We start from the raw sequence: 57,671 nt of genomic DNA, 5'->3' as shown, positions 1-57,671 counted from the left end.
GGAAACACCAAGCTCGTGGCTTTAGACACCATGAACTTCTGGATGGACAGCTTCATGGACGACCTCAAAGAAGTGCTCAAGCGCGTGGATGTACTCATTATTAATGATGAAGAGGCCCGTCAATTGGCCGACGATTATTCTTTGGTGAAATCAGCCAAGAAGATCATGGAAATGGGTCCTAAAATCTTGGTGATTAAGAAAGGGGAGCACGGTGCTTTGTTGTTTAATGAAAACGAAGTGTTCTTCGCTCCAGCCTTGCCCTTAGAGGAGGTATTTGACCCAACCGGTGCGGGAGACACCTTTGCCGGAGGATTCATCGGGTACTTGGCGCAGACGCGCGACGTGAGCTTTGCAAACATGAAACGCGCCGTAATCTACGGATCGGCCTTGGCGAGCTTTACGGTTGAGAAATTTGGCCCCGAGCGATTGTTGGATTTGAATGGAGAAGAGCTCCATCGTCGCGTGGAAGAATTCATCAACCTGGTTCAGTTCGATATTCAACTCTCCTAAGGCTCAGGTACTCAACCCTTTTTGAGGCGATTTCGTTACCTTCATAGACTCGAACTACGATGCTATGAAACGAACGGTACTCATCTCCTTGTCCGCCGTCGCTCTCATTGCTGTATGCTATGTGACGACGCGCCCGTCTGCTGAGCCAGCAGATCCTAATTTTTTACCCACAAACTACGATCGGCCCGAAGGGGCTATTCCAGGAAGTGCTGAAGCCCTCCAGCAATGGAGTTATCAACGAGCCTATCCGAATGAGGATCTGCCTACGGCAGGATGGATGACTGCCTTTGAGCAGCGGGAAGAACAACGGGCATCGGCCCGTCAGGGCCAAAGAAACAACACCACGGACCCGTGGGAAGCCCTAGGCCCATGGAATACAGCTGGCCGGACCCTCGCTCTTGAAATCAATAGAGCGAATCCCACCACCATTTATGCGGGAAGCGCTTCGGGAGGACTCTGGCGCACCCGCACGGGAGGAGAAGGCGCCGCTGCTTGGGAGCGCGTGACCACAGGATTTCCGGTGCTCGGGGTCTCGAGCGTTAAAATAGCGCCCAGTGATACCAGCATCATGTACATCGGAACCGGTGAAGTGTACAATCCCGGTGGTGCGGGGCTGGACCCTTTTCTCAGACCCTTCCGCGGGTCGTATGGTATAGGTATCCTCAAGTCAACGGACGGTGGTCAAACCTGGGCAAAAGCCCTGGATTGGACCTACGATCAAGAGCGTGGGGTCAATGATATTGCCATTCACCCGACCAACCCGGACATCGTGTACGCCGCAACGTCCGAAGGGGTTTACAAAACCACGGACGGGGGAGCCAACTGGACACAAGTTCATGGAATTCGGATGGCGATGAGCCTCGCGATGAACCCCGAGGATACGGACACCCTCTACGCGGCCCACGGTAACTTCTTCAGTACCGGTCATGGCATTTACCGCAGTTACGATGGTGGAAGCACTTGGACACAGTGCACCAGTGGTTTGCCGTCCACTTTTGGAGGAAAAATTCATCTGGATTTGTACGAACGTAGCCCTGGCATTATTTACGCGAGCATTGGTCAAACCTATCAGACCAGTGGAACGGCTTCTTGGCTTTGTAAATCAGAAGACCACGGACAAACGTGGACCATTGTGAGTACGGATGACTATACCCTTTGGCAAGGCTGGTTCTCGCACGATGTGGCCGTTCACCCGAGGGATAGCATGAGCCTTTATGCGGTGGGGGTAGAATGCCGATTCTCGACCGACGGAGGAACCAATTTATACTCTGCGGCGAGTAACGGATTAGTCTTAGGAACACCGCCTATTGGAGGGCCAGATGGTCCAGCGAATTACATCCACAGTGATATTCACGAAGTAGAGTATCACCCCGATCATCCGGATACGGTTTACTTCGGAACAGATGGAGGAGTCTTTCGCCGAATTGGATTCACGATGGAATCGATTAACGGAGGAATGCAAACCACGCAGTTCTACAACGGAACGAGCGTCGGAACAGTCGATACCATGATGTACATGGGCGGCTTGCAGGACAACAGCACGGTCTTGTGGACGGGTACACCTGCTTGGCAAAGACTGCTCGGCGGCGACGGATCGTATTCCGGATTGCCCTTTGACGGCGTTCCCTACCGTTTGGTCAGCTATCAGTTTTTGAACATCACGCGCGTAGACCCTGCAGGCAACTGGGTGGGTATCATCACGCCGCCTCAAAACGGACAGGTATCCTTTATTGCTCCTTTCCGGGTGGCCCCAACCAACCACGATGTCTTGTATGCTGGACGGGAACGGATCTTCTTGAGTTATGACGGAGGTCAGACCTGGACCGGGACGGGAAATAACTCTTTCGACGGAAATTTCATCACCGATATCGCCATCAGTCCCCAAGATGAAACGGTTGTTGTATGCGCTACGGGACCGGTTAATGGGCCGCATCACCTCTTTTTCACCGATGATGGAGCGGGTTCATGGAGCACGGCGAACATGACGAACCTCCCCGATCGATACCCTACAGACCTGGCTTTTGATCCTACCAATGATCAGGTGGCCTATGTAACTTATTCGGGTTTTGGTACGGGCCATGTGTTCAAGACGACTGATTTTGGTCAGACGTGGACAGACATCAGCGGAACCCTTCCCGATCTCCCGACCAGTGCCATCGCGGTCGACCCGGATTACCCCCAGGTGATTTACGTGGGGAACGACCTCGGTATTTATGTCAGTGAGGATTACGGGGCCACATGGAATCCATTTGATTTGGGATTACCGGAGGCCATCATCGCCATGGATTTGATTGTCAGTGAGCCGAACCGGAAATTGCGCTTGGCCACCCATGGAAACGGAGCGTATCAGCGCGATATGCTGATACCGTCGAATATTGGCTTGGAGGAAGACATCGCGCCGCAGGCGCAGGCTTTCCCGAATCCGTTTACGGATCAATTGACAGTCGAAGTGCCTAACGGCACGATGATACAAGTCTACGACCTCCAGGGCCGCGTCGTGTTCGAGGGCCAGAATCCGGTCTTGGACACCTCGGAATGGCCTTCGGGGACTTATATCGTGGTCGCCGGAACGGAGCGAGTGACCGTGGTCAAGGCAAATAATTAACAATTCACCCAACCACTGTTGATAAAGGAGCGTACTTACTATAAATCATGGCTCCTTTGTCCAAGAACCGCCATGAGCCATCGCCCGGCACAGCGGTGGTTAGAAACCCAGCAAACGACCGGCTGCTGGGCGGTTTAACGTTCTTGAAGAAGCTGATTTTTCAGTAGATTGGGATTAGGTTTGGAAAGACGAGTCACCCGGTCGGTGGCTCGTCCTTTCTTTGGACAATGGAAATTGATAGTGAACTCATAGAAAAGTGCATTGAGCGCGATCAACGCGCCCAATACACCCTGTACCGGAAATGCTACGGCATTCTCATGGGTACCTGTTTTCGCTATGCCGACCAGAAAACCGACGCTGAATCCTTACTGAATCTGGCATTCTGCAAGATTCTGATGAACCTAGAAAAGTACAAGCCCGAAGTGCCTTTTGAGGCCTGGATTCGTCGTATAACGATCAATACGATCATCGACGAGTTCCGGAAGCAAAAGAAATACTGGGAAACACATACCTATCCGGACGAATACCTTCCGGACGGGCATGTAGATATGAATATGGCCGATGCTCATTTTCAGGCAGAGGAATTGAAAAAGTTGATTTTGCGCTTACCACCCGTTTCGCAAAAAGTCTTCAACCTCTACGTCATTGATGGGTATAAGCATGCAGAAATCAGCGAAATGCTCAAGATTTCTGAAGGAACCAGTAAGTGGCATGTGTCCCATGCCCGAAAGCTGTTGAGAACCATGATACAAGAAGAGTTAAAAGATATTCGCATTGACTGATAAGGAACTCGATAAACTGTTTCGGGAGAAGTTCGAGGAGAAGGACTTCGCGTTCCGAGAATCATCCTGGGAGAATGCCCAGAAGGTGATCGAGCAGACAGATCCTGCCGCGGTCGATGATCTGATGCGCCGCAAATTTGCCGCGCAGAGTTTTGCGTTCAAAGAATCCTCTTGGACCGCTGCAAAGACCCTCGTCGATTCCATGTACCGTGGTCTATTGATCCGTCAATGGACGACTAGAGCTGCAGTCTTTATGGGAGTGCTGGGAGCCTTAGTTCTTTCAGAGCCCGTTTGGAATGCCTCTAATGGTAATGGCATTGACGTATACGGACGCCCGGCCATAGCTGAACTTGCGGCCGTTGATTCGGAGAATACTGCTTCAAAGGAAGCCGCGCAAGAGTCTTTGGCAACCGCCAGCGGAGAAGATGAACTGACGGAGTCTTCGCAAGGGGCTACTACAACGTCAGCTGAAGAATCCATAGCTTCTGCTGAGAACTTTGCTTCCGAAGAAAAATCTTCAACCTCGGAATTGGCATTTGCTGAATTGGGCGGTGGAGAAGGCGGAACAAATACCCCGGCGAGCACAGAGCTATCCGGAGAAGCTGCAGACGATCAGAATGGCGTTGCATTTCCAGCAGCCACGGAATCGGAATCTCCAACTGGAGAGGAGGGTTCCGGGCAAAATGCGATGGCCGAGGTTAGCGAGTCCGAAGAAGGACAGCAATCCGCCGAGACCGGGATCGAAGAAGAAGTGACTTCCGTGATTGAAGACGAAGATGATGCCCAAGGAAAGGCACCAGCTCCTCGTCCATCGGCTCCAGGGATGTTCAATCCGATCAATGGAAAGTCGAGCTACTTTGGCTTGGCCTTCGGGGCACGTATCTATGAAGATTTTGCGAGTACCGAAACCGGGGCCATTCAATTCGCTCCTACGGTCGGTCTGCGATACGCTTATATGTTCCACCCGAAGCTTTCGGCGAATATCGGTGGATTCTATGCCTATCGTCGCTCCACGCACAGCGCTCATCAGTTCTCTGGGGCCTCGTATAGCTTCGGTGCGCACAATCAGACCGTTTCTTTGGTTTCTACAGAAATGCATCAACTGGAAGTACCGCTTTACCTACGCTATCAAGTCGCCCGCGGACATCACATCAATTTCGGTGGATATGTCAACGCTACCCTAGCGACAAAGAACGAATCGGTTTCGACCACGACGGCGCCTTATAGCGCGGACGTACTGGTGGAGTCCGATGAATGGGGCCACATGCCCGGAATGCGTGAGGTGGGTTATGGCCTTATGTTGGGCTACGACTATCGAATCAACGAGAACTGGCAAATCGGCTTCCGCGGACAGTGGGGTCTTGTGGATTGGAGTGATGATGCCGTTTTCTCCGATAGTCCCTACGACCGCAACAAGGAAATCAAAGTACTTTTGGAGTACCGCCTAAACGATTGAGATGAAGCGCGTCTTTCTGATCTTCATATTTGGCCTTAGCGCCCTATCCTGCCAAAAGGAACTCGATGTACCTACTTGGGATCAAGATCCTGTCTTTTGGTTCACGGGATCTATAGACGGAATGAATCATCAGTTTGAAGCCGGAGTTCAGAACTACTACATGCATTCGGGCTATACCGATACGGCCTCTTTGCCGCGAGAATATTACGGACTATTAACCCTTGAAGGATGTGCCGATTGCCCGGAGCAGGTAAACGTTCGGTTGCGCAATCACGTGGTCGGAGAACTCTTCAACCCAGATTCCTCTTTCCAGATGGGTCCTCATCCTTTCCTGGAACCTTATAATCCCGTTCAGGCCAATACGCGCACTTACCAGTTTGATGCGATGCTCGATTCGGCCGAAGGTCAACCCACAACTATTTATTGGGACTTTGGAGATGGGACCACAAGTGATGAACCGAGTCCAGTGCACACCTATGATTTGCTTTCCGCACCGACCATTGCGACCTGCAGTCTCTATGTGCTTTATCCCAGTGGATGTTTCGATTCCTCCTACCAGAACATCAAACTCAACTCTTCGTGCTATGCTTCCTTTGAGGCTGATGTATCGGGTTACGCTGTGAGTTTCACTTCCCAAACCCAGAGTTCGGGAATCAGTTATGCCTGGGATTTTGGAGATGGGTCTAATTCCAATGAATCCAACCCTGTCCACCAGTACCAAAGCGGAGGGGTGTATAGCGTTAAGCTCACCATTTCAGATCAAGGTTCGGGTTGCGAGTCGATCTACCGAAAGACCATTGCCGTTGCCGTACAGCCCTGTTTGGTGAACTGTCACTACGAACCCATGAATGTCCAGGGGAACAACGACTGGGTGCAGAAAAAGCACATGGCGATAGATTTCCGCGACGCCAACGGAGTCCTTTGGAGTTCCGAATACAGCTATCAGCCCGACTCCAGCTTTATCAACTTGACTCAGAAAGAGCAATACCTGATCAACGAAAACGGCAACCCTACTTATCACGTGAATGGAGAGGTGGCCTGCCTTCTTTTCCACCCCGACCTCACGGATACGCTCGTTTTGAGCGGCGGCAGTTTCTCTGTAGCCTTCGGTTATTAAGCTTTGGGCCTACGGCCCGATGAACTTTTTTCAACTTTTTTTGCTCTCTGGCTAACCCCCCACCAAAACCGGGCGTACTCCCAATAAATTAATTGCATCATGAAAAGACTCTTTCTCTCTTTTGTCGCCTTGTTCGCGGTGCTTGTAGCACAAGCGCAAGGTTCTTTTACGGTGAGCGGAACGGTCACGGACCTCAACGGAGGTGCCTTGGCCAACGAGCCCGTGGTCATTATTGACTCTTTATCTACTCCCCCAGTCTTTGCTCTTGCCATAACGGATGCTTCCGGAAATTACAGCGCCAGTCTTCAAGGCTCTTTCCAAGTAGTTGTGGCAGCGGTACAAGACTGTAACGGACAGGCTTACACCCAAAATGTCCTCTTTAATGGAGGAACAACGGGTACAGCCAATTTCTCCATTCCTTGTGGTAGTGGAGGTGTTATTGGATTCCCCGGTGGCGGTGGAAGCGGTGGTGGAAACCCTGGCGGCGGTGGTACCGGCGGTGGCGGTGGAACATTTCCTGGTGGAAGCCTCTGCGACGCTTTTTGGATTCCCATTCCAGATACAGCCGGTGGAGTACTCTTTTTCCACTTAGGTCTCGACTCTACTCTGACCTATGCATGGGACTTCGGTGACGGAACAACTTCAGCAGATGTTGTGCCCAGCCACACCTACGCAGCGAATGGCGTGTACAACGTTTGCTTGACCATCTCTGATGGTGCGGGTTGTTCGGATACTTTCTGCGACAGCGTGGCCTTCCCATTGAACCAGTTCCCTGGTGGCGGCGGTGGCACAGGCGGAGGTCCTGGTGGTGGTGGATTCCCTGGAGGGGGCGGTAACTACCCCTTTGGATGTTTCGCCGACTTCTTTGCCTTTGGTGACACTACCCTAGACATGAACTTCATCTCTTTTGTCGGAGACTCCTCATTGACCTACGCATGGGACTTCGGAGACGGAAACACGTCGAATGTGATGGATCCGATGCACACGTATGCAGCTGCAGGAACGTATACCGTATGTTTGATCGTCAGCGATGCTGCCAACAACTGCGCGGATACCCTTTGCCAGCCCGTACAAGTTCCATTCTTTACAGGTCCATGGGGTCCTGGAACAGGAACAGGTGGTCCATGGGGTCCAGGAAACGGTCCAGGAACTGGTGGTAACTGGGGGGCTTGCGATGCCTTCTTCTTCCCCTTAACGGATTCCAGCTTGACCGCCGATTTCTTCCCGGTCATGGTGGACAGCAATATGACTTATGCTTGGGATTTCGGAGACGGAAACATCAGTAGCGTCATCAATCCTAGTCACACCTTTGGTTCGGCTGGAGCGTACATTGTCACGCTTACCGTTTCAGGACAAACAGCTTTAGGTAGCTGTACCGCAACCTTTGCTCAAGCAGTAGTGGTACCGTTTGACAGCACCATTTGTGGTCCTTGGAACCCAGGATACGGATTCCCTGGCGGCGGAAACGGTGGACCAATCATCATCACGCCTCCAGGAGGCGGTGGACCATGGGGTAACCCTTGCTCTGCGCTGTTTATGCCTCTGCCAGACACAGTTCCTTTGAGTTTCTACTTCGTGCGTTTGCCATTGGATTCTGGTTTGACCTACGCATGGGACTTCGGTGACGGAAATACTTCATCAAGCCCACTTCCAAACCACATCTATGCAGGACCGGGAACATATGCAGTCTGCTTGACCGTATCTGACGCTGCCACAGGTTGCACAGATACCTTCTGTGACACCGTTACGGTGACCAATGCGACGTGGAGCGGAGGAAGCTTTGCGCCTCAAACCGTATCTTTAGGTGAGTCGAGTATTCAGGAATTGAAGGCTTATCCAAACCCGACGAGCGGAGGCTTGAATGTGACCTACAGCTCGGTAGAATCATCAGATGTAGCATTGAGATTGATCGATATGACCGGTCGTGTGCTCATCGATGAGAACGCATCGGCCCGTGAGGGCCAAAACAATGAGACCCTTGATCTCAGCGGCTTCCCGGCAGGAAGTTATGTCCTGCAAGTCGTTCAAGGTTCGAGTGTGGATTACCTACGGATCGTGAAACAATAAATGAACGTAGCACCGGAATTAATACAGAGGTGTCTCAATGAAGACCGCAAAGCACAGTTCGAGTTATATCGGCTGTGCTTTGCCTTCATGATGCGCATTTGCTTCCGGTATACGAATCAACGTGCCGATGCAGAGGCTTTATTGAACCTGGCGTTTTGTAAAGTGCTCTTCGGCTTAGAGAAGTACGATTCCACCTATCCGTTTGGTGCATGGTTGAAGCGCATTACCGTGAATACGGCGATCGATGAATACCGAAAAAATGCACGACGGATTGAGACCTACCCAGAAGACGTTGTAGAAGAAGAATTCCACGATTTTGACCCGATGAATCAGCAATTCGGCGCGGAAGAGTTGATGCACATGGTGCGCGAATTGCCGGAGCAGAGTCGAGAAATCTTCAACCTGTATGCGATTGATGGGTATATGCACAAAGAAATTAGTGAGATGTTGGGCGTCAGTATTAGCGCGAGCAAGTGGCATGTCGCCAATGCTCGAAAATTACTGAAGGCCCGAATGGTTGAATACAAAAAAGTAGCCGCTAAGTGAGCGATCAGGAGTTCGATAAACGCTTTGAGGACGCTGCCGGAGAGCAGGACTTCCTTTTTTCCATGAGTTCGTGGGAAGAAGCGGAGGCCATGTTGGACCGCAACGATCCTACACGCGTGGACGCCGCTGTTGCAAACGCCGCTTCTTCCTTTGAGGTAGGCGAAGCGACTACAGCTGGCTTCGAGGCGGCTATGGGGCAGTATTCAGCCTTGAAGGCTCGTCGCCGCCGTCGCAAGGCTGTGGTCTATTGGTCTGCAGCAGCTGGGGTACTGGCGTTGTTGACCATCGGAGCGGTGAACTGGTTCGACACTGCAGACGCTCTGGAAGAAACTCCTATTCCGGCTGTGGAACAAGCTGCAGAAGAAACAACTGCACCGACGACTGACTCGGAGCAGGAAGAAGCTCCGGCAACTTTTGAACTGGACGATGCTTCCGGATCTTTGACTGGGACCTCAACTAGCGAGGGCTCGGTGACGGAGACTTCAGCTGACCTGGGTTCGGTTACAGATCAAGAGAACTCAAATTCAAGAGTGATAGAGGGTATGGCCTCAGGGTCTATCGATGGTTCTGGGACACCTCCAGTAGCTGCGGAATCAATGGGAGCTGAGGCTCAAAGTGATGCTTCCCATATGGCCGCTGCGCCGGTTGAAAAAGGTGAAACGGAGTCTGATGATCGAGCTTTGGCCACTAAAGTAGATCTAGAAAAATTGAATGCCTCCACATTCAATGTTGCGTTGGTGGACGCTGGTCCACAAGGTTCTGGTGCGGCTCCGAGTGATTTTGTTTTGCCTCCTGAGAAGAAGGGCGTAGGTCCTGAAGGCGAGCATGACTGGGCCTTGATCGCCGCCGGCCGTTCTATGCGACTCGCTGATGTTCCAGACGGTTTCGACATTACGAATTACTCACCTGAATTCGGGTTGCGCTATGCTCATCATTTGGATGATCGATTCAGTTGGGAAGCGGAACTCACAGGATATTTGATCGCCGGTACGCAGGGGTCGGTCACGTTTGCTAGAACGGTATACGGTATGGGTGCAGCTACTCAAGTGCGTTACATTAAAGCGGACCAAAGCGTTCAACTAGAGATGCCTGTACGTGTGCGCTACCGATTCGCCAACCGTCACTTCATGACCTGCGGCTTTGGGGTCACCTACATGCTCCCGACACAAGTCCAGGTATCGGAAGAGCTGCACGAATGGTATGATGTAGAATCGCTGGGAAGCTATGAGACCTATGGATACGTCCACGGCATGCGTCGCTGGAATGTGAGCTGGTCCGCTGGTTATCAGTGGCGAATCAGCGACCGCCTGGCTCTGAATACCGCGGTGAATTACTACCTCTTGGATCGAGATTTATTGGACTCAGAAGCACTGGCGCCTGTACCCTGGCAGGTACGCGTTGGAGTACATTACAGCTTATTCCGATGAAACATATAGGTTCCATACTATTCTCTTTATGCCTGCTTTTCTTAGTAGGGTGCGCGGATGAAATTGGCCCCTTTGACTCCGGGGATCCATCACCTGCACCGGTATTTACGTTTAATGGCCTGGTGAATGGTGACTCTGTACAGATGACCGCTGGAGACAATGGTTACCGAATGTCCACGAGCCGCTTACAGGATACATTGGCTCCGAATGGAACTCTTCTTCGCGGCGAAATGCACGATCCAGATTGCCCCGGTTGTGAGCCAGAATTTCGAGTCAATTTATTCCATCGTCCTGAAAATCCTATGGGAGCCATACCAGACTCAGCCTTTGAGGCGGGAAGTGTGGTTATGAATCCTCCACCGAGTATTATTCCGAATACGAGAACCATTGAATTCAATTATCAAGGACCCACGGGAGGCCCGGCCACACCGGTGGTATCATGGGACTTTGGGGATGGTTCTGCAGCACAAGGGTTGTCGGTTCAGCACACGTATGACTTGACAAGCGCCGATTCGGTTGTGGCGGTCTTTTGTACCGTCTTGAACAGTGGCTTTTGTACGTCGATTAATTTCGTCAACCTCTGGGCCAATCACATATTGGAAGTTGATGTACAGCAAAACGGATCGGGTGGAGGAAACAATACGGTTCAAGTTTCCATCGACCCTGTCTTGGGAAATCAAGGACTGCTTATCGTAGATATGGGTGATGGGACCAATCCAATAGTGGGTGACTGGACGTTTAATTACACCTATTCCGCACCGGGGATTTATTCCATGGCGGTGCAGTACTTACCCGTAGATTCTGCGAACTTTTTCGTGTATCAACGCGAAATTCACGTTGGACCGCAATTAATATGCAACGCGGCCTTTAACTATCGGGAATTGCCCTTACCGTTGCCCCCTGGCCCGCCGACACGGGAAGCCATCCTCACTTATGATGCTCCCAATGGTGAGCGCTATACCAGTGCTCCGATTTTTGGCGGAACTCAACAGACTTTGGAGATTCTCAACCATACTCCTTACAAGGACAATGAACACGGCGACCTTGTCTATATCGTGGATATGGAATTTACGGGGTGGTTGTATCGAGTAGGTGGGCAAGACTCTATATATGTAGAGGACGCCGTATTGCAATGGGGCCTACCCTATTAATTCGTCAGGAACGTTGATTCTTTAGGCGAACTCGATGAGTACCTGATTTTTCTCTACCGCGTCTCCTTGGTTGACTTTAATGGCCTTTACTTCGCCGTCTACAGGAGACTTGATGACGTTTTCCATTTTCATGGCCTCGAGCACCAGTAAGGCGTCGCCTTTGGCTACGGCCGTTCCGGGCTCAGCTTCAATACGCAAAACGAGACCGGGCATAGGGGCCTTGATTTCATTGACCGCGGCAGCGCCCAGATTGTGCAGACCGAGCTTGCGGAGCAATTGATCGAATTGATCGCGAACGTCTACTTCGTACTTATTTCCATTGATGCGAAGGGTCATGTTCTTGGATTCGAAATCAGCTTCGAGGACTTCGACCCGATAGGATTGATTATCCCAAAGGACGTGATACCGACCTTCGCCTTCCGAAACTTCGTCCAATTCGAAGGGCTGTCCATTCAACTGACCATTGTGGGTCGAGTTTTGCTCAAAGTCGATCTCGTAAGTACGTTCGTTGACAATGCTCTTAATCATGCGTCTAAAGTACGAAACGATGCTACAAAAAGTCAGTTATATTTGTCGGACCTAACCACTTTCCACATGAAAAATTGGATCCTCCCCGCACTGGGGTCTTTGTTGCTCGCCTCTTGTGGCGGACCTAAAGAGGCCGACACGGTCATGCTCGAAGAAATTGAAGTTGTAGAACCGCTAGTGGCACAGCGCCCTGTCTATCAGGCCGAGGTGACCAAGGAGTTCGACTTGATTCACACCAAACTCGACCTGAAATTCGATTGGGAAAACCAGCACGTCATTGGGCGCGCCTGGTTGGACGTGAAGCCTTGGTTTTACACCACGGACCACTTCAAAGTTGAGGCCAAGGGCTTTGACTTGTACAAGATTCAGCTGGCAGAAGACAGCGTGCTGACTGACTTAAGCTATACCTATGACTCTCTAGTCATCGACATCAACCTCGGAAAGGAATTCACGCGGGAGGATACGCTGACCATTTACATCGAGTACGTGGCTAAGCCAAATGAGTTGAACCGGATTGGCTCTGCCGCCATCGCTGGGGCTAAAGGACTCTACTTCATTGACCCGCTCGATGAAGACCCCAAAAAGCGCAGCCAAATTTGGACGCAGGGAGAAACAGAATCCAACAGCTGTTGGTTCCCAACGCTCGACAAACCTAATCAGAAAATGACCCAGGAGATCTTCCTGACGGTCAATAGCGAATACCGTACGCTTTCGAATGGACTCTTGGTCTACAGCGTGGAAAACAACGACGGCACGCGTCTGGACTATTGGAAACAGGACATTCCCCATGCGCCGTACTTGGTTATGTTGGGTATCGGGCCCTTTGAAAAAGTGGATGACGAGTGGCGCGATCTTGAAGTCAGCTACTACGTCGAAGAAGAGTACGAACCCTATGCGCGCACCATATTCGGTGAGACGCCGGATATGATCGAATTCTATAGCGAGCTCCTTGGTGTCGATTTCCCTTGGGATAAATACAGTCAGATCATTGTCCGCGACTACGTCTCTGGTGCTATGGAAAACACTTCGGCGACCATTCATGGAGATTTCGTGTATCAAGATGACCGCACCGTACTCGACCGCCCTCAGCACGATATCATTGCACATGAACTCTTTCACCAGTGGTTTGGCGATTTGGTCACCTGTGAAAGTTGGTCAAACCTTCCCTTGAACGAAAGTTTTGCGACCTATGGAGAGTACTTGTGGCGGGAGCATGCGTACGGAGTTGAAAGCGCGGACTACCACATCTGGGGCGATTTGAAGAGCTACATCAGTGAGTTCGAACGCGGTAAGCAGGTCGATATGATTCGCTTTGACTACAACGACAAGGAAGCCATGTTTGACAGCCACTCCTATGCTAAGGGAGGGCGCATTCTGCACATGCTCCGAAACTACTTGGGCGATGAGGCATTTTTCGAAGGTCTTGGGACCTATTTGCGCGACAACGCCTTCCAGCCAGCGGAAATCCACGATCTGCGTTTGGCCATGGAGAAGGTTACTGGAGAAGACTTGAATTGGTTCTTCAACCAATGGTTCTTGGCCTCGGGACATCCACAGCTTGAAGTGGAGTACGCCTACAGCGATTCTACAGGCGAGCAAATCGTTCGTGTGAAGCAGACCCAGGACTTGGAGAAGACCCCCTTGTACTACCTTCCGGTGGCCATCGATTTGCACTACGAAGATCAAATGCTCCGTCACGACGTGATCATTGATGAAGGGGAAGAAGAATTCCGATTTAAGAGCGCTAACAAACCAGTGCTGGTCAACTTCGATGGCGACCGCATGCTTTTGGCCCAGGTAACTGATAACCGTTCAATAGAAGATTTTCAGGCACTCTATGTACACGGGAATAAATTGATGGACCGAATCGATGCTCAGGCCGCCCTGTTGGCCTCGGGAGATACGGCGGTCGTCACCGAAACGGTATTGGCCTCTCTGGATGACGCGCATCCATACTTGAGGATTCAAGCCCTCCGCGGATTGAGCAACGCGGACTCCACCAAGGCGGCTTCATTGAAGCCGGTGGTTAAAGAAATGGCCTATGGCGATGAGCGATCATCCGTGCGAACAGCCGCCGTGGAGACCATGGCGAACCTCTATGCAGAAACGGACGAAGCGTTCTACATGAACCGCTTGCGCGATGACTCATACAGCGTAAATGCGGCTTCTCTACGAGGCTTGGCGGGGCACGATGCCGAATCTGCCCTCAACCAGGCCCGCAAGTTGGGGCCAGACGCCAAAACTGACTTGGTCAGCGCCTGCATGCGCGTAATTGCCGATCACGGTGATAAGAACGATGCGGAGTTTATGAAAACGCAAGCGGCCGAGGCCAGCGGCTTCGGTGCCATTAGCCTTCGCGGATTTTACGCGGACTACCTAGCCCGCCAAGAGGAAGGCGTGGTCGCGGACGGTTATCCGACCTTGACCAATGCTGCGCGTACGGCGAGCCCTTGGTATTTGCGATATACCGCGATGACCAACCTCGAGGAACTGCGCGACGGACTTAAAGAGCGCGGCGAAGAAGAAGGTGCTCCAGAATGGCTCGCTTCCATGGTGGAGCGTTTGGGCGTTGAAATGGCAGAAATCAAGGCGGCGGAAACCAATGCAACCTTGAAGAGCTATTGGGGACGTTAAGTGAGGGATTGCGCCTACGGCGCGATGATCAACCGTTCGTCTCGTACCACTGATCCACTTGAAGTACGGGCTGCTTGCCCGCTTCAACGGCCAATCGGTCGCAGCGCTCGTTTTGAGGATGGTCGTTGTGGCCTTTAATCCAGCGGAACTTGATTCGGTGCTTGGGGTAGATGCGTAGAAACCGTCTCCAAAGGTCTTCGTTTTTCTTACCCTTAAAGTCTTTCTTGACCCAGTTGAACACCCATCCTTTTTCCACGGCATCCACTACGTACTTGCTATCGCTCCACACCGTAACTTCACTGTTCGGAATCTTCAGGGTTTCAAGTCCAACGATAACCGCGAGCAATTCCATTCGGTTGTTGGTGGTTCGTCTGAACCCTTCCGACATCTCTTTACGGTGCTTTCCGGCTTCAAGCACAATGCCATAGCCTCCTGGACCGGGATTCCCGCTCGCTGCGCCATCGGTGTATAGATCAATCTTCATGGATGACTTTTTCGATGGTACTCGGGAAGTGGGCGTATTCCAATTCGTGAATGCGCGCGGCCAAGTCATCAGCCGTATCACCGGGCTCTACTGGGCAGGAGAATTGAGCAATCACGGCGCCTTCATCGTATTTTTCGTTGACAAAATGTATGGTAATGCCGGATTCTGAAGCGCCATCAGCCACTACCGCTCGGTGAACACGAGCCCCGTACATGCCCTTGCCTCCATAGGCCGGAAGAAGTGCAGGGTGAATATTGATGATCTTATCCTCGTAGCTCTCGACCAAATACGAGGGGACCAACCATAAAAAACCGGCTAAGATGAGGTAATCCGCTTCGTACTGACGCAAGAGTGGGAGCATGTGATCCGGATTCTGAAATTGCTCTTTATTGAAGACGTGCGCAGGGATACCTAAGCGATCTGCTCGTTCGAGAACCTTCGCATCAGCTTTATTCGAGAGGATGACCCGAACCTCGATATCGGTGTGGTTTTTAAAGTACCGCGCTATGTTTTCGGCATTAGATCCGGAGCCGCTAGCGAGTATGGCGAGTGCTGTAGACATGGTGTAAAATTCGCTTTTTTTGGAGAAAGAGAGACCAAGTTATCTAGACGGCTTATATTTGCGGAATATTTCTTTATTTGCATACTAACAGTCTAAACCTATAAAGACATGTCTGACATTGCATCACGCGTAAAAGCGATTATCGTTGACAAACTCGGAGTTGACGAAAATGAAGTAACTCCAGAAGCGAGCTTTACCAACGATTTGGGTGCTGATTCACTCGATACAGTTGAGTTGATCATGGAATTCGAGAAAGAATTCGACATCCAGATCCCAGACGATCAAGCAGAAAACATCGGTACTGTTGGCGAGGCCATCAAGTACATCGACGAAGCAAAATAAGCCTCCATTTTTATGGAATTAAAGCGAGTTGTGGTCACCGGAATGGGTGCGCTCACACCGATTGGAAATACCCTTGCTGAATATTGGGAAGGGTTATCCAACGGAAAGAGTGGCGCTGCACCTATTACCAAGTTTGACGCTTCCAAGTTCAAAACGCGCTTCGCCTGTGAGGTGAAGGATTTCGATCCCCTAGCGCATTTAGATCGCAAGGAGGCGCGCAAAATGGATCCCTTTACCCAGTATGCACTGGTAACGGCTGAAGAAGCCATGGCGGATTCAGGCTTGGATTTGGATGCCATTGATCATGATCGTGCCGGGGTGATTTGGGGTTCTGGTATTGGCGGGTTCTTGACCTTCAGCCAAGAGACAGAAAACTACTTCAAAGGAGATGGAACACCGCGTTTCAATCCTTTCTTTATCCCGAAAATGATCATTGATATCGCTGCCGGGCAAATTTCCATCAAATACGGTCTTCGCGGACCGAATTTCGCCACCGTTTCGGCGTGTGCGAGTTCTTCGAACGCGATTATCGACTCGTTCAACTACATCCGTTTGGGCAAGGCGGACATTATGGTTACCGGAGGATCAGAAGCGGCCGTGGTCGATTCTGGAATCGGTGGTTTTAATGCCATGCACGCCTTGAGCACACGCAACGACGACCCCGCAACGGCTTCACGTCCTTTTGACAAGGATCGTGACGGTTTTGTGTTGGGAGAAGGTGCGGGCGCTTTGATCTTGGAAGAATACGAGCACGCGAAAGCGCGCGGCGCCAAGATCTATGCAGAAGTAGCTGGAGGGGGAATGTCTGCAGATGCCCATCACTTGACGGCACCGCACCCAGAAGGGCTCGGCGCGAAAAATGTGATGCTTTCTGCACTCGAAGATGCTGGAATGACGCCTGAAGAAGTCGACTACGTCAACGTTCACGGAACCAGTACGCCCCTTGGCGATATTGCTGAAACCAAAGCCATCCAACAAGTCTTTGGTCCACACGCGTACACCTTGAACATCTCTTCAACCAAGAGTATGACCGGTCATTTGCTTGGAGCTGCCGGAGCAGTGGAAGCTATTGCCTCCGTTATGGCAATGCAACACGGCAAGGTGCCTCCGACCATTAACCACTTCACCGATGATCCGGATTTGGATAGCGAGTTGAATTTGACCTTCAACAAAGCCCAAGACCGCGAGATTCGTGCAGCACTGAGCAATACCTTCGGATTTGGAGGGCACAATGCCTCTGTTTTATTCAAAAAAGTAGACTGAGCGCATGAAGCTTTGGAACATATTTAAAAAGAATCCCCGTCTTGAAGAAGATGGGGTTTTTTTTGGTCAGCTCCAGAATGTGCTAGGCTTCGCTCCAAAAGACCTATCCCTTTACCGACAGGCCTTTTCCCACAGCTCGTATGTGCGCGGGAAAAGTGAGGACCACAATGAACGTATGGAATACTTGGGCGACGCCATCTTGGACGCCGTAGTATCCGATTACCTCTACCACAAGTACCCCGATGAAGACGAGGGTTTCTTAACCCAAAACCGATCCAAGATCGTCAGCAGGAAGAGCCTGAATTACTTTGCTCGTGAGCTTCATCTAGAACCCATGATCCTCGAGAAGCTCGACGAAAGTCAACGTTCGAGGCATCTTTTGGGCAATGTCATGGAAGCCTTGTTGGGCGCCATTTACTTGGACAAGGGTTATGATACGGTGAACCGGTTTATTCGCGAGCGCATGATTGCGCGCTTTGTGGATGAAGAAGAACTCCACGAGAGCATCTTAAGCTACCGAAGTGTGATTCATGAATGGGCGCAAAAGACGCGCGCAGAGCTCGATTTTCAGATGGAGGACGCCACTGGCCCAAGTCACGACAGAACGTACCGGAGCATCCTTAAAATCGACGGCAAATTGGTCAGTCGCGGATCGGGCTCGAGCAAAAAGTCAGCCAAGGAGCAGGCCGCTAGAGAGGCCATTGAGAAACTGGGGATACAGGTCTAATGGCTGCGGCGAAACTCACCCTAGAGCTCGACTACGATTTTGACTTCTATTTGTTGGGCATTCGCAGCGACCTTAGTGACTACCGCTTGGCCTATGGCTTAAACGGCCACTTGGAGATCCAACTGAAACGAAGCGAACACAACCTTGAATTGGAAGCCGGAAAAGGAGAATCTCCCATTGAGTTCACCATCTATGAATTTGAAGAACCCGAGATGGATCGGGATTGGTTCTTGGTTTCGAACCGGGGCAGTCAATTGATCCAAACCCAAGATCAAGGCCTGTTCTCGGGACAGGATGAAACGTACCGGACGGACTTTCTGCTCCCAGAACTCAAGACCTTTGACTACTTATTGGTGGTCCATGGCTTGCTCGGACATCAGCAAGAAGAGCGACTCCAGAAAATGGTCCGAGAGGTCACAGGGATTCAAGCCCAAAAGGACGTAGATCCCGAACATTTGAGGCATCGAGACCGCTTATTATTTCTCGACCAATAGGGCTTTATACTCGCCTAACGAAAGAGTGTGTCGAATTGGTTAATTTGGCCACCTTGAAAAAGATACAACCATGATTACAAAGTGCAAGGTCGTTGCCACATTGGGACCGGCTACATCGGACCGTGAGGTCATGCGCAATATGATATTAGCGGGCGTAAACGTGTTCCGCATCAATTTCTCCCACGCCAGCCATGAAGTGGCGAAGAAAAACGTGGATCAGATTCGTTCTTTGAATGAGGAGATGGGAACCAATGTTGCCGTTTTGGCCGACCTTCAGGGACCGAAGCTTCGCGTCGGAGTGGTCAAAGAAGGAACGGTTGTTAATCCAGGCGATGAATTGGTGATGACCACCAAGGAGACGGAAGGTGATGCGACCAAGGTATTCATGACTTATCAGAAGTTTCCCCAGGATGTAAAGCCCGGCGAGCGCATCTTGTTGGATGACGGAAAGCTCGTCTTTGAAACGGTTTCGACCAATGGAATCGATGAGGTTCGGGTCAAGGTGATTCAAGGTGGACCATTGAAGTCCAAGAAAGGGGTGAATCTTCCCAACACGGCGATATCCCTGCCTTGCCTTACCGAGAAAGATTTGGAGGATCTAGACTACGCCTTGGAACTCGACGTGGAATGGGTGGCGATTAGCTTCGTTCGCCAAGCTCAAGATGTTGTTGAGCTCAAGCAGATCATTGAGAACCACGGCAGCCACGCTAAGGTGATCTCGAAAATCGAGAAGCCAGGGGCCGTTGCCGATATTACGCGGATCATCAAAGAAACGGATGCCTTGATGGTTGCCCGTGGAGATTTGGGTGTAGAGATTCCCATGCAGGGTGTACCTCTGATTCAAAAAATGATCACCGAAAAGGCGCGTGCTCAAAGTAAGCCGGTCATCATTGCCACCCAGATGATGGAGAGCATGATCGACGGACTCACGCCGACGCGCGCTGAGGTAAATGACGTTGCGAACTCCGTACTGGACGGAGCGGACGCCATGATGCTTTCTGGAGAAACGTCTGTGGGGAAATACCCGGTAGACGTGATCAAGAATATGAAGAAGATCATCGCTCACGTGGAAGAGTCAAGCCAAATTGCTCGCGAAGAATACCCTCCCTTTGATCACAGCGATGAGCGCTATGTCAGCGACAGTATTTGCTACAACGCCAGCCGAATTGCGGATCAAATTGGCGCCAAGGCCGTCTTGACCAATACACATTCCGGCTATACGGCCTTCAAGATTTCGAGCCACCGACCGCGCACGAATATCTACGTCTTCACCCAGAACAGACGTATTTTGAATACCCTCAGTCTCTTGTGGGGTGTGCAAGGCTTCTACTACAATGAGTACCACAGTACCGATGAAACGTTTAAGGACATTAAAGGCATCATCGTCGACAAAGGACTCGCTAGAGAAGGAGACATGCTCATCAAGATTGCCAGTATGCCGATTGAAGACCGAGGGATGACCAACATGTTGAAAATTAGCACGGTATGATCGACGCTTTGAACATCGACTTGCTTTCAGAAGTCTGCATGACTCCTGGAGCTCCGGGATACGAATCGCGCATTCGGGACTTAGTCTTGCGTGAATTGGAAGGACATGCGGATGAAGTGCGCATCGACAATATGGGCAATGTAGTGGCCGTAAGAAAGGGCCGCGATAGCAGCAAAAAGTGGATGGTGACCGCTCACATGGATGAGATTGGTTTCATCGTGACCCATATTGACGATCGTGGCTTTGTGCGCTTTCACACCTTGGGCGGGTTCGACCCCAAGACGCTGACGGCACAGCGGGTCATTGTCCACGGACGCAAAGACCTGTTGGGTGTGATGGGCAGCAAGCCCATTCACGTCATGAGTCCAGAAGAGCGCAATAAAGTCACCAAAATCAAGGACCACTTCATCGACCTCGGATTACCTAAAGAAGAAGTGGAAAAGCACGTCCGTATTGGAGACACCATTACCCGTGAGCGCGACTTGGTGGAATTGGGAGATAATGTCTGCTGCAAATCCATCGACAACCGTGTGAGCGTCTACATGCTCCTGGAGACCATGAAAAACGTTCAGAACCCAGCGCATGACCTCTATGGAGTATTTACGGTCCAAGAAGAAGTAGGCCTTCGCGGGGCACATGTGAGCGCGCATGATGTAGAGCCTGATTTTGGGATCAACCTCGACACCACCGTCGCTTATGACTTACCGGGTGCAGGAGCTCACGAACGAATTACGTCGATGGGTGCCGGTGCCGGTGTGAAGGTCATGGATTCCGGAACCATTTGTGACTATCGGATGGTGGATTACTTGCGCGGACTCGCTGAGAAGCACGAAATCAACCATCAAATGGAAGTGCTTACCGCTGGCGGAACCGATACGGCAGGTGTTCAGCGCATGACTCCGGGCGGTTCGATTGCCGGTGCCATCAGCATTCCAACGCGTTACCTGCATCAAGTCATTGAGATGGCCAGCAAGCAGGATATATTGGACTCATTGAGCTTATTGAAGGTCGCTATTGAAGGCTTGGACGAATACGACTGGTCCTTCTGATGTGGTCTGAGGAAAATGATCAGCTCGTTCGCCACTTTACCTTCGGTGATTTTGTAGAGGCCTTAGCCTTCATCAACCGCGTGGGAGAACTGGCCGAGACCCATCACCACCATCCCGAAATCACCAACGTGTACAACCGAGTGACCCTCAAACTTTCCACGCACGACGCGGGAAACGTGGTAACCGAAAAGGACCGCGCCCTCGCCGCTGCAATTGACGCCCTCTAAAGTTTCAGTGCGAGCTGAAAATACTTATATTCGATAGACCTAAACCTATTTAGATGCATTTCGAAGAGGCAAAGCAGAAGTTTCTCCAGGCCTGGGGAGCTCTTGGATCCAGCTGGGGAGTACCCCGGACCATGAGTCAAATTCACGCCCTATTGTTGGTATCCCCAAGACCCCTTTCCACCGAAGAGATCATGGACGAGTTGAACATCAGTCGCGGTAACTGCAACATGAATGTTCGGGCCTTGATCGATTGGGGATTGGTTCAAAAGGAACTCAAGCCCGGGCAGCGCAAGGAATTCTTCGTGGCCGAAAAAGACATCTGGCAGGTCACCAAACAGGTAATGCAGGAGCGCCGGAAGCGCGAATTGGAGCCCTTGGCCCGCATCTTAGACCAAGTGTCGGAATACGAAGGCGGCGAGGCCCACGAGACCGAGGAATTTGATCAGCGCCTGAAAGAAATCAAGAAGATGAGTCAAAACGCCGATCGCCTCATGGATATGTTGGTCAAGGCGGATGAAAACTGGTTCACCGGATCCTTGTTGAAACTCGTGAAATAGAGAGAACGCCTACGGCGCGATGTCGCATCGGCCCGCCAGGGCCAACCCTTTCTTAGTAAACCCCTTCGGTAAACTGTTCCAGGAAGCGCACGTCGTTTTCGAAGAGCAATCGGATGTCTGGAATTTGGAACTGCTGCAAGGCAATGCGCTCGATTCCGATTCCAAAGGCAAATCCCGTGTAGACTTCTGGGTCGATGCCCACGTTTTTGAGAACGTTTGGATCCACCATTCCGCAGCCCATGATCTCGAGCCACCCTGTTCCCTTGGTCATGCGGTAGTCCACTTCGTTCTCCAGACCCCACCAAACATCCACTTCCGCGCTGGGCTCGGTAAAGGGGAAGTACGAGGGGCGAAGACGAATCTTGGTTTCCTCACCGAAGAACTCCTGAGCGAAGTACAACAAGGTCTGACGCAGGTCGGCAAAGCTCACGTCGCGATCGATGTAGAGGCCTTCAATCTGGTGGAAAATACAATGCGAACGCGCGCTAATGGCTTCGTTCCGAAATACGCGCCCCGGTGAAAGTACTCGAATGGGGGGCGTGTTTTTCTCCATGTGGCGCACCTGAACAGAGCTGGTGTGCGTGCGGAGTAGGTAGTCTGGATTGCGCATCACAAAGAAGGTATCCTGCATGTCTCGAGCAGGGTGTTCTTCGGTGAAGTTCAAGGCGCTAAAGTTGTGCCAGTCGTCTTCGATTTCCGGCCCATCGCTCAGTGTAAAGCCGATGCGCGAGAAGATTTCGATGATGCGGTTCTTGACCAAGGAGACCGGATGCCGAGCCCCGAGGGCCACTGGTTCCGCCGAACGCGTGAGGTCCAAACCCGATGCGGCGCTCGATGTATCGCTGGCCAGACCGGATTTTAGCTCCTCAATTTTGTCCAGAGCCTGGGTCTTCAGTTCGTTGAGGCGCTGCCCAAATTCCTTGCGCTGCTCAGGCGCCACTTCCTTAAAAGCGGCGAAGAGTTCGTTCATCACGCCCTTCTTTCCGAGGAAGCGAATTCGGAAGCTCTCCAGTTCCTCCGCCGTACCGGCCGAAAAGGCCTGTACTTCTTCCAGTAGCTCCTGCACACGACTCAACATAATTGTTCGTTATTAATAAGTATATTTGGACGGCAATATTACTAAATTCGAGGCGACTATGAAAAGCGCAAAGGCGGCCTTCGCACTACTCGCAGTGGGCTTTTTCGGGATGATGATCATGACCAGCTCTTGTAAAAAAGACACCTTTTACAAGACCGATGTGATTGTTGTAATCCAAGATACCCTCGGAAATGAAACCCGCGTTCAGAATGCCTTCGTTCGCTTGTACGCTCCGTGTACAGACTGCACGGTCGACACCAACGCTTTGACCAACGGCAACGGCGTAGCTCAGTTCGAGTTCCCAGCTAAGATGGTTTTGAACATTGAAGTTCAGAAAGGAGACCTCACCGGTTCAGGTTTTGTCCAGTTGGAAGAAGGACAAACCGTTTCTGAAAAAGTGGCTATCCAATAAAGTCACCGCGCTCCTCGAAGTAGAGGACCAAAGCTTCCTTAACTAAGATATTTTGTTGCCCTGGCGAAAGCTGGGGCAATTTTTCTGTGGCCTTCCAGTGGGGCCAACCTTCCTCGTCCTCACCTTCGAACTCGTAATACCCGTATCGACTCAAAAGCTGGCACAAGCCAATGTGCATCAAGTCCACCTTTTCGTCCTTCTTAAATCTTCGGTAGCCCTGCCCCAATTCATTCACCCCCACCAAGAAAACAATGGCAGGCACATCCATTTCATCTCCATCTGCAAAGCGATCGCTCAGTTGCGCCACCAAGCGGTCCCATTTTTCCTTCAATTCTTCCACGGCTTAAAGGTACTATCCAGCCCCAAATAATCGTTACTTTCGGACCGTGGAAACGCTGGATATCATACTTCTTTTACCCTTGGTGTGGGGAGCCTATCGCGGCTTCCGCAATGGCTTCATCATTGAGCTTTGCACCTTGGCCGCTTTGATTCTCGGTATATGGGGCGCCATTCACTTCTCGGACTGGGTAGCGGAATACCTGGTTCAGAACATCGACATCGAGCGCAAGTACTTGCCCATGACCAGCTTTGCCATCACCTTTTTGGGGATTGTCATTGCCATCAACCTCCTCGCCAAGCTTCTGACCACCTTGTTGAAGGCCGTTGCCCTCAACGGCATTAACCGCTTGGTCGGATTGGCCTTCGGCGTCTTGAAATGGAGTTTTCTTTTGAGCGTACTGCTCTTTTTGTGGCGTCCGGTGCAAGAAGGAAGTTGGAATTGGCCCTCACGGGCCGATCGCGAAGCCAGCCTGCTTTATAAGCCCATGGCCAACCTAGCCCCAACCTTCTTCCCCTACTTGGAGGAATTGGATTGGCGCTCCTGGTGGGAACGCGAGTTCGATAAGGTGAAAGACGACGTGGACGACGTTCTTGAGGAGCTTTAGTCGTTCAAGACTGCCGCGATACCCGGAAGCTCTTTACCCTCCAGATATTCCAGCATAGCGCCTCCTCCGGTGCTGACGTAGCTGACGCGGTCGGCAAAACCAAACTGCTTAGCAGCCGCTACCGAATCTCCACCCCCAACAAGGCTGAAGGACCCCGCTTCGGTCGCTTGACAAATGGCCTCACCAACGGCAATGGTCCCTTGAGCAAATTTGTCCATTTCAAAAACGCCCATGGGACCGTTCCACAAAATAGTTGAAGCTCCTTTGATGACTTCACTGTAGTTCGCAATGGTTTTCGGGCCGATGTCCAGCCCCATCCAGCCGTCTGGAACTTCTGAAGACGAGGTCGTGGCCACCTGTGCCTCATTGCTGAACTGGTCTCCATTGACGCTGTCCACGGGCAGGTGAATGGTCACGTTGTGCTCAGCCGCGGCCGCTTCAATATGCTTGACCGTCGAAAAATGCTCTTCTTCCACCAGGGAGTTCCCGATTTGCCCACCGTTGGCTTTAGCAAAGGTGTAGCCTCATCCCCCGCCAACGATGATGGCGTCCACCTTGGGCAGGAGCTTTTCAATGATGGTAATCTTGCTGCTGACCTTTGCACCCCCTAGGATGGCTACGACCGGGTGCTCGTCGCTGTCCAGGACCTTCTGAACGTTTTCAATTTCTCCGGCCATGACGTAACCGAAGTATTTCTTTCCTGGAAAGAACTGGGCAATCACCGCCGTACTGGCGTGTGCTCGATGCGCCGTTCCAAAGGCGTCATTGACATAGATTTCGCCCAACTGGCTCAACTTCTTCGCAAACTCCACATCCCCAGCGGTTTCTTCTTTGTAGAAGCGCAGGTTCTCCAGAAGTAAGATCTGTCCCGGCTGCAGGCTGCTGCTTTGAGCCAAGGCGTCTTCACCGATGCAGTCGTCGGCGAACTGTACGGCAACGCCGATTTCGGCGCTCAAGTGATCCACCAAGTGACGTAAGCTAAAGGCGTCTTCTGGCCCGTTTTTAGGACGCCCCAAGTGAGACATCAGGACCACGCTTCCACCATCACTCAAGATCTTCTGAATGGTCGGCAAAGCGGCCTGGATTCGCGTATCATCAGTGATTTGAAATTGGTCGTTCAAAGGGACGTTGAAGTCCACACGGATCAAGGCGCGTTGGCCTTCAAAGTTGATGTCGTCAATGGTGCGCATAGGGCGAAATTTTGCTCAAAATTAAGATTCTCTTGGAATCCGGTGTAAAGTGGATGTAATCCTTAATTTCGCTACGTGTTATTCTCAGAAGTCATTGGCCAAGAAGAGATCAAAGCAAGGCTCATCAAGTCCGTTCAGGACGGTCGTGTAGCCCATGCACAACTCTTCACCGGACCTTCGGGTACCGGAAAGCTGCCCTTGGCTATTGCCTACGCTCAATACTTGAGCTGCACCAATCGCGGTGCTGCGGACAGCTGTGGGGAATGTCCCAGCTGCAAGAAATACGCGCGATTGGAACATCCGGACCTTCATTTTTCCTTTCCCTTTGCAGCCACTGCAAAGGTGAAAAAGCCCGTGTCTTCCGATTTCTTGGAAGATTGGCGAAGCTTTGTCCGCGAAGAACCCTACGGTTCTTTGTTTGACTGGCTATCCCGTTTAGGCATTGAGAACAAACAAGGACTGATCAATGTCGAAGAGGCGGGACACATCTTGAAGCGACTCCAACTCAAACCCTATGAGAGCGAGTTCAAAATCATGGTGATTTGGATGCCGGAACGCATGAATCTGAGCGCTGCAAACAAGCTCCTCAAAGTCATCGAAGAGCCTCCACAAAAAACCGTCTTCATTATGGCGACGGAAGATGAAGAGGCCCTGCTTGGTACCATACGATCTCGAACACAAGCCGTCCGCCTCAAACTGCTCAGCGAAGCCGAACAGCGCAGTGCCTTACGGCACGATGACGAACTCCTCGCTCAAAACGGCGCGGCATTCGTCGACTTCATCCGAAAGGCCTATTTGGCGCATCAAAAGACCGGTGATCTTGTGCTCTGGGTTGATGGAATGGCCGGTTGGGGCCGAGAACGTCTCAAGCAATTTTTGAGCTACACTTCACGTGTACTGCGCGATGCCCTTATGCTGAATTACGATCTATCGCGACTTCAACGCGAGGAGCTGCAGCAACCCGGATTTCAACTCGAGAAATTTGCCGGCTTTGTACACGGGGGCAACATCGCTGAAATTTTGGAGGAGCTCAACAAAGCGGAATACCACATCGAGCGCAATGCCAACGCCAAGATTGTCCTGCTCGACTTGGGCATCAAGCTCAACTCCCTTCTTCACCGCAAAGCGGCCGAATCGGAAGCGTAAACCTGAAAGCGGGCGTTTTCAAAGACCAAGACCAAGTCTTCGCGATGAGCCTGAACGTATCGTTCACTGGCGGGATCGGGTAATTCTGGAGCCAGGACTAGGTAATCAAACTCGCTGGACCAGTTTTTCTCCGGATGCTGGGCCATGCTCGTCCGGTTGGCGTAGAGACCCAGAACACGGGGTTTGGAGAAGGCGAAGACGGCGTCTTCGGGGGTGTTTTCCCGGACGTAACGGAAGAGCTGTCGAGCGGCAGTCGATTGGGGTCCTAGATGGTTTTCATCGGCCCGTAGGGCATGCTTCAAGTAGTTTTGATAGGGAAATCCAGCCAAGAGCAAGGCGACCAATGCGGCGCGGCGTGGATCCACGGGCTTTGGCAGGCGGATGGCCCTAAAACCGGTTAAGATGTAGTACAGCACCAGCGGGAAAATTGGTAAGAGGTAGCGGAAGCCTTGAGTCGTGTTTGGAAAGAGTAAGACCACGAGGACATATCCAATGGTGCTCCATTCCAAGACTCCGGGACGATCCATGAATCGCCAAAGGAGGCCAACAAAGAAGAAGGCGATCGCGAAGGCCCGGGTCATCAATGGGAAGAAGTCCAGTTCCACCCCTTCGGGAGTAAAGAAATCTTGGTAGATGGTGATGTAGTATTCGGAAGTCGTGTTCAAGGTCTCCCGAAATCCACTGGAGAGGAATAGGCTTAGGAAATGTTGATTCAGCTCTGTTGCGGCGGGGAAAAGGACCTGATCAAAGAGCAGATAAAACCCCAGGGTTGCGCCTAAAAGCAATCCGGAGGTGCGAAGATGATTTCGGCCCAGGTCGAGGAGCATGGCCAGCAGAAAAACAAAACCGATGTTGCGGTGCAAGACGGCGATGGCCAAGAAAAGGCTTACCCACAGGCCCAAAAGTGGCCGATTCCCTTCGGACAGAGCCCGCTTGAGTCGGAGGTATAAGAGTAGGGCTGTGAGGCTGAACAAGGCAAAGGGAATATCGGACAGTACCTCATCCTTGAACCGAATGGTTACTGGGTTGTAGAGAAAAAGCAGAACTCCTAGCCCGGATTCAGCCCAGGTGAAATGGGGTCGAAGAAGCCGGTAGGTGAGTAGCCCAAGGCCCAGCAGTAGGGCGGTCATGAAGTACTGGTAGGCCCACATGTTGTTTCCCCAGATGGAGCTAATGGGTTTGAGCAAAAGGGGAAAACCGATAGGATAGGTGGGCGGTGCCAATTGCGGATAGTCAGGATTGTAGAGGTAGTTGGACGACGCACCTGAGAGGTCCATACTCTGCGCGATGTATTGGGCAAAGTCACCACCCCAATCGTGCGTTCCGTTGAGGTTCAACCAGAAAAGGGGAACCAATATAGCGGTCAACACGAGGTACTCAAAAATACGCGGACGAGCGGCCGAAGTCATACCGGCAATTTGCGAAAATACTTCAAGAGTTCACCTTCTTCCTCCAATTCGAATCCTAGACCTTCGAAGAGGCGAATGGACGGGTGGTTGGCCGGCAGAATCCAGGCGGTGGCTCTGGATTTTTGGAGCTCCTGTTGGGCAAAAGCCATGACGTGCAACAAACATTCTTTGGCCAGGCCTTTACCTTGATGGGCTTTCGCTAAGGTGCAGCCTAAGGTGATGTTCGTCTCTGCGCCTTCGGGAAAGTTCATGCCGATGTCCCCAATGATCTCTCCGTTGAGCTCAATGACCAGCTGAAACCAAGTCCCCGGAGTGTTGATTTCGGGAGGGCGCTTGCCTATCCAAGTATCCACATCTTCCAATGTGTCGGGAATCCACCCCTGATAGCGATTGGTTTCCCGGTCACCGCGATAGGCAAAAACTTCCTCGCGATCGGCCAGGGTCATGGGGCGCAGCTGACATCGTTCCGTATGAAGGGGCCAGGTCATGGGCCAAAGATAAGTCCTTCTTATCCGTTCAGCATGCGTTCGAGCTGATCATAAGCGGATTCTGCGGCACCATGCGCTGTAGAGGAATTGTCTTTGTTGACGGCTTCGCCGGCGAGGTAGATGTGGTCGCCAATGGGCGCGGCCAGGGCGTCTATGGTGTCGTTGAAGTTGTTGTCGTACCCATAGCTGTACGCGCCTCGAATGTAGGGCTCAGCCGACCAGTTTTGAATGACGTGGTTGAGGTAGTGCTCACTGGCCTGGCCGTCGAACATCTCGTCGAGTTCGGCCAGCACGGCGTCAATAATGGCTTGGTCCGATCCGAGCTGGGTGAAGGCTCCCGCCGGTTCATTGACAGAAAAGAGACCCAGAATATTCCGGTTGGAGTTTTTTCTAAAGGCCGCGTCGTAATAGACCTTTTCGTCATTGGAGAGGGCTTCCCAGACACTTCCAACCATGAGTAAATCCGGATAAAATCGCTCTTGGAATTCAATGAAGACCTTGAGGCCATCGCCCATGAAAATACTGTCGATGGCATCTCGAGTTGCTGTGGGCATGGCGGGTATAAAGGTCGGTGGAGCGTCTTGTAGCACTTTGATGGGAATGGTCACAAGGGCTTTGTCTCCGGTGTAGGTCTGGCCATTATCGTCGGTGATCACCACGGAACCGCCACTTTGATCGATTTTGGCCACCGGGGCGTTGAACACCGTTTTGGCCTCGATCAGAGGAATCATGTAGCGCTCAAAAAACCCGTACCAGGTGGTTCTTTTGAATTTCCACTCGCTGTAGAAATTGCTGGCGAAATTGCGGTCCTTGATTTCTCCGTCTTTGTACAGCTGAATGGTCTGAGGATTGTAGGTGATGTACTCGATGGACCCCCCAGCATCTCCATCTTGTAGAATATCAGACAGCACCGTTGGCGAAGTGTGAATCCACTCTGCGCCGAGGTCAATAGGGAAATCGGCCAAGCTCGTGTCTCGCTTTAAACGGCCTCCGAATCGGCCCGAAGCCTCAATGAGCTCATACTCCACCCCGGCCCGTTGCAGCAAATAAGCAGCGGTCATCCCTGCGGCTCCGGCCCCGACAATCAGGACCTTCCCATTAAAGGCGGTTTGGAAAGGAGATACTTCCAAAGAACTGCCCGTGCAGCTCATCAGCCAAGAAGGAAGTATCGGTGCGGCGAGGCTGATCAGCCCCATTTTCTTCAAAAACTCTTCTCTTGTCATTCTTCGTTCTTTTCGAGTTTCCAGGACAATCCAAATTCCAATCCAAACCAGGATTCATTGCGACTGCTAAAATTGAGTTGTTGACCGTACCAGCCGCGCAAGTGCCAGCCCACTCGATTTTTAGGGTGAAAGCCCCATTCAATGGCGGTGTAGGGAATCGCAGAAAAGGCATTGGTCGTTTGATACTCGAGTTCGCCCGTTCCAATATTGACTTCGCCTCCTTCCCTGGTGAAGGTCGTGGCAAAATTCCATCCCAGACCTCCCATCCAATAACTGCGCTTATCCGTCTTTCCCAGGCGGTAGTCGGCTTCGATCCCGAGGTACAACACCTGCTGAACCTGCGGTTGCCAGCTGTATCCGAGTTGCGGACTCACCAAGAAGTCCCGTTGGAAGCTGCGCCCCTGGTCATTGGTCTGGATTTCGCGGTGCAAACGGTGTAAGGTGGAAACACGCGTTCCGACATGGATCGCGTAGGGAGCCGAATAGGCGAATCGGACACTTTCGAGTTCTTGAGCGGAACTCATCAAAGCCAAGGCCATTGCGGAGAGGAGGAGCATTCGTTTCATGCTACCTCAAGATAAGCAGTTTGGTCAAGATTCGACGAAACGCTAGCTTTATCCTTCAAACGAAGGAGATCACCATGGGATGTAGAAGTTGTTCGACTGGGGGTGGGCTTCCTGCGGGATGTAAAAATAACGGAACGTGCAGTTCTGGTGGGTGCACCAAGCTGTCGGTATACGATTGGCTGGCGAATATGGAAGCGCCGGCGCAGCAAAAGCGCTTTGATTGTGTTGAAGTGCGCTTCAAGAACGGCCGAAAGGACTACTTCCGAAACGTCAATGATTTGCCCTTGCAAATGGGGGATGTCATAGCGGTGGAAAGCAGTCCGGGCCATGATATCGGGAATGTCTCTCTCACGGGAGAGTTGGTCCGACTCCAAATGCGCAAGCGCAAGATCGATCACGAGTCTCACGAAATCCGCAAAGTTTACCGCAAGGCCGCTCAGTCTGATATAGATAAATGGCGCCGCGCCCAGGAGCGCGAAGTGCCCACCATGTTTAAGGCTCGGGAGATTGCCAAGAGCCTACGGCTCGATATGAAAATATCGGACGTTGAATTTCAAGGCGATAATGCCAAGGCCACGTTTTACTACACCGCCGATGGCCGCGTCGATTTTCGACAGCTCATTAAAGATTTAGCCCGCGAATTCAGCGTACGCATTGAGATGCGCCAGATTGGAGCACGACAAGAAGCGGCCCGATTGGGTGGAATAGGCTCCTGTGGACGGGAATTGTGCTGCACCACGTGGCTGACGGATTTCCGGTCTGTTAATACCGCAGCGGCACGCTACCAACAATTGGCCTTGAATCCCCAAAAGCTTGCTGGCCAGTGCGGAAAACTCAAGTGCTGCTTGAACTACGAGCTGGACGCCTACCTCGAAGAAATCAAGGGTTTTCCGGATACCGGGGTACGCCTCAAGACCGAGAAAGGGGAAGCGCGCTTTGTCAAAATGGACATTTTCAAAGGGAAAATGTGGTACTGTTATACCGGAGAGTTCAGCGCTTTTGTTGAGTTGGACCGCCGTTCGGTACACGACATCATCGGCTTGAACAAGTCGGGAAAGAATCCGAGCTGTTTGGAAGACTTCTGCGAAGAAAAAGAGGAAGCTAAGAGACTCGATTTCGAGAATGTGGTGGGTCAAGAAGACGTGAGTCGTTTTGACAAAAAAGGGCCTCAATCGCGTAATAAGCGCAAGAAAAGACGTAAAAAACCCGCAAATCGGGCCGAAAATGGCAAGAAATAGGCTTTTTCTTTTTTTGACCGCTGTGCTGATCTGGGGGAGCTCATGTGATCGGTCTCGGGTGTATGAGAGCTATCGTGCCGTAGGCACAGAAGGCTGGCATTTAGACAGTACCATGACCTTTCCACTAGAACTGGAGCAAGGGGCAGCGACCTTCGACGGATACTTGGCATTGCGCGTTAACACCAGCTATCCCTATCAAAACCTGTACATCTTTGTCGACCAGCGTTTCGATGATGGGTCTAGCCGTCTCGATACGGTCAACTTCCGAATGGCCGCGCCCAATGGGAAGCTGCTGGGGAAAGGTTCCGGTGCGGTTAAGGAGTTTCGTTTACCCGTCTTCAAAGACAATGACCTTCCCCGCCCCGGGAATTATGAAATTCGCTTCACTCATGGGATGCGCGATACACAATTGGTGGGCATTGAGGACGTTGGATTTAGGTTAGCTTTGCATAACGAAGATTCCTAAGTGTATGGCCGAGTCAAAAGGGAGTAGGCGCAAGCTTCTCAGATGGTTCTGGATTTTGGCGATTTCGCCGATCGTTTTGGTTACCCTGATCATGTTTATGACCAGTTGGGGGTGGTTTGGACCATTGCCCACGGTCGAGGAGTTGGAAAACCCCAAGAACTACTTGGCGAGCGAAATCATCTCTTCAGACGGAGAGGTCATTGGGAAGTACTTTTTGGAAAACCGCACCCATGTTCGCTATGAAGAGCTTTCTCCTTATCTGCCTCAGGCACTCATCGCCACCGAGGATGAGCGTTATCTCAGCCACAGCGGAATTGACTTTCGGGGGCTCGCAAGGGCTGTTGCTAAGTTGGGTCAATCCGGAGGAGCGAGTACCATTACACAGCAGTTGGCCAAGATGCTCTTTACGGAGGATGTAGCCAGCAGTCAATTTACGCGGGTCTTTCAAAAATTTAAGGAGTGGATCATCGCCGTAGAGCTGGAGCGAAGGTACACGAAGGAGGAAATCATGGTCATGTATTTGAACCGCTACGACTTCCTCAATCTGGCCGTCGGAATTGAATCGGCTGCGCAGATCTACTTCAACACTTCAGTAGACAGCTTGGATGTTATTGAGTCGGCCACCTTGGTGGGGATGCTTCAAAACTCCTCATTTTACAATCCGCGACGTTGGCCTGAACGTGTAGAAAAACGGCGCAATACGGTTTTGGGCCAAATGGTTCGCAATGAATTCTTGTCGCGTGAAGAGGCCGATAGCTTGATGGCCATTCCATTGGAGTTGGACTACCAACGCGCTGGACACAATGCGGGATTGGCCCCCTATTTCCGAGAGTACTTGAGGGCCTTCATGCGCGACTGGATCAAGAAAAACCCCAAACCCGATGGAACGCCGTACAATCTGTACACAGACGGGCTAAAGATTTACACCACACTGGATTCGCGGATGCAGCAGTATGCGGAGGAGTCCATGCGCGCGCACATGAGCAACCTCCAACGCGTGTTCTATAAGCACTGGGAAGGAAGGACGAATGCACCTTTCCAGGACTTGAGCTCGGCGGATATTGACCGTTTGATGCGTCAAGCGATGCGCCGTTCAGAGCGGTACCGCATAGCCCGAAAGAACGAGCTTCCCGCAGACAGCATCGAGCTGCAGTTCAATACGCCCCGCGAAATGAGGGTGTTTTCTTGGGAGGGAAACATCGATACAGTCATGACGCCGATGGACTCCATCGCCTACTACAAGTGGTTCCTCCAAATGGGGATGTTGAGTATGGATCCTACAACGGGCTTCATCAAAGCTTGGGTTGGAGGGATTGATCACGATCATTTCAAATACGACCACGTCAAGTTGGGTAAGCGTCAGGTGGGATCCACCTTTAAGCCCTTCGTTTACGTGACCGCCATTGATCAGAAGAAGTACAGTCCCTGCTACAAGGTGCCCAATGTTCCGGTGCGCTTTGAGAAAGAGGAATGGGGCTTGCTCAAGGATTGGCAACCAAAGAATTCAGATGATGAATACGGAGGTGAACTTTCCTTGAAGCAAGGATTGGCGGAATCCGTGAATACGGTCACCGCCTATTTGATGAAGCAGGTGGGACCGAAGCCCGTCATCGAGATGGCGCGTAACCTGGGGGTTGAAGGAGAAATTCCTGAGCAACCTGCCATCTGCTTGGGAACACCCGATTTGAGTCTGTACGAAATGGTCGGTGCTTATGGAACTTTTGCCAACAGCGGAATTTACACAGAGCCCACAGCTATCCTGCGCATTGAGGACAAGTACGGTGTCGTACTGGCCGAGTTTAATCCCATGACTCGTGAAGTAATGAGTGCTGAGACCGCCTACACTTCCGTGAATTTATTGCAAGGAGTTACTGAATACGGAACAGGGGTTCGCTTGCGGACTAAGTACGGGAATTACAGCTATATCAACGATGTGGTGACCGGCTACCCCTATGGTTTTGAAAACCCGATTGCGGGAAAGACGGGGACCACACAAAACCACAGCGACGGTTGGTTTATGGGCATGGTTCCTAACCTTGTGACCGGGGTTTGGGTCGGTGCAGAAGACCGCGGAGCACACTTTCGGAGCATTGCCTACGGGCAAGGTGCGACCATGGCCCTCCCCATTTGGGCGATGTATATGAAGAAATGTTATGAGGATGCGGGTCTTGATGTATCGAAAGAGGACTTCCCCGTTCCTGAGGCAGGTGTTGGGATTCAGCTGGACTGCGATGTCTACGACCAGCAGCAGAAGACCAATAATGTTAACTTTGATGAAATCGAGTTTTAATGATTAGAAAAGTAGTCTCCGGCCCACAGGAAGCCATCGAAGGGGTTCACGACGGAATGACCCTTATGCTCGGTGGATTTGGCCTTTGCGGGATTCCCGAGAATTGCATTGCGGCTTTGCGCGATGCGGGAATCACAGACCTCACGTGCATCTCGAACAACGCGGGGGTGGACGACTTTGGCCTGGGTCTCTTGCTTCAGAAGAAGCAAATCAAAAAAATGATCAGCTCCTACGTAGGGGAGAACGCACTTTTTGAGCAGCAAATGCTCAGCGGTGAACTGGAAGTGGATTTGATCCCTCAGGGTTCGCTCGCGGAACGATGCCGCGCGGGTGGCGCCGGAATTCCGGCCTTTTTTACTCCTGCTGGATATGGAACGGAAGTGGGTGAAGGCAAGGAAGTGCGCATCTTCAACGGTAAACCCCATATTCTCGAATCTGCCTTGACCGCTGAATTTGCCTTTGTCAAGGCCTGGAAAGGAGACGAGGCGGGTAACCTCATTTACAAGGGCACGGCCCGAAACTTCAATCCACCCATGGCCATGGCCGGAAAGATCACCGTAGCCGAGGTGGAAGAACTGGTGCCTGCTGGAGAACTCGACCCCAATCAGATTCATACCCCTGGAATTTTTGTCCAGCGGATTTTCCAAGGAGCCTCCTACGAGAAGCGTATTGAACAACGAACCGTCCGCCCAAAAGCTTAAACCATGTTAGACAAACACGGAATTGCCAAGCGCATCGCACAGGAACTAGAGGACGGTTACTACGTCAATCTAGGCATCGGTATCCCCACCTTGGTGGCCAACTACGTCGCCGAGGACATCAACGTTGAATTTCAGTCCGAGAACGGCATCCTGGGCATGGGTCCATTCCCTTTTGAGGGAGATGAAGACCCCGATTTGATCAATGCCGGTAAACAGACCATCACCGCCAAGAAGGGAGCGGTTTATTTCGACTCCGCCACGAGTTTTGCCATGATCCGCGGACAGCATGTGCAGTTGACCGTACTGGGCGCCATGGAGGTGGCCCAAAACGGAGATATTGCCAACTGGAAGATTCCCGGGAAAATGGTCAAAGGAATGGGCGGTGCTATGGACTTGGTTGCGAGTGCAGAAAACATCGTAGTGGCGATGATGCACACCAACAAAGCGGGCGTCAGTAAACTGCTCAGCCAATGCACGCTGCCCATCACGGGTGTTCAATGCGTGAAGCGCGTGGTAACCAATTTAGCCGTCCTGGATATTGACGAGCGCGGATTTGTTCTTCGCGAACGGGCACCGGGCGTTTCGGTCGAAGAAATTCAAGCCGCAACCGAAGGAACGCTGGTGATCGAGGGCGACGTCCCTGAAATGCAGCTCGACTAAAACCCCTATTTTTGTCGGCCCGGTAAAACCTGACCTATGACCTTACTTACGGTGATCGTGCCGGCCTACAATGAAGAGGCCACCTTATTTCTGCTGCTTTCCAAAGTAGTGGAAGCCGAACTCCCAGATGGTGTGGAGCGTGAGATCATTGTAGTCAACGATGCGTCCAAGGACCGAACGGCCCAAGAGGTGCAGCGTTTTCAAGACGAATACAAGCCCGAGCATTTTCAGTACTTCGAACAGGAGGTCAACTGCGGAAAAGGCGCGGCCATTCACAAGGGAATCGAACTGGCCAAAGGAGACTATCTCATTGTTCAGGACGCCGATTTGGAATACGACCCCCGTGAATTCGGCAGATTGTTGAAGCCAGCACTCGAAGGCTTTGCGGACGTGGTATACGGATCTCGATTCATGGGAGGCTACGCACACCGGATGCTCTTCTTTTGGCACAGCATTGGAAACCAGGTCCTCACCACCCTGTCCAACATGATGTGCAACCTGAACTTGAGCGATATGGAGACGTGCTACAAGCTCATTCGCACTGATATTGCGAAGTCACTAAACCTAGTGGAAAAGCGATTCGGATTTGAACCGGAAGTCACGGCCAAGCTTTCGCGGATTCCAAAAATTCGCATCTACGAAGTGGGCATCAGCTACTATGGAAGAACCTACGACGAAGGCAAGAAAATCGGCTGGCGCGATGGATTCCGCGCTATTTACTGCATTCTGAAGTACAATACATGGGCGAAAAGCTGATCCAAAACATCGGATTCGCGGCCTTCGCACTCCTTCTTTCCTGGCTTTTGTACTGGGCCCCCCAAAGCATGGGCGTTTTCGGGGGAAACGACAATTTTGCTCACTGGTTCTTGGCACGATACGCCTGGTCCCAACCGGAACTTTTCCTCCGAATGTGGGGGCGCCCTGTCTATACCTTCTTCTTTTCCTTTGCCGCCTACGGCGGGATAGAAGGCCTCAAGGTCCTCAACACCTTACTCTTCGGCCTCACCGCCCTCGTCACTGCAGACGCCGCCCGCTTGATGGGCTACCGATACCACTCTTGGTTGGCCGTACTGACCCTATCGGTTCCCCTCATGCTCGAAATGAGCATATCGGGCATGACCGAGATCCCGATGGCCTTGGTCGTAGTAGGTGCGCTTAATCTGTACCTCCGGGGTCATTACCTAGCGGCAGCCTTGTTGATCTCCTTTTCTCCCTTCACACGTCCAGAAGGGTGGTTGTTCATCGCAGGATTTGGTGGACTCTATCTCCTCCAGAAACGATGGAGAGCCCTCCCTTGGCTCCTCGGCGGACCGTTTTTTTTCGCCCTCGTGGGCTGGCCTGTTTACGGTTCCCCATTTTGGTTCTTGGAGCGAAGCCCGTACCCCATGGTTTCCCCCTACGGCTCCGGTTCTCTGTGGCGCTTTGTCAAGCACTTGCCGCGAGACCTCAATGCCCTAGTATTTGCGGGCTTTGTCGCGGGACACATCACCTTATTTCTCAAGATCAGCAAGGAACAACGATTGGCCCGATTAGCCCTCATCCTAGCCCCTTTTTGGCTTTTTGTTGCCGCTCATAGCTACATGTGGTATAAGGGAATTGCGGGCTCCATGGGGCTCATACGCGTTATCGTTTCCGTATTCCCTCTGGCTCTACTGATGTCTTGGTCGGCCTGGTCACTGTTGTTTCGACTGCCCAAAAAAGCGGGCGTTTACGCCGTTGCGCTCATCAGCCTTCTCAGTGTTCAGCAGGTATGGAGTGATTATCGATTTCCGAAACCCGAAGACGATTTCACGAAGTTCAGCCGAGAGGTAGGCTCTTGGTACCGCTCGAGTGACTATACCGAGAAACGACTGTTCTGCGACAATACCATGGTGCTGTATTTCACAGAAAAAAACCCCTTTCGCCAAGATCAGGTCCAGCGCTTTTTCCCCAAGAAGTACTTCCCCAAGGTAAAAGGCAACGACGCAGGGGCTTTTATTCTCTGGGATTCACGGATGACCAAGAGGCGCATACCGCTGGATCGTTTGATGAAAGCTCCGGATTACCGATTGGTGAAGGCCTTTTTCCCCAACAAGCACCTTTACGGCAAAAAAGATCTGGTGGAAGTGTATGCCTTTGAGCGCTTATCGGCACCTGGTAATCACGACAACTACGCCCGACTTGAGGATCCTGAAGTCTTGACCATTATCGACTAAGCACTTTGTCCGGGAATGGCCTCAATTAAGGACCTCGTATAGGCCGATTCTGGGTTGGCATAAACGGCTTCGGCTTCACCGTACTCTTCGATTTTCCCGGCATTCATCACGATCATCCGATCGCTCATATGCTTGACCACACTGAGGTCATGGGAAATGAAAATATAGGTCAATCCAAACTCCGTTTTAAGCTCATTGAGCAAATTCAGTACCTGGGCTTGGACACTGACGTCCAACGCGCTCACACTTTCGTCGCAGACAATGAATTTCGGTTGAACCGCGAGCGCCCTAGCGATACCAATACGCTGGCGCTGGCCCCCTGAAAATTCGTGCGGATAACGGCCGTAATGTTCTGCTCCAAGTCCCACCTTTTTCAGCAGCTCGATCACTTGATCTTTCCGCTCACCCCGGGCGTGAAGGCGATGAACCTCCATGGGTTCCTGAATGGCCTTGCCCACGGTCATACGCGGATTCAAACTCGAGAAGGGATCTTGGAAGATGATTTGCAGGTCTTTGCGCAGGGGCCGCATCTCCGACTTGCTGAGCCCGATGAGCTCTTTCTTTCCATATCGAACACTTCCGGAATGCGCTGCTTGAAGCCCCAGCAAGGTTCTTCCTAAGGTCGTTTTGCCGCAGCCCGATTCACCAACCAGCCCTAGGGTCTCCCCAGGATAGACCTCGAAGCTCACTCCATCAACGGCCTTCACGTATGAAGTCGCTTTACCCCAAAAATTGCTCTCAACCGGGAACCATGTCTTGAGCTCTTCGACCTGAATCATGGGCTCTTGTGCGTAGAGTTTCAGATGCTGCGCCTCACGGCGCGATGGATCCTCGCGTCGATCTTTTTCCACCCCGTCCAAATAATCCTGTACTGTAGGCAAGCTCATCACTCGATGATCCAGCGGCGGGCGACACGCCAATAGCCCCTTGGTGTAGGGGTGTTCGGGGCGTTTGAAAATATCCTCGGTGGGTCCGGATTCTACAATTTCTCCCCGGTACATCACCACCACCTTGTCGGCGATGTCCGCTACAACACCCAGGTCATGGGTAATGAAAATCACGCCCATTCCCAGCTCTTCTTGAAGCTCTTTGATCAACTCCAAAATGGTCTTTTGAACAGTGACATCCAGCGCCGTTGTGGGTTCATCAGCGATCAATAGATCGGGTTCACAACTAATGGCCATGGCAATCATGACCCGCTGTTTCTGTCCGCCCGAGATCTGGTGGGGATAGCTCTTGAAGATGGCTTCTGGTCTGGGAAGCTTGACCTTTTCAAAAAGCTCAAGCGTGAGCTTCTTAGCTTCTTTTTTATCCTTTGTTCGGTGCTCCAGAATAGCCTCCATGACTTGGTCTCCACAGGTAAAGACGGGATTCAAGGAGGTCATGGGTTCTTGGAAAATCATGGCAATGCGATTCCCGCGGTACTGACGCATTTTCCCTGGAGGAAGCTCCAGTAAATTCGTCGTACTTCCATCCGCTTCGTGGAAATGGACTCGACCTTGTGAAATACGCCCAGGGGGTTCCGGAATGAGGCGCATGACACTCAGCGACGTCACGGATTTACCCGAACCGGACTCACCGACCACACCGACGGTCTCACCCCGCCCAACGCTGAAGCTCACTCCCTTTACTGCAGGGGTATAACGTTTATCTGAGCGAAACTCAACAACTAAATTTTCTATGTCCAGTAGGGGCTTCATCCGGCAAAGAGATGCTGGAAGATACGTTCGATCTTGGATTCTTGAACTACGCGGATGCTAAAATCATCGGCCTTCACCTTGTTGAATTTGCTGATGTAGATCGCGTCAAAGCCCAGCTTTTCGGCCTCCTTAATTCGTTGTTCAATGCGCTGAACCGGCCGGATTTCTCCGGTGAGCCCAACTTCGGCTGCAAAACAGACCTTCTCCGTTAAAGCCAAATCCACATTGGAGCTCAAAACCGCTACCATTACTGCCAGATCAATGGCCGGATCGGCGACTTTAATGCCTCCCGTAATGTTTAGAAAGACATCCTTCTGGCCCAGCTGAAAACCACAACGTTTTTCGAGAACAGCGAGTAACATATTTAATCGTCGAAGGTCATAGCCCGTGGCAGAGCGTTGTGGGTTTCCGTACACCGCAGAGCTGACAAGCGCCTGAATTTCGATCATCATAGGGCGCATGCCTTCCAATGTAGCAGCCACAGCCGTGCCGCTGGTGGGGCCCTCTTTTTCCGAAATCAAGAGTTCGGAAGGGTTGGCGACTTCGCGAAGTCCACCGCCGTGCATTTCGTAAATACCGAGTTCTTGGGTGCTTCCAAATCGATTTTTGTGGGCGCGGAGCAGTCGGTAGTTGTAGTTGCGGTCCCCTTCAAATTGAAGGACAACATCCACCATGTGCTCCAATACTTTGGGGCCGGCTAGGTTGCCTTCTTTGGTGATGTGACCAATGACGAAAACAGGGACTCCTGAGTCCTTGGCATAGCGGATCAACTCCGCGGTACATTGACGAATTTGGGATACGCTTCCCGGTGCCGACTCAACGGTATCACTGTGCAAGGTTTGGATGGAGTCGATAACGAGCATTTGAGGAGCAACCTCGTCAGCCAGGGCAAAAATGTGCTGTGCGTTGGTCTCGGGAAGCAAGTAGCATTCTTCATTGGTTACCCCAATGCGCTCCGCCCGCATTCGTATTTGTTTTTCGCTTTCCTCTCCGCTGACGTATAAAATCTTGGTTCGCTTCATCCGCAGAGCGATCTGAAGCATCAAGGTCGATTTCCCGATGCCGGGCTCGCCGCCCAAGAGCACTACGGAGCCCGGAACTAAACCGCCTCCTAGTACCCGATTGAGCTCGTTACCCGCGGTGTTGATGCGCTGCTCTGCACCGAGATCGATTTCTTGAATGGGTTTGGGTTTGGTCGGAGCTTTTGACGATCCATTGGATTGCCAACCCGCCTTATCCTTTCCTTTGCGCACGAGTTCCTCGACGATGGTATTCCATTCGCCACAGGAGGTACATTGACCCATCCATTTGGCGTATTCGGTCCCACAATTCTGGCAGAAATAGGTGGTTTTGGTCTTAGCCATGCTCGTTCATTCGCTCAATCAAACCCGTGGTGCTTTTCCCGGGAACAAGATCTATGGTGGTCACCAATCCGCCATAACCCTGTACCAATTCATGGCCAACGATTTCTTCGATAGCGTAGTCACCGCCTTTGACGAGTACATCGGGGCGGACCAGCTCAATGAGCTTTGCGGGAGTGTCTTCCTCAAAGGAAATAACAGCGTCGACAAAGCTAAGGGATGCCAAGGCCAGGGCGCGGTCCTCAAGGCCTTTGACCGGTCTGCTTTCCCCTTTCAGACGCTTCACGGAGTCGTCGGAGTTCAAGCCTACCACCAAATGCTGTCCCAAGTCTCGGGCCTTGGCTAAATAGGTCAAGTGGCCAGAGTGGAGGAGGTCAAAACACCCATTGGTGAAGACCACCTTTTCCGCCATGAAGCTCCATAAGTGGCGCTGCTGTGGGAAAGATTGAAAGGTGTGAATTTTGGCTTGGACGTAGTCGAGATGCCCCATGTTTATTCGCTAGACCGATTCTTTCTGGTACGAGCTAAATATAGGGCAAAAAGGGCAATGGAACCGGCCACCAAAGACATGAGCGTTTGGCTCGTATGGACGAGGGTAGCGTAGGTCAATCCACTTTGTTTATTGAGGATGTCCTCAAGCCCATAGGAAGATCCAAGAACAGTCATCCCGTAGGAGACAGCAAGGTGATAGCTCCCAATACCTCCCTGTGACGGTACCACCATCCCTAGTCCGCCAATGACGGTCATGGTTATTCCGTCTCCTATGCCGAGGACGTCGAAGTTGGGAAGGGAAAAGAAATTGTAGTAGATCATCCCGAAATACGTGAACCAGATGATCAAGGTGTACCCAATAAATGCGCCTTTGCGCTTCATTTTATACACGGTTTTCATTCCGTCAAATACACCGAGTATAAACCCTCTTACCTTTTCGAAAAGAACGGTAGCCATCAATCGCTTTCGGAACACCCAGAACAGGACAAGTACTAGAACTCCTATCCCGGCGAGGTACAGAAGGAGTGTAGAAATTCCTCCTCCGCTACTACCTGTTGAACGCGCCTCACCAACGGCTGTAAAGAACCCCATAATGTTGTCGAATTGAACAATGAGGGCGGTGAGGATGAAGAGACCGAGAATAATGAAGTCGATCACCCGTTCAACGATCACCGTCCCAAAGAGCTTATCCACGGGGATGTCGTCAGTTTGACTCAAAGAGGTGCAACGGGCAATTTCACCTGCTCTGGGCACCAAAAGATTGGTGAAGTAGCCAATACTGACGGCGTGAATGCTGCGCCAGGTGTTGGCTTTGTATCCCATCGCGTCGATGAGGATGAGCCAACGAAGGCCCCGTGCCACATAGGCAAACCAACCCAAAAGGACGGTCCAAAGAACCCACCAGTAGTTGGCTTCGCTGAGATCTTGAATGAGTTCGTCAAGCTCGATGCCCTGAAAGGCAAAGAAAATAAGGACCCCGGTAATGACCAGGATCAAGATGGTGCGTAAAATCTTGCTGAACCGCTTATTCACTCGTCTGATTTAGTTGAGACGATTGGTTTCCTCGTTCGGGAAGACAATAGCGGGCTTAAAGGTTTTGGCCTCTTCGAAGTCCATTTGGGCATATCCGATGATGATGACGATGTCACCGGCTTGCACGCGTCGGGCCGCAGGCCCATTCATACAAACCTCTCCTGATCCTCGCTTTCCTTTGATCACGTAGGTTTCCAAGCGCTCGCCATTGTTGATGTTGACGATTTGCACCTTTTCCCCCTCGATCAAGTTCGCGGCATCCATGAGGTCTTCGTCGATGGTGATGCTGCCGATGTAGTGCAGATCAGCGTCGGTGATTTTGACCCGGTGGATCTTGGATTTACAGACTTCGATGAGCATAGTGTTCTGTTTGCGGCGCAAAATTACGCAATAATGCCAACATTGTCAATTAAGCGGACATCGCCTAAGTGTGCTGAAATGCAGGCCCGTACCTCGGTTTGCGCTGGCCATTCAATTAACCGTTCGAAGGTCTCAGGGTTCACAATTTCCAGGTACTCAAGTTCTATGGATGGCTCTTGGGCCAATTGGGCGCGAGCTTCGAGTAAGGCATTGGGAAGGGAGTCGTGAATGCCTTGATCTCTGAGGTAAAAAAGGGCTTTAGAGAGGATGGTAGCGGTGCGTCGTTGTTCGGGAGACAGACGCAAATTCCTGGAGCTCAGGGCCAGTCCATCGGACTCACGCACCGTTGGGCAGGCCACAACCTCTACGGAGTGTCCAGTTACTTCAACCATGCGCCGAATGACGGCTACCTGCTGGAAGTCCTTTTCGCCAAAGTAGGCGACATGCGGCTGAACCAGTCGGAAGAGGTGATCGACCACCGTGGCGACTCCTTGAAAATGACCAGGACGGTGTTCGCCTTCAATAACCGAGTCCAGATGACCCAGGTCGTAGTGATGGGCCTGAACACCTTTTGGGTACATCTCTTCATCCGACGGGAAAAAGACCGCATCACAACCCGCGCTGCGAAGGAGTTCCAAGTCCTTTTGAGGCTGTCTGGGGTAGGTGCTTAGATCGTTAGGATTGTTGAACTGGGTAGGATTCACGTAGATGGACACCACCGTGAAAGAGTTCTCGGCTACAGAGCGCTCAATGAGGTTCAAGTGACCCGAATGAAGGGCTCCCATGGTCGGTACAAATCCGATCCGACATCCGCCCGCGAGGGCGTCATCCAATCTCCGCCGAAGGTCGGCTACATGGCGGTAAGAATCCATAGGAAGACAGGGTGCGTTAAGGAAGCAAACATAGCACTATCCTTGATAAAACGGTAAAATTTGCGTAATTTCGCGTCTTCTCAATTGACAAGATTAAAGCGGATTATGGAAAAGAAGAGAATCCTCTACGTTTCGCAAGAAATAACCCCCTACCTACCTGAATCACCGATATCTAAACTCTCCCAAGACCTACCAACCTTAATGAACGAAGCCGGCCACGAAGTGCGCATTTTTATGCCGCGTTTTGGCTGCATCAATGAGCGTCGTCACCAATTGCACGAAGTCATTCGTCTTTCTGGAATGAACCTCATTGTCAACGATATGGACCAGCCTTTGATCATCAAAGTGGCCAGCATTCCTACTTCTCGCATCCAGGTGTACTTCATCGATAACGAAGAGTACTTTAAGCGCAAAGCGACCTTGACCGATGATAAGGGAGACCTATTCGCGGACAACGACGAACGCAGCTTGTTCTTCTGTCGCGGAGTACTGGAAACGGTTAAGAAATTGGGCTGGAAACCGGATGTTATCCACGCTCACGGCTGGATGACTTCCATGTTGCCGATTTACCTGAAAAAGAACTTTGCGGACGATCCGATTTTTGAGGACAGCAAGTTGGTGTACTCCTTGTACAACAATGAGTTCAGTGGAAGCCTCAGTGAGGATATGGCTAAGAAAATCAAGTTGAACGAAGGAGAGAAATGTGTGGAGACCATTTCTACACCGGACTTCATGAACTTGAACAAGATTGCCATTGAGCACAGTGACGCTGTGACCGTTGGAACCGAAGGCGTATCTGAGGACCTGAAGGCACACGCTACAGACCGCGGATTGCCGTTGTTGGACGTAGTGAGTGACGAAGAGCGCTCTCAAGCGTACCAAGAGTTCTACCAAGAAATCCTGGTAGAAGAATCTGTAGCCTAAGGCACTAAACCAACCGCTCAAGAGTTATTGGAACATGAAGCACTGGATTAGATTGTGCAGCCTCGCCTTGCTGGTGGGGCTTCTTTCTTGTGAGAAGGACGTTTCGAGTATTGGGGTGGACATCCAGCCCCCAGAGGATCGGATCGATGTTCTGCGCATGGATACCTTGACCTTGACGGCCTTCCGACTTCCAGATGATTCAACGGGAACGGCCACACTTTTCCGCTCGCCTTTGGGCCGGATGATGGATCCCGTCTTTGGGTTTACCCAAGCGGACTTCTTCACACAAATCCGCCTCCCGAGCAACAACGTGCTTTTCGAGGATAATCCGGTCTGTGATTCGGTAGTGTTATCGGTCCGCTTTGACAGCCCGGGGATGTACGGTCCAACGGATCAGCCGAATATGCTCGGCATCACCATCTACGAGATGACCGAGGCGATGGAAGCCGTATTGGACACCTTCTACTATTCCAATAAGACCTTTGAATTTGATCCAACGCCGCTTTTGGACACCTTGTTTGTGCCTTCCATTGAAGACACCGTGAGTTCAGGAGAATTGGGTCCCGACACTATGAATTTGAGAATGCCGGCATCCTTTGGTCAGCGCGTCTTGGATGGATCGGCGGATGATTTGCTGAACAACGAGAACTTCAGTCAGTACATCAAAGGACTGCACTTCACCACCAAGGTATCGAGCGAGATGTTCTATTTGGACATGCCGGACCCGGCTACGCGCATGACCATCTACTACCACAATGATGAGTTGGACAGCTTGAGTTACAGCTTGGTCTTTAACAGCAACGCTCAACGATCGAACCGATTCTACCACGACTACAGTGCCACATCGCTCAGCTTAAAACCGGTAGACACCACGGGCTATGGAGAGCCGGAAGCCTATGTACAAGGTTTGAATGGAATGCGCACGGCTATTCGGATTCCAGGATTAACCGCTTTGCGGGACAGCAACATCATCATCAATCAAGCAATCATTGAATTTCCGCTGGTCGATGGGTCCAACATGGTTTGGGAAGAAGTGGCCAATATGGTGCTCCTAAAGATGAACGAAGAAGGACAAACGAGCTCCTTGATTGACCAGTCTGAAGGCACCGAACATTATATGGGAGGATTTCAATCTTCCGAGAATAAATATACCTTTAACATCGCTCGGCACGTCCACTCGGTGATCAACGACGGGGAACCCAACGAAACCCTGGTCTTGGTCGTGTCTGGAAATGCCATTCGAGCGAACCGCGCTGTGTTGAAAGGCTCCGACCCGAACCTATACGGGGAAGACCGCATGAAATTGATTTTGACATACACTAAACCGTAGCACCTATGTGTGGTATTGTCGGGTATTTGGGTCATAGAGAGGCCTATCCCATCGTCATCAACGGACTCAAGCGATTGGAGTATCGAGGATACGACAGCGCCGGCGTTGCTTTGTTGCAAAACGCCGACTTCAATCTCTTTAAAAAGAAAGGAAAGGTCAGTGACTTGGAAGCCGAAGTAGGCGACCACGACACCACCAGTACCATGGCCATTGGCCATACCCGTTGGGCAACGCACGGAGCGCCATCGGACCACAACTCGCATCCGCATTACAGCGAGAACGAAGAGATGGTCTTGGTCCACAACGGAATCATTGAGAATTTTGACACGCTTAAAGCGGAGCTCCAAAAGCGGGGATACAGCTTTAAGAGTGAAACGGATACAGAGGTATTGGTCAACTTGATTGACGATGCCTATCGCGCCGCAGGCGTAAGCTTTGAAGAAGCGGTGCGAACAGCACTTCAGCAGGTGATTGGAGCCTATGCCATTGTGGTCATGTCCAAGAACAACCAAGATACGGTCATCTGCGCGCGCAAGGGAAGTCCCTTGGTCATTGGTGTCGGGGAGGAGGAATACTTCATCGCCTCAGATGCCACGCCATTTTTGGAGTTCACGAACAACGCGGTTTACTTGGAGGAAGATGAAATGGCCGTGCTTCAGGTTGGTCAGGAAATGAAGATCTCGAAGATTCATTCCAGCGAGTCCATCACGCCGTACGTGCAAGAGCTTCAGCTCAGCTTGGAGATGATTGAGAAGGGTGGTTTTGACCACTTCATGCTCAAGGAGATTTACGAGCAGCCACGCAGTGTGCGCGATACCTTGAGAGGACGCCTACTGCCGGAAGAAGGCATCATCAACATGAGCGGTATTCGGGAGTATGAGAGCAAGTTCTTGAACGCCCACCGCATCATCATCATAGGTTGTGGAACCAGCTGGCACGCCGGACTGGTGGCCGAGTACCTCTTCGAAGATTTGGCGCGTATGCCGGTCGAAGTAGAGTACGCGAGTGAGTTCCGCTACCGCAACCCGGTCATCAACGAAAACGATGTGGTAATTGCCATATCACAGTCTGGTGAAACGGCCGATACCTTGGCGGCCATTCGATTAGCCAAGAGCCGAGGGGCCACTATTTTTGGGGTGTGCAACGTGGTGGGAAGTTCCATCGCTCGGGAGACCGATGCAGGAGCCTACACCCATGCCGGACCCGAGATCGGAGTGGCTTCGACCAAGGCCTTTACGGCTCAAGTGACCGTATTGACTTTGATTGCCATGGAATTGGGCCGTCGCCGAGGAGTGCTCTCTGAAAGCCGCTACCGCGAGCTGGTTTGGGAGCTTGACCGAGTGCCCGATTACATCGAAGAGCTCTTGAAGGAGGACGCGCACATTCAGCACATCGCGGCGCAATACAAAGACGCCAACAACGCCTTGTACCTGGGCCGAGGATACAACTTCCCCGTGGCCTTGGAAGGAGCGCTGAAGCTTAAAGAGATTAGCTACATCCACGCCGAAGGATATCCGGCCGCAGAGATGAAGCACGGACCCATTGCCTTGATCGACCGCGACATGCCGGTGGTTTTTATTGCTCCGCGCCGCGGACATTACGAAAAGGTACTGAGCAACATGCAGGAAGTACACGCGCGCTCCGGCCGCATTCTGGCCATTGTAAACCAGAAGGACGGTCAGGTGGAAGAGCTGAGCGAGGACGTGATTGTCATTCCGGACACGGAAGAGGCCTTCACTCCGCTTTTAGCCACGGTGCCTTTGCAGCTGCTGTCCTACCACATAGCCGTGATGCGCGGAACCAATGTGGATCAGCCGCGGAACCTAGCCAAGTCGGTTACGGTAGAATAAGAGCAGTGCCTACGGCACGATGCCCCCTTATCGGTTATTGAAATCGTTCATGGTACGCTGGAGCCCAGCCGTTCCAAAGGACTTAATCATGTCGATTGCCAAGTCGATGCGCGCGCCCAGTTCGGGCTGCTCTTCTGCGCCCCATTCCCCCAAGACATAGTCTACTTGACGGCCTTTGGCGAAGTCATTCCCCACGCCGAAGCGCAGACGCGCGTAGTTCGGGTGTCCCAGCAATTGTTGGATGTTCTTGAGCCCGTTGTGACCTCCATCGCTTCCTTTCCCCTTGAGGCGAAGCTTACCAAAAGGCAGGGCTAAATCGTCCGTGACCACCAAGATCTGGTTCGCCGGCACTTTCTCCTTTTGCATCCAGTAGTTGACCGCCTTACCGCTGAGGTTCATATAGGTATTCGGCTTGATGAGCACGAAGGGACGCCCCTTCCATTTGAACTCGGCCCGATCCCCATAGCGGTCGGCAGAAAAAGAAATACTGGATGACTCTGCGAGTGCATCCAGTATTTGAAATCCAATGTTGTGACGGGTATTCGCGTACTCCGCCCCAATATTTCCTAGGCCTACAATGAGACTCTTCTTCACGCTTATTCAGCTGCTTCAGCGGCAGGAGCTTCGGCTGCTTCGCCTTCACCACCTTCGCCTTCTTCGTCTTCGTCTTCTTCGTCATCATCGACTGCGTTACGAGCAGTCAAGACAGCTACGACTACAGAGCGTGATGCATTGAGAATTTCGAAAGGCTTACCTTCTTGAATATCAGCAACCGTTTTGGTGTGGCCAATACGCATGTTGGTAATGTCGATTTCGATGGCGCTTGGAAGATCTTTAGGCAAAGCCTTCACTTGCAAACGGCGCTGTGCATGACGCAATTTACCCCCGTTACGTACCCCAAGGGCGCTACCTTGCAAGTGTACAGGAATCTGCATGATGACCTCTTTGTCATCAAAGACTTGCATGAAGTCTGCGTGCATCAACTCATCAGTTACCGGGTGGTACTGAGTGGCCTTCAAAACCGCTTGAACTTTTTTTCCGTCGATATCGAGCTCAACCAAGTGAGCGTCTGCTGTAAAGATGAGGTCTTTAAAGCTGCGGGTATTGGTGTAGAAGTGGATGTTTTCCTCTCCTCCATAAACGACGCAAGGAACCAACTCTTCACGACGCAATCCTTTGGCGTCTTTCTTTCCAACTACCTCACGTAGTTTTCCGCTGATCGATACTACTTCCATTTCGCTTTTCTTTTTGAGTGCTTATACGATAAAGTGCGAACTAATTGACTTATGCTTGCTGACCCGTTTGAACACATTAGCAAAGAGCGGCGCCACACTCACCACGCGGATCTTTGCCGATTGCTGACGCAACGGGATGGTATCAGTGACGATCAACTCTTCCAAAGCCGAATTCTCAATGCGCTCGTAGGCACTGCCTGAGAGCACTGGATGGGTACAAACTGCGCGCACGCTGCGTGCTCCTTGCTCCATCATCAAATCGGCCGCTTTGGTCAGTGTTCCGGCGGTGTCAATAATGTCATCCACCAAAACAATGTCGCGATCCGTCACATCTCCAATGACCGTCATCTTTTCGATGACATTGGCCTTCAGACGTTGTTTATAGCAAATCACCACCTCAGCGTTGAGGTATTTGGCGTAGGAGTTTGCTCGCTTCGACCCACCCATATCAGGGGAGGCGATCGTGAGGTTATCCAATTTCAAACTCTCCAAGTACGGCAAGAAAATAGCCGACGCGAAGAGGTGATCTACTGGTACTTCAAAGAACCCTTGGATTTGATCCGCGTGCAGGTCCATGGTCACAATGCGGGTAGCTCCCGCGGCGGTCAACAAGTTGGCCACCATTTTGGCACCGATGGGTACACGAGGCTTATCCTTGCGATCTTGCCGCGCCCAACCGAAGTAAGGCATCACCGCGATAATCTGCTTGGCAGAAGCACGCTTTGCGGCGTCGATCATCAGCAACAACTCCATCAAGTTTTCGGTAGGTGGATTGGTGCTGTTCACTAGGAACACTTTATCTCCACGAACCGTCTCTTCAAAACTTGGCTGGAACTCGCCGTCGCTGAATTCCGAGGTGACGATATTACCCAGTTCTACACCGTACTCGTCCGCAATTCTTTCCCCTAAAACTTTAGAAGCATTACCAGAGAAAATCTTCACTTTCGAAGCCATGATGGTGCGGTACTTTTGGTTAGGTAATAGGCGCCAACTCCCTTAAAGGGCTGCAAATTTAAGAAACTATTTCAAACCTTAAACCATATTTCTCAGGCGATTAGGTAAAAATTTACCGCCCTCTCTTTGCGTATTTCATAATTGGTGGTACTTTTGCCTTCCCAATTTGCCCGGGTGGCGGAATTGGTAGACGCGCTGGATTCAAAATCCAGTTCTGGCAACAGAGTGCGGGTTCGATTCCCGCCCCGGGTACAAGAAAGAAGCAAAGCCCCGCTCATCGAGCGGGGTTTTTTGCATTCTGACGGCACTGGAAGCTCGCTTCCAAGTGCCATAAGAATGCGAATTCCATTCGAAGAATGGCTTTGCTTCTGCACTTGTAACCCCCTCCCCATTGGAATCCTCGCCGCGAAGGCGGCGAACTTCCTGCTCCTCTAGGACTCGAATTCTTTCCTTCTAGCCCCCTCCTCAGAATGACTTAACTTACAGACGAATGTCTGTTTCCATCATACATAGAAGTATACGCCGCATTGCCCTGATGTGCGCCATTATTCTATTCTCCAAAGGTGCCCAAGCCCAAGAGGACCGTTGGGATAATATGCTCTTTGTGGGCAACAAGATCAGTTGGGGGCAAGAACGATGGAAGACGACCGGTGAGCTACAGTTCCGATTGAAGGATGATCTAAGAGCCTTGGATCAGTGGTTTGTGGAAGGGATGGGATCTTATTTGGCTTCAAAGAACTGGGAATTCACACTACCCGTGCGCTATGCCGTAAAACCGGAGTTTAATGAGTTCAGACCGGGATTTGGAGCACTCTATAAGATGTATCCCAAGAGTGCTGAACTCATTCAGATTTCTCACCAGGTCCTTTACCAGGCGGACATCAATCCCAATGAGGTGCAACACGGATTGCGCTATGTGGCTTTTTACAACCACAAGATCAACGAATCCCTTATTCCCAACGCGGCAGCCGGGATCTTCTATCGATGGTCCGAAGACTATACCGGTATTCAATTTGCCCGGGCAGGTGTTGGCCTGACCTACATTGTGGACGCCAAGCACACCTTGAACTTCACCTACTTCGTCGGAGCAACCTACAATGGTGAATTAACCTCTTATCAAGGCATGCCTTTTCTACAGGCCATCTTCAACCTGGGCACCAACTTCCAGCACATCCCGGCCAAGTACATCAACTTCTAGGGAAAAGAATCCCATCGGCCCGTAGGGCCAAGAAAACAACCGAGGGCTTTTCTGCGTTTTTAATACACCTTTGTACATTAGCCTCCTTGAGCAGTATTTTATGAGAACGCGTTGGCAGATTTGGGCTCCCACGGCATTGGCATTTGCGCTGGTGCTCGGTATTTATATTGGGATGAAGTTGGATTATGGGCAGAACGCATACGTGCTCATGGCGCCGGATCGGCAGCACCAAAAGATCAACCAACTGATCGACTACATCAACCGCGATTACGTGGATGAGATCGATACGGATTCCCTACTCGACAAGACCATTGAAGACATTCTAGGCCAACTGGATCCCCACAGCACCTACATCCACAAATCGGAATTTGCAGCCGTAGAGGAGAGCATGCAGGGGAACTTCCAAGGCATCGGTGTGGAATTCGAACTCCAAAGGGATACCATCGTGGTGGTCTCACCCATTTCCGGCGGGCCATCCGAGCAACTCGGTATTGAAGCGGGGGACCGCATTGTGACGGTGAACGGAGACACCGTGGCGGGCATCGGCATGCAAAACCGAGATGTGATCGCCAAACTCCGCGGTAAAAAAGGTTCTACGGTAGACGTTCAGATCTTCCGCAACGGCAATTCCGACCTCTTAGACTTCACCATCGAGCGGGACGATATTCCCCTCGTTAGCATCGACGTCGCCTACATGGTCAACGACAGCGTGGGCTACATCAAGCTAAGCCGATTTGCCGAAACCAGCTACCGCGAATTTGCTCTAGCCCGTCAAGAACTTCTGGACCAAGGGATGGAGCAACTCATCTTTGATCTGCGCGGAAACCCCGGCGGCTACCTTCACATCGCAGACAAAATTGCCGACGAATTCTTAGCCGATGGCGAGCTCGTGGTCTTTACCGAAGGCCGCTCCCGCGAACGCAAATACTACTACGCATCCGAAAAAGGCGAACTCGAAGACATGCCCCTCGTGGTCATGATTGACGAAGGAAGTGCATCGGCCAGTGAGATCATCGCCGGCGCCCTGCAGGACAACGACCGCGCTGAAATCGTGGGTCGCCGCAGCTTCGGAAAAGGACTGGTCCAAGAGCAGTGGGAACTCAGTGACGGTTCCGCCTTGCGCCTGACGGTTGCCCGTTATTATACCCCTACGGGGCGATGCATTCAGCGGCCCTACACAGACGACCGCGAGGCCTATTATATGGACTCGTATGAATTCGACGAAGCCTACGGGGAAGACAGCACCAGCACCGTGGAGGAAGAACTCGTCTTCACCACACCGGCCGGAGATACCGTCTACGGGGGAGGAGGAATCTTACCCGATCACATTACACCCATTGATTCAGCGGGGCGCACGCGTTGGTTCTACGAAGTGCTGAGCTACGGAGACCTCCGCAAATTCAGCTTCCAATACGCCGACACTCACCGCGAGACCTTGAACGCGACCTACGGATCAGCCAACGACTTTGCGCGCGATTTCGAATTGCCCGAAGAAGTCTTCGAGGCATACCTTGACCAAGCTCGTGAAGGGGGTGCAGAAGTGGAATGGGGACGCAATGATCGCTCGGAGCTCCTGGTGCGCACGCGCATCAAGGCCATGATCGGTCGCCAGGTTTGGGGCTCCTCGGCCTTTTACCCGGTCATTCACCAAGCGGATCTCGGAATGCAGACGGCCCTCGAAGCTTTGGGCCAATAAGACTTATCCCAATACTTTAGACCAGTTCAATTGCTCGCGCAGAGTGCTCACCACCTGCTCGACCGGAACGCGCTCTTGCTTCATGCTGTCGCGCTCGCGAATGGTCACTTGATTGTCTTCTAATGAGTCGTGGTCGATGGTCACGCAGTACGGCGTACCAATGGCGTCTTGACGGCGGTAGCGCTTACCAATGGCGTCCTTCTCATCGTACTGACAATTGAACTCCATCTTCAAGCGGTCCATAATCTCACGAGCCTTCTCCGGAAGTCCGTCTTTCTTGACCAGAGGCAACACCGCCACCTTCACTGGAGCCAAAACCGGAGGAATATTCATCACCGTACGGGTAGATCCGTCCTCCAAAGTCTCTTCGTTCAACGAATGACTCAAGACGGCCAAGAACATACGGTCTAGTCCAATGGAAGTCTCCACAACATACGGCACATAGCTCTCGCCCAATTCAGGGTCGAAGTACTGCAGCTTGCGGCCGCTGTGCTCCTCGTGGCTCTTGAGGTCAAAGTCCGTACGGCTGTGGATTCCTTCGAGCTCTTTGAAGCCCATTGGGAATCGGAATTCAATATCGGCTGCGGCGTTGGCGTAGTGCGCCAATTTCTCGTGATCGTGGAAACGGTAGCGCTCGGGCTCAATGCCCAAGTTGTGGTGCCACTTCATGCGCGCCTCTTTCCAGTACGCGTACCACTTCATTTCTTCCCCCGGACGAACGAAGAACTGCAGCTCCATCTGCTCAAACTCCCGCATGCGGAAGATGAATTGACGGGCGATGATTTCGTTTCGGAAGGCTTTACCAATCTGCGCAATTCCAAATGGAATTTTCATCCGCGCACTTTTCTGCACGTTCAAGAAATTCACAAAAATTCCCTGTGCAGTCTCCGGACGCAAGTACACCTTGCTGGATCCATCGGCTGTAGAACCCATCTCCGTTCCGAACATGAGGTTGAACTGGCGAACATCCGTCCAATTCTTCGATCCGGATACCGGATCAGCAATCCCCAATTCCTCGATCAAGGCCTTCACATCCGCGAGGTCTTCCGCATCGAGTGAGCGGGCCATGCGCTGGATAATCTCTTCTTGCTGCTGGCGGTACTTCAGAACGCGAGGATTGGTCGAAACAAACTGCTCCTCGTCAAAGCTATCCCCAAAGCGCTTGCGGGCTTTGGTGATTTCCTTCTCAGCTTTGTTTTCCAATTTGGCGCAGTAGTCTTCGATCAGGACATCGGCGCGGTAGCGCTTTTTCGAGTCCTTGTTGTCGATCATGGGATCGTTAAAGGCATCGACGTGACCGGAGGCCTTCCACACGGTTGGGTGCATAAAAATGGCGGTGTCAATCCCCACGATGTTTTCGTGCATCTGGGTCATGGACTTCCACCAGTACTGCTTGATGTTGTTCTTGAGTTCCGCGCCGTAGGGGCCGTAATCGTATACGGCACTCAGACCGTCATAAACCTCACTACTGGGGAATACAAATCCGTACTCTTTGGCGTGCGAAACAATCGCTTTCAGTTGATCCTCTTGCTGCATGCCGCAAAAGTAGCAAAACCCTCGGCTATTCGATCACGATTTTTCGTCGTTCTACGTAGGCCTCATCGGGGTTCTGTAGTTCGAGTACATACCAACCCGCCGCCAGACCAGAAACATCAATCAAAGCGCTCTGACCGTAGTTCCGTCCAGAGGCTACAGGCTGACCCAGGGTATTATATAAGGTATACGCCAGGGTAGCCGGAGTGCCCAACGGCACGATGTTGATTTCCGTCGCTGCTGGATTCGGATAGACTTGCCAACGTCCAGGCGCATCCAATTCACCCAGACCGATCGTTCTTAGGGAATCGCAGTAAGCCTCTACTTCTTCCAATGCGGTGAGCATGTTCAGTTTACCGTCCGTAGTAGTGATGTTGTTCAAAGAGAAGTTCAGCACGGTACTGCGGAATAAGATTTTGCGCATGATGAGCGCCGCGGAATCCGGATAGGAGCGCGCTAAGTCCGCCAACTGGTTACAGGCTGCCGAGTACATTAGGGCCAGTGTTCCCGTGACATGAGGTGTTGCGCCTGAAGTACCGCCAAATCCGCCATAGGTATCACCCAAGTCCGTGGTATAGGTTCCTTGGCCATAAGCGCCCATGTCGATGGTGCTGTCTCCATATCCTGCGCCGGTCACCTTCACGTCCTGGTTGTTCATATTGGTCACCGAGATCAGGTAGTCGGAAGGGCAAGCGGTTGGCAAGTCGCCGATGACATCGACATCGTAATTGCCGTTGATGGTAGCACCACAGTTCAAGACACCCTCCAATCCCAAACTGTCGTAGAAGTTACACCAGAGTGGAGCGCTGGATGGCTGCCCGAAGTCAACCCCCCAAGAGGCGTTGGTCGATACGATGTAGGCTCCTTCCGTTCCTTCGCTTTGGTTGTAGCGTCGTCGCTGTGTCAATACATAACCGTAGGCCGCGAGCGCATCAGATTCTCCGCCACCACCTACGATGACCATGACTTTCACGTCCCAGTTAACTCCGGAAACACCATTGCTGTCGTTTCCTTGCGCACCCACGATACCAGCAACTGGAGTACCGTGCCAGCCTCCCCAGTTTCCGTCTTTAATGTCGTCGTTGTTGGTGTAGGTGTTCCACCCCAAGTGGTCATCTACATATCCATTGCTGTCGTTGTCGATTCCGTCTCCGGGAATATCCGCTCGGTTGATCCAGAGGTTGTCACCGAAGTCGGAGTGTGCGGTATCAATCCCGTCGTCGATAACGGCTACTACAATAGTATCTCCGTTGACCGTAAGTCCACCAGTTGTAATGTCCCAAGCGTCTTCAGCATCGAGGTCTGCATTGGGGTTGTTCACATTGTTGTACTGCCATTGACTTCCGTAGTTTAAGTCATTGGGAATGGCTCGATGCGTGATGGGGCGATTGCCCTGTGCAGCCACAACGCGCTCATCGGACACGACCCAGCGAATGGTTTGATCCACGGGAACCACCGGGTTGAACTTCAGGTGATACATGCGAAGCTCTTGGCTCAAGACCTTATCGGCCCGTAGGGCCAAAATCGAATGCTCCGCGTTCATTTCTTTAATAAGATCATCAATATTTTCTCCGGGGAAGAGCTGTACTAGAACATCTCCGGGGTAGGGTGCCGCGCTTTCTTGAGCAAAGGAGTTCAGCGAGATCACCGCGAGGGCTAGGAGTAGAAATCGTTTCATCGTAAGTAGTTGAGGCCTAAAGATATCAATAATAACGTCTGAAGGCATGTTTTGGTTAGCAAGGCCGTGACTAAATAAGTCCTGCTTTGTAGTTTTGTGTCATGATCAAGGTTGGCGAAACACTGGTAAGTGAAGAAATTCTGGAAAAGGAGTTCGTGTGCAATTTGACCGCGTGCAAGGGAGCATGTTGTGTTGAAGGAGATGCCGGGGCACCGCTTCTGGAAGAAGAACTCGCCGTTCTCGATGATGAGTACGATCGCATCGCAGACTTTTTGCGTCCAGAGGGTCGCGCGGCCATCGAAGAGCAAGGGCATTACATCGTAGACAACGACGGTGATTTTGTCACGCCCCTCGTTAAGGGAAAAGAGTGTGCCTACACGACCTTCAGTGAGAATGGAATGGCCATGTGTGGAATCGAGCAAGCGTGGAAAGAAGGGGCAACGACTTTTCGCAAACCCGTAAGCTGTCATTTATATCCCGTTCGCGTCACCAAGTACCCGACCTTTGAAGCGGTGAACTACCACAAATGGCCCATTTGTTCGGCGGCCTGCTCCTTAGGTGCTGAACTTCAGGTATCTGTCTTTGAATTCACAAAAGAGGCCCTGCGCCGGCGCTTTGGCGACGATTGGGTTTCTGAAATGGAGTTGGTCGCTCAGGAATGGTCGAAGTGAATGTTCCCGGAGTGTTAATCACACGTGAATTCAACGTGAAAAAAAATCGCCAAAATTGTTTGGAAAAATGACTTTCCAACGTTCATGGGGGTTTCACGGATTTCACGTTTAAGAGGCTGTTAATAAATCCGTTTCAATGTGGAAAAGTGCATATTGACTGATGAATATTTAATGTAAATATTTGTCTTGCACCTTGGCTAACTAGCCTCCGCACCAATCAGAATTTAGTATTAGAGTTTTTCAAATGAACGCCCGCTAAACGGCGGGATAAGGGACCTTTTACCCCCTTTTTTAGGCTCTAAACATTAGGAAAAACGCGATAAAGAACGGCCCATGAACGCTACACAGGTAGACCCGATCCTCAGAGAAAACAAAGATCGCTTTGTCTTATTCCCCATAGAGCACCACGACATTTGGCAGTGGTACAAAAAAGCAGAAGCCAGCTTCTGGACGGCGGAAGAGATTGACCTTCATCAAGACTTGACGGATTGGAATACGAAGTTGAATGACGACGAACGTCATTTCATCAAACACGTATTGGCCTTCTTTGCAGCGAGCGATGGAATCGTAAACGAAAACCTAGCCGAGAACTTTGTGAATGAGGTACAGTATACCGAGGCGAAGTTTTTCTACGGTTTTCAAATCATGATGGAGAACATCCACTCGGAGACGTATTCTCTATTGATTGATACCTATATCAAGGACACGGAAGATCGCGACCGCTTGTTCCACGCTATTGAGACCTTTGACGCCATCAAGAAA

General features: G+C 51.6%; 55 protein-coding genes, 1 tRNA gene and 2 pseudogenes (2 of these 58 cut by a window edge). 37 read left to right on the top strand and 21 right to left on the bottom strand.

Annotated elements, in window-relative coordinates; genetic code table 11:
* The 10 genes and pseudogenes from HZ996_03015 to HZ996_02970 all read left to right on the top strand — a co-directional run.
* Positions 1-510, top strand: the 3' portion of a protein-coding gene (locus HZ996_03015) for a bifunctional hydroxymethylpyrimidine kinase/phosphomethylpyrimidine kinase (GenBank protein ID QTN38150.1). Its footprint begins 414 nt before the window's first position; 510 of the gene's 924 nt are visible here — the last part of the coding sequence; its start codon lies off the left edge, out of view; its stop codon occupies positions 508-510.
* 64 nt (positions 511-574) lie between these two features.
* Positions 575-3,115, top strand: a complete 2,541-nt coding sequence (locus HZ996_03010) for a T9SS type A sorting domain-containing protein (GenBank protein QTN38149.1) — start codon at positions 575-577, stop codon at positions 3,113-3,115.
* 227 nt (positions 3,116-3,342) lie between these two features.
* Positions 3,343-3,897, top strand: a complete 555-nt coding sequence (locus HZ996_03005; protein QTN38148.1) for a sigma-70 family RNA polymerase sigma factor — start codon at positions 3,343-3,345, stop codon at positions 3,895-3,897.
* Complete coding sequence (locus HZ996_03000) at positions 3,890-5,353, top strand: outer membrane beta-barrel protein (protein QTN38147.1); 1,464 nt, start codon at positions 3,890-3,892, stop codon at positions 5,351-5,353. The genes HZ996_03005 and HZ996_03000 overlap by 8 nt, the downstream gene beginning before the upstream one ends.
* 1 nt (position 5,354) lies before the next feature.
* A pseudogene (locus tag HZ996_02995) lies at positions 5,355-5,831 on the top strand (PKD domain-containing protein).
* Positions 5,739-6,470: a PKD domain-containing protein gene (locus HZ996_02990; protein QTN39991.1), complete on the top strand. Its 732-nt coding sequence runs from the start codon at positions 5,739-5,741 to the stop codon at positions 6,468-6,470. The pseudogene HZ996_02995 and the gene HZ996_02990 overlap by 93 nt, the downstream one beginning before the upstream one ends.
* A 99-nt stretch (positions 6,471-6,569) precedes the next feature.
* Positions 6,570-8,537 carry a PKD domain-containing protein gene (locus HZ996_02985; GenBank protein ID QTN38146.1) on the top strand — a complete coding sequence of 656 codons (1,968 nt, stop codon included), beginning with the start codon at positions 6,570-6,572 and terminating at the stop codon, positions 8,535-8,537.
* A gap of 87 nt (positions 8,538-8,624) precedes the next feature.
* A complete protein-coding gene (locus tag HZ996_02980) occupies positions 8,625-9,083 on the top strand; it encodes an RNA polymerase sigma factor (GenBank protein ID QTN38145.1) in 459 nt (152 codons plus the stop codon).
* A complete protein-coding gene (locus tag HZ996_02975; protein QTN38144.1) occupies positions 9,080-10,510 on the top strand; it encodes a hypothetical protein in 1,431 nt (476 codons plus the stop codon). The genes HZ996_02980 and HZ996_02975 overlap by 4 nt, the downstream gene beginning before the upstream one ends.
* A complete protein-coding gene (locus tag HZ996_02970) occupies positions 10,507-11,661 on the top strand; it encodes a hypothetical protein (protein QTN38143.1) in 1,155 nt (384 codons plus the stop codon). The genes HZ996_02975 and HZ996_02970 overlap by 4 nt, the downstream gene beginning before the upstream one ends.
* Positions 11,662-11,682: 21 nt before the next feature.
* Here HZ996_02970 and HZ996_02965 read toward each other — a convergent pair whose 3' ends face one another.
* Positions 11,683-12,189, bottom strand: coding sequence for a biotin/lipoyl-binding protein (locus HZ996_02965; GenBank protein ID QTN38142.1), 507 nt, complete (start codon positions 12,187-12,189; stop codon positions 11,683-11,685).
* 66 nt (positions 12,190-12,255) lie between these two features.
* On the opposite strand from HZ996_02965, the gene HZ996_02960 reads away from it, so the two are divergent.
* Positions 12,256-14,823 carry a hypothetical protein gene (locus tag HZ996_02960; GenBank protein ID QTN38141.1) on the top strand — a complete coding sequence of 856 codons (2,568 nt, stop codon included), beginning with the start codon at positions 12,256-12,258 and terminating at the stop codon, positions 14,821-14,823.
* A gap of 28 nt (positions 14,824-14,851) precedes the next feature.
* Here HZ996_02960 and rnhA read toward each other — a convergent pair whose 3' ends face one another.
* Both rnhA and purN read right to left on the bottom strand, forming a co-directional pair.
* Positions 14,852-15,307 (bottom strand): ribonuclease HI, encoded by a 456-nt coding sequence (gene rnhA, locus HZ996_02955; GenBank protein ID QTN38140.1) that lies wholly within the window; start codon positions 15,305-15,307, stop codon positions 14,852-14,854.
* On the bottom strand, positions 15,297-15,869 hold the full coding sequence (gene purN / locus HZ996_02950) for a phosphoribosylglycinamide formyltransferase (GenBank protein ID QTN38139.1): 573 nt from the start codon (positions 15,867-15,869) through the stop codon (positions 15,297-15,299). The genes rnhA and purN overlap by 11 nt, the downstream gene beginning before the upstream one ends.
* Positions 15,870-15,977: 108 nt before the next feature.
* On the opposite strand from purN, the gene HZ996_02945 reads away from it, so the two are divergent.
* From HZ996_02945 to HZ996_02910, 8 genes are all read left to right on the top strand, one after another.
* A complete protein-coding gene (locus tag HZ996_02945) occupies positions 15,978-16,211 on the top strand; it encodes an acyl carrier protein (GenBank protein QTN38138.1) in 234 nt (77 codons plus the stop codon).
* Positions 16,212-16,223: 12 nt separating this feature from the next.
* The gene (fabF, locus tag HZ996_02940; GenBank protein QTN38137.1) at positions 16,224-17,474 is read left to right on the top strand and encodes a beta-ketoacyl-ACP synthase II; all 1,251 of its coding nucleotides are present in this window, start codon (positions 16,224-16,226) and stop codon (positions 17,472-17,474) included.
* 4 nt (positions 17,475-17,478) lie between these two features.
* The gene (rnc, locus tag HZ996_02935; GenBank protein ID QTN38136.1) at positions 17,479-18,201 is read left to right on the top strand and encodes a ribonuclease III; all 723 of its coding nucleotides are present in this window, start codon (positions 17,479-17,481) and stop codon (positions 18,199-18,201) included.
* The gene (locus tag HZ996_02930) at positions 18,201-18,695 is read left to right on the top strand and encodes an IPExxxVDY family protein (GenBank protein ID QTN38135.1); all 495 of its coding nucleotides are present in this window, start codon (positions 18,201-18,203) and stop codon (positions 18,693-18,695) included. The genes rnc and HZ996_02930 overlap by 1 nt, the downstream gene beginning before the upstream one ends.
* Positions 18,696-18,765: 70 nt before the next feature.
* Positions 18,766-20,184: a pyruvate kinase gene (gene pyk, locus HZ996_02925; GenBank protein ID QTN38134.1), complete on the top strand. Its 1,419-nt coding sequence runs from the start codon at positions 18,766-18,768 to the stop codon at positions 20,182-20,184.
* Positions 20,181-21,233, top strand: a complete 1,053-nt coding sequence (locus tag HZ996_02920; protein ID QTN38133.1) for a M42 family metallopeptidase — start codon at positions 20,181-20,183, stop codon at positions 21,231-21,233. The genes pyk and HZ996_02920 overlap by 4 nt, the downstream gene beginning before the upstream one ends.
* Positions 21,233-21,460, top strand: a complete 228-nt coding sequence (locus HZ996_02915) for a 4a-hydroxytetrahydrobiopterin dehydratase (protein ID QTN38132.1) — start codon at positions 21,233-21,235, stop codon at positions 21,458-21,460. The genes HZ996_02920 and HZ996_02915 overlap by 1 nt, the downstream gene beginning before the upstream one ends.
* Positions 21,461-21,513: 53 nt before the next feature.
* Positions 21,514-22,017, top strand: coding sequence for a transcriptional regulator (locus tag HZ996_02910; protein ID QTN38131.1), 504 nt, complete (start codon positions 21,514-21,516; stop codon positions 22,015-22,017).
* Between the two features lie 52 nt (positions 22,018-22,069).
* On the opposite strand, the gene pheS is transcribed toward HZ996_02910, so the two are convergent.
* Complete coding sequence (gene pheS, locus HZ996_02905; GenBank protein QTN38130.1) at positions 22,070-23,095, bottom strand: phenylalanine--tRNA ligase subunit alpha; 1,026 nt, start codon at positions 23,093-23,095, stop codon at positions 22,070-22,072.
* 58 nt (positions 23,096-23,153) lie between these two features.
* Here pheS and HZ996_02900 point away from each other — a divergent pair, with 58 nt between their 5' ends.
* On the top strand, positions 23,154-23,507 hold the full coding sequence (locus HZ996_02900; GenBank protein ID QTN38129.1) for a hypothetical protein: 354 nt from the start codon (positions 23,154-23,156) through the stop codon (positions 23,505-23,507).
* On the opposite strand, the gene HZ996_02895 is transcribed toward HZ996_02900, so the two are convergent.
* On the bottom strand, positions 23,497-23,847 hold the full coding sequence (locus HZ996_02895) for a hypothetical protein (GenBank protein QTN38128.1): 351 nt from the start codon (positions 23,845-23,847) through the stop codon (positions 23,497-23,499). The two genes, HZ996_02900 and HZ996_02895, sit on opposite strands and share 11 nt — an antisense overlap.
* A gap of 46 nt (positions 23,848-23,893) precedes the next feature.
* Here HZ996_02895 and HZ996_02890 point away from each other — a divergent pair, with 46 nt between their 5' ends.
* On the top strand, positions 23,894-24,451 hold the full coding sequence (locus tag HZ996_02890; GenBank protein ID QTN38127.1) for a CvpA family protein: 558 nt from the start codon (positions 23,894-23,896) through the stop codon (positions 24,449-24,451).
* Here the strand turns inward: HZ996_02890 and HZ996_02885 are convergent.
* Positions 24,448-25,641: pseudogene (locus HZ996_02885) on the bottom strand (phosphoglycerate kinase). The gene HZ996_02890 and the pseudogene HZ996_02885 sit on opposite strands and share 4 nt — an antisense overlap.
* A gap of 75 nt (positions 25,642-25,716) precedes the next feature.
* On the opposite strand from HZ996_02885, the gene HZ996_02880 reads away from it, so the two are divergent.
* Positions 25,717-26,787 carry a DNA polymerase III subunit delta' gene (locus HZ996_02880; GenBank protein ID QTN38126.1) on the top strand — a complete coding sequence of 357 codons (1,071 nt, stop codon included), beginning with the start codon at positions 25,717-25,719 and terminating at the stop codon, positions 26,785-26,787.
* Here HZ996_02880 and HZ996_02875 read toward each other — a convergent pair.
* Genes HZ996_02875 through HZ996_02860 form a run of 4 tightly spaced genes read right to left on the bottom strand, consistent with a single transcriptional unit; the run spans position 26,757 to position 30,473 of the window.
* Positions 26,757-28,196, bottom strand: coding sequence for a hypothetical protein (locus HZ996_02875; protein QTN38125.1), 1,440 nt, complete (start codon positions 28,194-28,196; stop codon positions 26,757-26,759). The genes HZ996_02880 and HZ996_02875 overlap by 31 nt on opposite strands.
* Positions 28,193-28,684 (bottom strand): GNAT family N-acetyltransferase, encoded by a 492-nt coding sequence (locus tag HZ996_02870; GenBank protein QTN38124.1) that lies wholly within the window; start codon positions 28,682-28,684, stop codon positions 28,193-28,195. The genes HZ996_02875 and HZ996_02870 overlap by 4 nt, the downstream gene beginning before the upstream one ends.
* Positions 28,685-28,704: 20 nt before the next feature.
* Complete coding sequence (locus HZ996_02865) at positions 28,705-29,907, bottom strand: FAD-dependent oxidoreductase (GenBank protein ID QTN38123.1); 1,203 nt, start codon at positions 29,905-29,907, stop codon at positions 28,705-28,707.
* A complete protein-coding gene (locus tag HZ996_02860) occupies positions 29,904-30,473 on the bottom strand; it encodes a hypothetical protein (GenBank protein ID QTN38122.1) in 570 nt (189 codons plus the stop codon). The genes HZ996_02865 and HZ996_02860 overlap by 4 nt, the downstream gene beginning before the upstream one ends.
* Before the next feature lie 74 nt (positions 30,474-30,547).
* Between HZ996_02860 and HZ996_02855 the strand changes: the two genes are divergently transcribed.
* The 7 genes from HZ996_02855 to HZ996_02825 are packed head-to-tail and all read left to right on the top strand — an operon-like array spanning position 30,548 to position 38,023.
* The gene (locus HZ996_02855; protein ID QTN39990.1) at positions 30,548-31,711 is read left to right on the top strand and encodes a hypothetical protein; all 1,164 of its coding nucleotides are present in this window, start codon (positions 30,548-30,550) and stop codon (positions 31,709-31,711) included.
* On the top strand, positions 31,698-32,177 hold the full coding sequence (locus HZ996_02850; GenBank protein ID QTN38121.1) for a gliding motility lipoprotein GldH: 480 nt from the start codon (positions 31,698-31,700) through the stop codon (positions 32,175-32,177). Before HZ996_02855 ends, HZ996_02850 begins: the two co-directional genes overlap by 14 nt.
* A 4-nt stretch (positions 32,178-32,181) precedes the next feature.
* On the top strand, positions 32,182-34,467 hold the full coding sequence (locus tag HZ996_02845) for a transglycosylase domain-containing protein (GenBank protein QTN38120.1): 2,286 nt from the start codon (positions 32,182-32,184) through the stop codon (positions 34,465-34,467).
* A complete protein-coding gene (locus tag HZ996_02840) occupies positions 34,467-35,168 on the top strand; it encodes a CoA transferase subunit A (GenBank protein ID QTN38119.1) in 702 nt (233 codons plus the stop codon). The genes HZ996_02845 and HZ996_02840 overlap by 1 nt, the downstream gene beginning before the upstream one ends.
* Positions 35,169-35,171: 3 nt before the next feature.
* A complete protein-coding gene (locus HZ996_02835) occupies positions 35,172-35,828 on the top strand; it encodes a CoA transferase subunit B (GenBank protein QTN38118.1) in 657 nt (218 codons plus the stop codon).
* 36 nt (positions 35,829-35,864) lie between these two features.
* Positions 35,865-36,584 (top strand): glycosyltransferase family 2 protein, encoded by a 720-nt coding sequence (locus HZ996_02830; protein QTN38117.1) that lies wholly within the window; start codon positions 35,865-35,867, stop codon positions 36,582-36,584.
* A complete protein-coding gene (locus tag HZ996_02825) occupies positions 36,569-38,023 on the top strand; it encodes a hypothetical protein (GenBank protein QTN38116.1) in 1,455 nt (484 codons plus the stop codon). The genes HZ996_02830 and HZ996_02825 overlap by 16 nt, the downstream gene beginning before the upstream one ends.
* On the opposite strand, the gene HZ996_02820 is transcribed toward HZ996_02825, so the two are convergent.
* From HZ996_02820 to HZ996_02795, 6 genes are read right to left on the bottom strand one after another with little or no spacing between them, the layout of a single operon-like run.
* A complete protein-coding gene (locus HZ996_02820; protein ID QTN38115.1) occupies positions 38,020-39,723 on the bottom strand; it encodes an ABC transporter ATP-binding protein in 1,704 nt (567 codons plus the stop codon). The two genes, HZ996_02825 and HZ996_02820, sit on opposite strands and share 4 nt — an antisense overlap.
* Positions 39,720-41,087: a DNA repair protein RadA gene (gene radA, locus HZ996_02815; GenBank protein ID QTN38114.1), complete on the bottom strand. Its 1,368-nt coding sequence runs from the start codon at positions 41,085-41,087 to the stop codon at positions 39,720-39,722. Before radA ends, HZ996_02820 begins: the two co-directional genes overlap by 4 nt.
* Positions 41,080-41,574 (bottom strand): D-glycero-beta-D-manno-heptose 1-phosphate adenylyltransferase, encoded by a 495-nt coding sequence (rfaE2, locus tag HZ996_02810; protein ID QTN38113.1) that lies wholly within the window; start codon positions 41,572-41,574, stop codon positions 41,080-41,082. Before rfaE2 ends, radA begins: the two co-directional genes overlap by 8 nt.
* A 2-nt stretch (positions 41,575-41,576) precedes the next feature.
* Positions 41,577-42,608, bottom strand: coding sequence for a flippase-like domain-containing protein (locus tag HZ996_02805; GenBank protein ID QTN38112.1), 1,032 nt, complete (start codon positions 42,606-42,608; stop codon positions 41,577-41,579).
* 9 nt (positions 42,609-42,617) lie between these two features.
* Positions 42,618-42,968 (bottom strand): aspartate 1-decarboxylase, encoded by a 351-nt coding sequence (locus tag HZ996_02800; protein QTN38111.1) that lies wholly within the window; start codon positions 42,966-42,968, stop codon positions 42,618-42,620.
* Positions 42,969-42,991: 23 nt separating this feature from the next.
* On the bottom strand, positions 42,992-43,840 hold the full coding sequence (locus HZ996_02795) for a pantoate--beta-alanine ligase (protein ID QTN38110.1): 849 nt from the start codon (positions 43,838-43,840) through the stop codon (positions 42,992-42,994).
* A gap of 105 nt (positions 43,841-43,945) precedes the next feature.
* Here HZ996_02795 and HZ996_02790 point away from each other — a divergent pair, with 105 nt between their 5' ends.
* Genes HZ996_02790 through glmS form a run of 3 tightly spaced genes read left to right on the top strand, consistent with a single transcriptional unit; the run spans position 43,946 to position 47,944 of the window.
* The gene (locus HZ996_02790; GenBank protein QTN38109.1) at positions 43,946-44,764 is read left to right on the top strand and encodes a glycogen/starch synthase; all 819 of its coding nucleotides are present in this window, start codon (positions 43,946-43,948) and stop codon (positions 44,762-44,764) included.
* A 34-nt stretch (positions 44,765-44,798) separates the two neighbouring features.
* Positions 44,799-46,094: a DUF4270 domain-containing protein gene (locus HZ996_02785; protein ID QTN38108.1), complete on the top strand. Its 1,296-nt coding sequence runs from the start codon at positions 44,799-44,801 to the stop codon at positions 46,092-46,094.
* Positions 46,095-46,099: 5 nt separating this feature from the next.
* A complete protein-coding gene (glmS, locus tag HZ996_02780) occupies positions 46,100-47,944 on the top strand; it encodes a glutamine--fructose-6-phosphate transaminase (isomerizing) (GenBank protein ID QTN38107.1) in 1,845 nt (614 codons plus the stop codon).
* A 27-nt stretch (positions 47,945-47,971) separates the two neighbouring features.
* Here glmS and HZ996_02775 read toward each other — a convergent pair whose 3' ends face one another.
* The 3 genes from HZ996_02775 to HZ996_02765 are packed head-to-tail and all read right to left on the bottom strand — an operon-like array spanning position 47,972 to position 50,133.
* Positions 47,972-48,544 carry an aminoacyl-tRNA hydrolase gene (locus HZ996_02775; protein QTN39989.1) on the bottom strand — a complete coding sequence of 191 codons (573 nt, stop codon included), beginning with the start codon at positions 48,542-48,544 and terminating at the stop codon, positions 47,972-47,974.
* A complete protein-coding gene (locus tag HZ996_02770; protein ID QTN38106.1) occupies positions 48,541-49,179 on the bottom strand; it encodes a 50S ribosomal protein L25/general stress protein Ctc in 639 nt (212 codons plus the stop codon). The genes HZ996_02775 and HZ996_02770 overlap by 4 nt, the downstream gene beginning before the upstream one ends.
* Before the next feature lie 21 nt (positions 49,180-49,200).
* Positions 49,201-50,133 carry a ribose-phosphate pyrophosphokinase gene (locus HZ996_02765; protein ID QTN38105.1) on the bottom strand — a complete coding sequence of 311 codons (933 nt, stop codon included), beginning with the start codon at positions 50,131-50,133 and terminating at the stop codon, positions 49,201-49,203.
* Between the two features lie 168 nt (positions 50,134-50,301).
* Between HZ996_02765 and HZ996_02760 the strand changes: the two genes are divergently transcribed.
* The 3 genes from HZ996_02760 (at position 50,302) to HZ996_02750 (ending at position 53,027) form a co-directional block, all read left to right on the top strand.
* Positions 50,302-50,385 (top strand) — tRNA-Leu (locus HZ996_02760).
* A 238-nt stretch (positions 50,386-50,623) separates the two neighbouring features.
* Entirely contained in the window at positions 50,624-51,331 is a 708-nt protein-coding gene (locus HZ996_02755) for a DUF2490 domain-containing protein (protein ID QTN38104.1), read from the top strand.
* Between the two features lie 100 nt (positions 51,332-51,431).
* Positions 51,432-53,027 carry a S41 family peptidase gene (locus HZ996_02750; GenBank protein QTN38103.1) on the top strand — a complete coding sequence of 532 codons (1,596 nt, stop codon included), beginning with the start codon at positions 51,432-51,434 and terminating at the stop codon, positions 53,025-53,027.
* Positions 53,028-53,030: 3 nt separating this feature from the next.
* Here the strand turns inward: HZ996_02750 and HZ996_02745 are convergent, their stop codons facing one another.
* Together HZ996_02745 and HZ996_02740 are read right to left on the bottom strand one after the other, a co-directional pair.
* Positions 53,031-54,563 (bottom strand): glycine--tRNA ligase, encoded by a 1,533-nt coding sequence (locus tag HZ996_02745; protein QTN38102.1) that lies wholly within the window; start codon positions 54,561-54,563, stop codon positions 53,031-53,033.
* Between the two features lie 25 nt (positions 54,564-54,588).
* Positions 54,589-56,238 carry a S8 family peptidase gene (locus HZ996_02740; GenBank protein QTN38101.1) on the bottom strand — a complete coding sequence of 550 codons (1,650 nt, stop codon included), beginning with the start codon at positions 56,236-56,238 and terminating at the stop codon, positions 54,589-54,591.
* Between the two features lie 101 nt (positions 56,239-56,339).
* On the opposite strand from HZ996_02740, the gene HZ996_02735 reads away from it, so the two are divergent.
* Both HZ996_02735 and HZ996_02730 read left to right on the top strand, forming a co-directional pair.
* Entirely contained in the window at positions 56,340-56,909 is a 570-nt protein-coding gene (locus HZ996_02735) for a DUF3109 family protein (protein ID QTN38100.1), read from the top strand.
* A gap of 333 nt (positions 56,910-57,242) precedes the next feature.
* Positions 57,243-57,671 carry the start of a ribonucleotide-diphosphate reductase subunit beta gene (locus HZ996_02730; protein ID QTN38099.1) on the top strand. Its footprint extends 555 nt past the window's final position, so 429 of the gene's 984 nt are visible here — the first part of the coding sequence; the start codon lies at positions 57,243-57,245; its stop codon lies off the right edge, out of view.

The sequence above is a fragment of the Cryomorphaceae bacterium genome, from assembly GCA_017798125.1.
In the GTDB taxonomy this organism is placed as follows: domain Bacteria; phylum Bacteroidota; class Bacteroidia; order Flavobacteriales; family ECT2AJA-044; genus ECT2AJA-044.
The sequence above is the reverse complement of the archived record's forward strand: the minus strand, read 5'-3'. Positions and strand labels throughout refer to the sequence as shown.

Excerpts from the sequence above, each read along its gene's own strand:
- HZ996_03010 (QTN38149.1), top strand. The coding sequence starts at position 575 with ATGAAACGAACGGTACTCATCTCCTTGTCCGCCGTCGCTCTCATTGCT.
- HZ996_03005 (QTN38148.1), top strand. The coding sequence starts at position 3,343 with ATGGAAATTGATAGTGAACTCATAGAAAAGTGCATTGAGCGCGATCAA.
- HZ996_02990 (QTN39991.1), top strand. The coding sequence starts at position 5,739 with ATGCTCGATTCGGCCGAAGGTCAACCCACAACTATTTATTGGGACTTT.
- HZ996_02985 (QTN38146.1), top strand. The coding sequence starts at position 6,570 with ATGAAAAGACTCTTTCTCTCTTTTGTCGCCTTGTTCGCGGTGCTTGTA.
- HZ996_02980 (QTN38145.1), top strand. The coding sequence starts at position 8,625 with ATGATGCGCATTTGCTTCCGGTATACGAATCAACGTGCCGATGCAGAG.
- HZ996_02970 (QTN38143.1), top strand. The coding sequence starts at position 10,507 with ATGAAACATATAGGTTCCATACTATTCTCTTTATGCCTGCTTTTCTTA.
- HZ996_02965 (QTN38142.1), bottom strand. The coding sequence starts at position 12,189 with ATGATTAAGAGCATTGTCAACGAACGTACTTACGAGATCGACTTTGAG.
- HZ996_02960 (QTN38141.1), top strand. The coding sequence starts at position 12,256 with ATGAAAAATTGGATCCTCCCCGCACTGGGGTCTTTGTTGCTCGCCTCT.
- rnhA (QTN38140.1), bottom strand. The coding sequence starts at position 15,307 with ATGAAGATTGATCTATACACCGATGGCGCAGCGAGCGGGAATCCCGGT.
- purN (QTN38139.1), bottom strand. The coding sequence starts at position 15,869 with ATGTCTACAGCACTCGCCATACTCGCTAGCGGCTCCGGATCTAATGCC.
- HZ996_02945 (QTN38138.1), top strand. The coding sequence starts at position 15,978 with ATGTCTGACATTGCATCACGCGTAAAAGCGATTATCGTTGACAAACTC.
- fabF (QTN38137.1), top strand. The coding sequence starts at position 16,224 with ATGGAATTAAAGCGAGTTGTGGTCACCGGAATGGGTGCGCTCACACCG.
- rnc (QTN38136.1), top strand. The coding sequence starts at position 17,479 with ATGAAGCTTTGGAACATATTTAAAAAGAATCCCCGTCTTGAAGAAGAT.
- HZ996_02930 (QTN38135.1), top strand. The coding sequence starts at position 18,201 with ATGGCTGCGGCGAAACTCACCCTAGAGCTCGACTACGATTTTGACTTC.
- pyk (QTN38134.1), top strand. The coding sequence starts at position 18,766 with ATGATTACAAAGTGCAAGGTCGTTGCCACATTGGGACCGGCTACATCG.
- HZ996_02920 (QTN38133.1), top strand. The coding sequence starts at position 20,181 with ATGATCGACGCTTTGAACATCGACTTGCTTTCAGAAGTCTGCATGACT.
- HZ996_02915 (QTN38132.1), top strand. The coding sequence starts at position 21,233 with ATGTGGTCTGAGGAAAATGATCAGCTCGTTCGCCACTTTACCTTCGGT.
- HZ996_02910 (QTN38131.1), top strand. The coding sequence starts at position 21,514 with ATGCATTTCGAAGAGGCAAAGCAGAAGTTTCTCCAGGCCTGGGGAGCT.
- pheS (QTN38130.1), bottom strand. The coding sequence starts at position 23,095 with ATGTTGAGTCGTGTGCAGGAGCTACTGGAAGAAGTACAGGCCTTTTCG.
- HZ996_02900 (QTN38129.1), top strand. The coding sequence starts at position 23,154 with ATGAAAAGCGCAAAGGCGGCCTTCGCACTACTCGCAGTGGGCTTTTTC.
- HZ996_02875 (QTN38125.1), bottom strand. The coding sequence starts at position 28,196 with ATGACTTCGGCCGCTCGTCCGCGTATTTTTGAGTACCTCGTGTTGACC.
- HZ996_02870 (QTN38124.1), bottom strand. The coding sequence starts at position 28,684 with ATGACCTGGCCCCTTCATACGGAACGATGTCAGCTGCGCCCCATGACC.
- HZ996_02865 (QTN38123.1), bottom strand. The coding sequence starts at position 29,907 with ATGACAAGAGAAGAGTTTTTGAAGAAAATGGGGCTGATCAGCCTCGCC.
- HZ996_02860 (QTN38122.1), bottom strand. The coding sequence starts at position 30,473 with ATGAAACGAATGCTCCTCCTCTCCGCAATGGCCTTGGCTTTGATGAGT.
- HZ996_02855 (QTN39990.1), top strand. The coding sequence starts at position 30,548 with ATGGGATGTAGAAGTTGTTCGACTGGGGGTGGGCTTCCTGCGGGATGT.
- HZ996_02850 (QTN38121.1), top strand. The coding sequence starts at position 31,698 with ATGGCAAGAAATAGGCTTTTTCTTTTTTTGACCGCTGTGCTGATCTGG.
- HZ996_02845 (QTN38120.1), top strand. The coding sequence starts at position 32,182 with ATGGCCGAGTCAAAAGGGAGTAGGCGCAAGCTTCTCAGATGGTTCTGG.
- HZ996_02840 (QTN38119.1), top strand. The coding sequence starts at position 34,467 with ATGATTAGAAAAGTAGTCTCCGGCCCACAGGAAGCCATCGAAGGGGTT.
- HZ996_02835 (QTN38118.1), top strand. The coding sequence starts at position 35,172 with ATGTTAGACAAACACGGAATTGCCAAGCGCATCGCACAGGAACTAGAG.
- HZ996_02830 (QTN38117.1), top strand. The coding sequence starts at position 35,865 with ATGACCTTACTTACGGTGATCGTGCCGGCCTACAATGAAGAGGCCACC.
- HZ996_02825 (QTN38116.1), top strand. The coding sequence starts at position 36,569 with ATGGGCGAAAAGCTGATCCAAAACATCGGATTCGCGGCCTTCGCACTC.
- HZ996_02820 (QTN38115.1), bottom strand. The coding sequence starts at position 39,723 with ATGAAGCCCCTACTGGACATAGAAAATTTAGTTGTTGAGTTTCGCTCA.
- radA (QTN38114.1), bottom strand. The coding sequence starts at position 41,087 with ATGGCTAAGACCAAAACCACCTATTTCTGCCAGAATTGTGGGACCGAA.
- rfaE2 (QTN38113.1), bottom strand. The coding sequence starts at position 41,574 with ATGGGGCATCTCGACTACGTCCAAGCCAAAATTCACACCTTTCAATCT.
- HZ996_02800 (QTN38111.1), bottom strand. The coding sequence starts at position 42,968 with ATGCTCATCGAAGTCTGTAAATCCAAGATCCACCGGGTCAAAATCACC.
- HZ996_02795 (QTN38110.1), bottom strand. The coding sequence starts at position 43,840 with ATGGATTCTTACCGCCATGTAGCCGACCTTCGGCGGAGATTGGATGAC.
- HZ996_02790 (QTN38109.1), top strand. The coding sequence starts at position 43,946 with ATGGAAAAGAAGAGAATCCTCTACGTTTCGCAAGAAATAACCCCCTAC.
- HZ996_02785 (QTN38108.1), top strand. The coding sequence starts at position 44,799 with ATGAAGCACTGGATTAGATTGTGCAGCCTCGCCTTGCTGGTGGGGCTT.
- glmS (QTN38107.1), top strand. The coding sequence starts at position 46,100 with ATGTGTGGTATTGTCGGGTATTTGGGTCATAGAGAGGCCTATCCCATC.
- HZ996_02770 (QTN38106.1), bottom strand. The coding sequence starts at position 49,179 with ATGGAAGTAGTATCGATCAGCGGAAAACTACGTGAGGTAGTTGGAAAG.
- HZ996_02765 (QTN38105.1), bottom strand. The coding sequence starts at position 50,133 with ATGGCTTCGAAAGTGAAGATTTTCTCTGGTAATGCTTCTAAAGTTTTA.
- HZ996_02755 (QTN38104.1), top strand. The coding sequence starts at position 50,624 with ATGTCTGTTTCCATCATACATAGAAGTATACGCCGCATTGCCCTGATG.
- HZ996_02750 (QTN38103.1), top strand. The coding sequence starts at position 51,432 with ATGAGAACGCGTTGGCAGATTTGGGCTCCCACGGCATTGGCATTTGCG.
- HZ996_02745 (QTN38102.1), bottom strand. The coding sequence starts at position 54,563 with ATGCAGCAAGAGGATCAACTGAAAGCGATTGTTTCGCACGCCAAAGAG.
- HZ996_02740 (QTN38101.1), bottom strand. The coding sequence starts at position 56,238 with ATGAAACGATTTCTACTCCTAGCCCTCGCGGTGATCTCGCTGAACTCC.
- HZ996_02735 (QTN38100.1), top strand. The coding sequence starts at position 56,340 with ATGATCAAGGTTGGCGAAACACTGGTAAGTGAAGAAATTCTGGAAAAG.